The organism is Mesorhizobium sp. M0960 (assembly GCF_040319055.1).
Classification (GTDB): domain Bacteria; phylum Pseudomonadota; class Alphaproteobacteria; order Rhizobiales; family Rhizobiaceae; genus Mesorhizobium.
Window position 1 is genome coordinate 1 of the sequence record NZ_JAMYNN010000028.1, and the last position, 48,736, is coordinate 48,736.

52 protein-coding genes and 1 pseudogene are annotated in these 48,736 nt (G+C 61.4%); 21 read left to right on the plus strand and 32 right to left on the minus strand.

The annotated features are described in order from the left end of the window. Positions 1 to 146 precede the first annotated feature (146 nt). The 7 genes and pseudogenes from NKH63_RS29250 to NKH63_RS29280 form a co-directional block, all read right to left on the minus strand. Positions 147 to 1,478 carry an ABC transporter substrate-binding protein gene (locus NKH63_RS29250; RefSeq protein ID WP_352516270.1) on the minus strand — a complete coding sequence of 444 codons (1,332 nt, stop codon included), beginning with the start codon at positions 1,476 to 1,478 and terminating at the stop codon, positions 147 to 149. A 49-nt stretch (positions 1,479 to 1,527) separates the two neighbouring features. Beyond that, positions 1,528 to 2,565 carry a branched-chain amino acid ABC transporter permease gene (locus NKH63_RS29255; protein WP_023722896.1) on the minus strand — a complete coding sequence of 346 codons (1,038 nt, stop codon included), beginning with the start codon at positions 2,563 to 2,565 and terminating at the stop codon, positions 1,528 to 1,530. A 3-nt stretch (positions 2,566 to 2,568) separates the two neighbouring features. Beyond that, positions 2,569 to 3,465, minus strand: a complete 897-nt coding sequence (locus NKH63_RS29260; protein ID WP_352919949.1) for a branched-chain amino acid ABC transporter permease — start codon at positions 3,463 to 3,465, stop codon at positions 2,569 to 2,571. Next, positions 3,462 to 4,367, minus strand: a complete 906-nt coding sequence (locus tag NKH63_RS29265) for an ABC transporter ATP-binding protein (RefSeq protein ID WP_352919952.1) — start codon at positions 4,365 to 4,367, stop codon at positions 3,462 to 3,464. Before NKH63_RS29265 ends, NKH63_RS29260 begins: the two co-directional genes overlap by 4 nt. Positions 4,368 to 4,422: 55 nt before the next feature. After that, complete coding sequence (gene sfnG, locus NKH63_RS29270) at positions 4,423 to 5,523, minus strand: dimethylsulfone monooxygenase SfnG (protein ID WP_352516268.1); 1,101 nt, start codon at positions 5,521 to 5,523, stop codon at positions 4,423 to 4,425. Positions 5,524 to 5,550: 27 nt separating this feature from the next. Further along, positions 5,551 to 6,120, minus strand: a complete 570-nt coding sequence (msuE, locus tag NKH63_RS29275; RefSeq protein ID WP_352919955.1) for an FMN reductase — start codon at positions 6,118 to 6,120, stop codon at positions 5,551 to 5,553. 254 nt (positions 6,121 to 6,374) lie between these two features. Then, positions 6,375 to 7,061 (minus strand): annotated as a pseudogene (locus tag NKH63_RS29280) (TonB-dependent receptor plug domain-containing protein); the annotation flags it as partial. A gap of 62 nt (positions 7,062 to 7,123) precedes the next feature. On the opposite strand from NKH63_RS29280, the gene NKH63_RS29285 reads away from it, so the two are divergent. Beyond that, positions 7,124 to 7,249, plus strand: coding sequence for a hypothetical protein (locus NKH63_RS29285; RefSeq protein WP_023722890.1), 126 nt, complete (start codon positions 7,124 to 7,126; stop codon positions 7,247 to 7,249). 66 nt (positions 7,250 to 7,315) lie between these two features. Here NKH63_RS29285 and NKH63_RS29290 read toward each other — a convergent pair whose 3' ends face one another. Beyond that, complete coding sequence (locus NKH63_RS29290; RefSeq protein WP_031195338.1) at positions 7,316 to 7,774, minus strand: hypothetical protein; 459 nt, start codon at positions 7,772 to 7,774, stop codon at positions 7,316 to 7,318. Between the two features lie 125 nt (positions 7,775 to 7,899). Then, entirely contained in the window at positions 7,900 to 8,502 is a 603-nt protein-coding gene (locus NKH63_RS29295; protein WP_352808324.1) for a hypothetical protein, read from the minus strand. A gap of 198 nt (positions 8,503 to 8,700) precedes the next feature. Between NKH63_RS29295 and NKH63_RS29300 the strand changes: the two genes are divergently transcribed. Then, complete coding sequence (locus NKH63_RS29300) at positions 8,701 to 9,171, plus strand: helix-turn-helix domain-containing protein (protein ID WP_352919958.1); 471 nt, start codon at positions 8,701 to 8,703, stop codon at positions 9,169 to 9,171. A gap of 111 nt (positions 9,172 to 9,282) precedes the next feature. Here NKH63_RS29300 and NKH63_RS29305 read toward each other — a convergent pair whose 3' ends face one another. From NKH63_RS29305 to NKH63_RS29320, 4 genes are read right to left on the minus strand one after another with little or no spacing between them, the layout of a single operon-like run. Next, a complete protein-coding gene (locus NKH63_RS29305) occupies positions 9,283 to 10,599 on the minus strand; it encodes a sensor histidine kinase (RefSeq protein WP_023722885.1) in 1,317 nt (438 codons plus the stop codon). Next, positions 10,596 to 11,141, minus strand: coding sequence for a putative pterin-binding protein (locus NKH63_RS29310; RefSeq protein WP_352919961.1), 546 nt, complete (start codon positions 11,139 to 11,141; stop codon positions 10,596 to 10,598). The genes NKH63_RS29305 and NKH63_RS29310 overlap by 4 nt, the downstream gene beginning before the upstream one ends. Beyond that, positions 11,131 to 11,823, minus strand: a complete 693-nt coding sequence (locus NKH63_RS29315) for an FkbM family methyltransferase (protein ID WP_023722883.1) — start codon at positions 11,821 to 11,823, stop codon at positions 11,131 to 11,133. The genes NKH63_RS29310 and NKH63_RS29315 overlap by 11 nt, the downstream gene beginning before the upstream one ends. A 13-nt stretch (positions 11,824 to 11,836) precedes the next feature. Next, positions 11,837 to 12,466: a response regulator gene (locus NKH63_RS29320; protein WP_352648702.1), complete on the minus strand. Its 630-nt coding sequence runs from the start codon at positions 12,464 to 12,466 to the stop codon at positions 11,837 to 11,839. A gap of 141 nt (positions 12,467 to 12,607) precedes the next feature. Between NKH63_RS29320 and NKH63_RS29325 the strand changes: the two genes are divergently transcribed. Beyond that, complete coding sequence (locus tag NKH63_RS29325) at positions 12,608 to 12,952, plus strand: SPFH domain-containing protein (protein ID WP_352700052.1); 345 nt, start codon at positions 12,608 to 12,610, stop codon at positions 12,950 to 12,952. Here the strand turns inward: NKH63_RS29325 and NKH63_RS29330 are convergent. The 3 genes from NKH63_RS29330 to NKH63_RS29340 are packed head-to-tail and all read right to left on the minus strand — an operon-like array spanning position 12,949 to position 14,257. Then, positions 12,949 to 13,113 carry a hypothetical protein gene (locus tag NKH63_RS29330; protein WP_352808321.1) on the minus strand — a complete coding sequence of 55 codons (165 nt, stop codon included), beginning with the start codon at positions 13,111 to 13,113 and terminating at the stop codon, positions 12,949 to 12,951. The two genes, NKH63_RS29325 and NKH63_RS29330, sit on opposite strands and share 4 nt — an antisense overlap. Further along, complete coding sequence (locus NKH63_RS29335; protein ID WP_352919964.1) at positions 13,110 to 13,658, minus strand: thermonuclease family protein; 549 nt, start codon at positions 13,656 to 13,658, stop codon at positions 13,110 to 13,112. The genes NKH63_RS29330 and NKH63_RS29335 overlap by 4 nt, the downstream gene beginning before the upstream one ends. Then, positions 13,655 to 14,257: a hypothetical protein gene (locus tag NKH63_RS29340; RefSeq protein ID WP_352919967.1), complete on the minus strand. Its 603-nt coding sequence runs from the start codon at positions 14,255 to 14,257 to the stop codon at positions 13,655 to 13,657. Before NKH63_RS29340 ends, NKH63_RS29335 begins: the two co-directional genes overlap by 4 nt. Positions 14,258 to 14,345: 88 nt before the next feature. Between NKH63_RS29340 and NKH63_RS29345 the strand changes: the two genes are divergently transcribed. From NKH63_RS29345 to NKH63_RS29405, 13 genes are all read left to right on the plus strand, one after another. Beyond that, positions 14,346 to 14,999, plus strand: coding sequence for a lytic transglycosylase domain-containing protein (locus NKH63_RS29345; protein WP_352919970.1), 654 nt, complete (start codon positions 14,346 to 14,348; stop codon positions 14,997 to 14,999). After that, the gene (locus NKH63_RS29350) at positions 14,977 to 15,327 is read left to right on the plus strand and encodes a TrbC/VirB2 family type IV secretion system protein (RefSeq protein WP_352919974.1); all 351 of its coding nucleotides are present in this window, start codon (positions 14,977 to 14,979) and stop codon (positions 15,325 to 15,327) included. The genes NKH63_RS29345 and NKH63_RS29350 overlap by 23 nt, the downstream gene beginning before the upstream one ends. A gap of 3 nt (positions 15,328 to 15,330) precedes the next feature. Then, entirely contained in the window at positions 15,331 to 15,624 is a 294-nt protein-coding gene (locus tag NKH63_RS29355; protein ID WP_023720449.1) for a VirB3 family type IV secretion system protein, read from the plus strand. Beyond that, positions 15,621 to 18,023, plus strand: a complete 2,403-nt coding sequence (locus NKH63_RS29360) for a VirB4 family type IV secretion/conjugal transfer ATPase (RefSeq protein ID WP_352919977.1) — start codon at positions 15,621 to 15,623, stop codon at positions 18,021 to 18,023. The genes NKH63_RS29355 and NKH63_RS29360 overlap by 4 nt, the downstream gene beginning before the upstream one ends. Further along, positions 18,007 to 19,164: a transglycosylase SLT domain-containing protein gene (locus NKH63_RS29365; RefSeq protein ID WP_352919980.1), complete on the plus strand. Its 1,158-nt coding sequence runs from the start codon at positions 18,007 to 18,009 to the stop codon at positions 19,162 to 19,164. Before NKH63_RS29360 ends, NKH63_RS29365 begins: the two co-directional genes overlap by 17 nt. A 9-nt stretch (positions 19,165 to 19,173) precedes the next feature. Continuing rightward, positions 19,174 to 19,908, plus strand: a complete 735-nt coding sequence (locus NKH63_RS29370) for a type IV secretion system protein (protein ID WP_352919983.1) — start codon at positions 19,174 to 19,176, stop codon at positions 19,906 to 19,908. Between the two features lie 183 nt (positions 19,909 to 20,091). Further along, entirely contained in the window at positions 20,092 to 21,135 is a 1,044-nt protein-coding gene (locus tag NKH63_RS29375) for a TrbL/VirB6 family protein (protein ID WP_352919987.1), read from the plus strand. 72 nt (positions 21,136 to 21,207) lie between these two features. Next, complete coding sequence (locus NKH63_RS29380) at positions 21,208 to 21,921, plus strand: VirB8 family type IV secretion system protein (RefSeq protein WP_352920047.1); 714 nt, start codon at positions 21,208 to 21,210, stop codon at positions 21,919 to 21,921. Next, entirely contained in the window at positions 21,918 to 22,715 is a 798-nt protein-coding gene (locus tag NKH63_RS29385; protein WP_352919989.1) for a TrbG/VirB9 family P-type conjugative transfer protein, read from the plus strand. Before NKH63_RS29380 ends, NKH63_RS29385 begins: the two co-directional genes overlap by 4 nt. After that, entirely contained in the window at positions 22,715 to 23,356 is a 642-nt protein-coding gene (locus tag NKH63_RS29390; RefSeq protein ID WP_352919992.1) for a hypothetical protein, read from the plus strand. Before NKH63_RS29385 ends, NKH63_RS29390 begins: the two co-directional genes overlap by 1 nt. After that, entirely contained in the window at positions 23,325 to 24,170 is an 846-nt protein-coding gene (gene virB10 / locus NKH63_RS29395; RefSeq protein WP_352919995.1) for a type IV secretion system protein VirB10, read from the plus strand. The genes NKH63_RS29390 and virB10 overlap by 32 nt, the downstream gene beginning before the upstream one ends. Before the next feature lies 1 nt (position 24,171). Further along, on the plus strand, positions 24,172 to 25,197 hold the full coding sequence (virB11, locus tag NKH63_RS29400) for a P-type DNA transfer ATPase VirB11 (RefSeq protein ID WP_352919998.1): 1,026 nt from the start codon (positions 24,172 to 24,174) through the stop codon (positions 25,195 to 25,197). Between the two features lie 11 nt (positions 25,198 to 25,208). Continuing rightward, positions 25,209 to 27,356, plus strand: a complete 2,148-nt coding sequence (locus NKH63_RS29405) for a type IV secretory system conjugative DNA transfer family protein (protein WP_352920001.1) — start codon at positions 25,209 to 25,211, stop codon at positions 27,354 to 27,356. A gap of 166 nt (positions 27,357 to 27,522) precedes the next feature. Here the strand turns inward: NKH63_RS29405 and NKH63_RS29410 are convergent, their stop codons facing one another. Both NKH63_RS29410 and NKH63_RS29415 read right to left on the minus strand, forming a co-directional pair. After that, positions 27,523 to 28,158: a LysE family translocator gene (locus NKH63_RS29410; RefSeq protein WP_352642282.1), complete on the minus strand. Its 636-nt coding sequence runs from the start codon at positions 28,156 to 28,158 to the stop codon at positions 27,523 to 27,525. 44 nt (positions 28,159 to 28,202) lie between these two features. Continuing rightward, the gene (locus NKH63_RS29415; protein ID WP_352920004.1) at positions 28,203 to 29,339 is read right to left on the minus strand and encodes a trans-sulfuration enzyme family protein; all 1,137 of its coding nucleotides are present in this window, start codon (positions 29,337 to 29,339) and stop codon (positions 28,203 to 28,205) included. An 86-nt stretch (positions 29,340 to 29,425) separates the two neighbouring features. Between NKH63_RS29415 and NKH63_RS29420 the strand changes: the two genes are divergently transcribed. Then, positions 29,426 to 30,091 (plus strand): helix-turn-helix domain-containing protein, encoded by a 666-nt coding sequence (locus tag NKH63_RS29420; protein WP_352920007.1) that lies wholly within the window; start codon positions 29,426 to 29,428, stop codon positions 30,089 to 30,091. A 28-nt stretch (positions 30,092 to 30,119) separates the two neighbouring features. Continuing rightward, positions 30,120 to 30,758: an FMN-binding negative transcriptional regulator gene (locus NKH63_RS29425; RefSeq protein ID WP_352920010.1), complete on the plus strand. Its 639-nt coding sequence runs from the start codon at positions 30,120 to 30,122 to the stop codon at positions 30,756 to 30,758. A 194-nt stretch (positions 30,759 to 30,952) separates the two neighbouring features. On the opposite strand, the gene NKH63_RS29430 is transcribed toward NKH63_RS29425, so the two are convergent. Both NKH63_RS29430 and NKH63_RS29435 read right to left on the minus strand, forming a co-directional pair. Next, positions 30,953 to 33,193, minus strand: coding sequence for a relaxase/mobilization nuclease domain-containing protein (locus NKH63_RS29430; protein ID WP_352920013.1), 2,241 nt, complete (start codon positions 33,191 to 33,193; stop codon positions 30,953 to 30,955). Further along, entirely contained in the window at positions 33,190 to 33,597 is a 408-nt protein-coding gene (locus NKH63_RS29435; protein ID WP_352642274.1) for a plasmid mobilization protein, read from the minus strand. Before NKH63_RS29435 ends, NKH63_RS29430 begins: the two co-directional genes overlap by 4 nt. A gap of 490 nt (positions 33,598 to 34,087) precedes the next feature. On the opposite strand from NKH63_RS29435, the gene NKH63_RS29440 reads away from it, so the two are divergent. Then, the gene (locus tag NKH63_RS29440; protein WP_352920016.1) at positions 34,088 to 34,768 is read left to right on the plus strand and encodes a nucleotide-binding protein; all 681 of its coding nucleotides are present in this window, start codon (positions 34,088 to 34,090) and stop codon (positions 34,766 to 34,768) included. Next, complete coding sequence (locus NKH63_RS29445; protein ID WP_352920018.1) at positions 34,765 to 35,172, plus strand: hypothetical protein; 408 nt, start codon at positions 34,765 to 34,767, stop codon at positions 35,170 to 35,172. The genes NKH63_RS29440 and NKH63_RS29445 overlap by 4 nt, the downstream gene beginning before the upstream one ends. A 141-nt stretch (positions 35,173 to 35,313) precedes the next feature. On the opposite strand, the gene NKH63_RS29450 is transcribed toward NKH63_RS29445, so the two are convergent. The 8 genes from NKH63_RS29450 to NKH63_RS29485 form a co-directional block, all read right to left on the minus strand. Continuing rightward, the gene (locus tag NKH63_RS29450) at positions 35,314 to 35,631 is read right to left on the minus strand and encodes a hypothetical protein (protein ID WP_352920021.1); all 318 of its coding nucleotides are present in this window, start codon (positions 35,629 to 35,631) and stop codon (positions 35,314 to 35,316) included. Between the two features lie 57 nt (positions 35,632 to 35,688). After that, positions 35,689 to 36,012 (minus strand): DUF736 domain-containing protein, encoded by a 324-nt coding sequence (locus tag NKH63_RS29455; protein ID WP_006339490.1) that lies wholly within the window; start codon positions 36,010 to 36,012, stop codon positions 35,689 to 35,691. 707 nt (positions 36,013 to 36,719) lie between these two features. After that, the gene (locus tag NKH63_RS29460) at positions 36,720 to 37,253 is read right to left on the minus strand and encodes a hypothetical protein (protein ID WP_352920024.1); all 534 of its coding nucleotides are present in this window, start codon (positions 37,251 to 37,253) and stop codon (positions 36,720 to 36,722) included. Positions 37,254 to 37,544: 291 nt separating this feature from the next. After that, the gene (locus NKH63_RS29465) at positions 37,545 to 37,964 is read right to left on the minus strand and encodes a hypothetical protein (protein WP_352920050.1); all 420 of its coding nucleotides are present in this window, start codon (positions 37,962 to 37,964) and stop codon (positions 37,545 to 37,547) included. Next, positions 37,954 to 38,214 carry a type II toxin-antitoxin system prevent-host-death family antitoxin gene (locus tag NKH63_RS29470; RefSeq protein WP_057143280.1) on the minus strand — a complete coding sequence of 87 codons (261 nt, stop codon included), beginning with the start codon at positions 38,212 to 38,214 and terminating at the stop codon, positions 37,954 to 37,956. The genes NKH63_RS29465 and NKH63_RS29470 overlap by 11 nt, the downstream gene beginning before the upstream one ends. A gap of 62 nt (positions 38,215 to 38,276) precedes the next feature. Then, positions 38,277 to 39,218, minus strand: a complete 942-nt coding sequence (locus NKH63_RS29475; RefSeq protein WP_352453906.1) for a DUF2493 domain-containing protein — start codon at positions 39,216 to 39,218, stop codon at positions 38,277 to 38,279. A gap of 243 nt (positions 39,219 to 39,461) precedes the next feature. After that, positions 39,462 to 40,514 (minus strand): DUF7146 domain-containing protein, encoded by a 1,053-nt coding sequence (locus NKH63_RS29480; protein WP_352920027.1) that lies wholly within the window; start codon positions 40,512 to 40,514, stop codon positions 39,462 to 39,464. Positions 40,515 to 40,527: 13 nt separating this feature from the next. Then, complete coding sequence (locus NKH63_RS29485; RefSeq protein ID WP_352920030.1) at positions 40,528 to 45,150, minus strand: strawberry notch-like NTP hydrolase domain-containing protein; 4,623 nt, start codon at positions 45,148 to 45,150, stop codon at positions 40,528 to 40,530. 182 nt (positions 45,151 to 45,332) lie between these two features. Here NKH63_RS29485 and NKH63_RS29490 point away from each other — a divergent pair, with 182 nt between their 5' ends. Then, positions 45,333 to 46,523, plus strand: a complete 1,191-nt coding sequence (locus NKH63_RS29490; RefSeq protein WP_352920033.1) for a DUF1173 domain-containing protein — start codon at positions 45,333 to 45,335, stop codon at positions 46,521 to 46,523. 570 nt (positions 46,524 to 47,093) lie between these two features. Here NKH63_RS29490 and NKH63_RS29495 read toward each other — a convergent pair. The 4 genes from NKH63_RS29495 to NKH63_RS29510 form a co-directional block, all read right to left on the minus strand. Further along, positions 47,094 to 47,582, minus strand: a complete 489-nt coding sequence (locus NKH63_RS29495) for a hypothetical protein (protein ID WP_352920036.1) — start codon at positions 47,580 to 47,582, stop codon at positions 47,094 to 47,096. A 133-nt stretch (positions 47,583 to 47,715) separates the two neighbouring features. Beyond that, positions 47,716 to 47,868, minus strand: a complete 153-nt coding sequence (locus NKH63_RS29500) for a hypothetical protein (RefSeq protein WP_352920039.1) — start codon at positions 47,866 to 47,868, stop codon at positions 47,716 to 47,718. Further along, positions 47,865 to 48,245: a DUF1419 domain-containing protein gene (locus NKH63_RS29505; protein WP_352920041.1), complete on the minus strand. Its 381-nt coding sequence runs from the start codon at positions 48,243 to 48,245 to the stop codon at positions 47,865 to 47,867. The genes NKH63_RS29500 and NKH63_RS29505 overlap by 4 nt, the downstream gene beginning before the upstream one ends. Further along, positions 48,242 to 48,604: a hypothetical protein gene (locus NKH63_RS29510; protein ID WP_352920044.1), complete on the minus strand. Its 363-nt coding sequence runs from the start codon at positions 48,602 to 48,604 to the stop codon at positions 48,242 to 48,244. The genes NKH63_RS29505 and NKH63_RS29510 overlap by 4 nt, the downstream gene beginning before the upstream one ends. Positions 48,605 to 48,736 lie beyond the last annotated feature (132 nt).

Genomic DNA, 48,736 nt, shown 5'->3' on the forward strand with positions numbered 1-48,736 from the left:
ACGGGTCCTGGGGGGGGAGGCGGCGTTTTTCCTCGCCCACCCCGGTTCTCACTTTCTGGTGGTTTTTTTGGGGGGTCTACTTCTTTTACTCCCCATTTGCCATTAAATCGGGGCGGCCCGGGGGGCCGGCCGCGAGTTGTTGGACTTCAGTTGCTGACCACTGCTTCGGCGTCTTCGGCCGTGCGGATCTTGATGCCCTTTTCCTTGGCATAGGCCTCGGACGACTTCTCGATGATCGGACGCAGCAGCTTCCAGTCGGGCGCAATCCAGTCGGAGACGACGTTCCACTTCTTGCCGTCCCACTGCTGGAAGGTCACGTAGCCGTCACCTTCGTGATTGTCCCAGGAGACGTTGATGGAGTGGAACAGGTCCTTGGCGCCCAGCGCCTCGACGCGTGCCGGATCGAGCTTGAGATGCTCGAAGCCCCAGCGGACTTCGTCGCCGGTGAGCGTGCGGTTGCCGAACTTGGCCTGCGCGATGCGGACCGCCTCGACATTGAGGATGCCGTTGACGATGCCGAGATTGTGGTAGACCGAGCCGATACGGCTCTTTTCCTCGAGATTGCCTTTGCCGGCGCCGTAGACCGTTTTGACGATCTCCTGGACTACCGGATACTGCTCGCCTGACGCCTGGGTGGTGATGGCCGTATAGCCCTTGGCGGCATCGCCGGCGGGGATCACATCCTCTTCCGAATTCGACCAGACATTGCCGACGATGTGATCGGCCGGGAAGCCGGTCTTCTGCGCGGTCTTGAGCGCAACCGGGTTCATCACGCCCCAGCCGCGCAGCACCACATAGTCCGGATGCTCGCGACGGATCGTCAGCCACTGCGCCTGCTGCTCGTTGCCTGGATGCGGAACCTCGATCTGCGACAGCTCGAAGCCGTATTTCTGCGACAGCAGCTCATAGATCGGAATCGTCTCCTTGCCATAGGGCGAGCCGTGATAGAGCACGACGATCTTCTTGCCCTTGAGCTTGTCGAGGCCACCTTCCTTGGAGGCGATATAGTTCACGATGCCCGAGGTCTCGCTGTAGGGATTGAGCAGCAGCGGGAAGACGTAAGGGAACACGCGTCCGTCCGTGGTGTCGGTGCGGCCGTGGTTGATGGTGATCAGCGGCACCTTGTCATCGGTGATGCGGTCGATCATGGCATAGGCGATGCCGACCGAAAGCGGGTTCCAGGCGGCGATGCCGGGATTGCTCTTCAATCGTTCATAGACCTCGACGCCCTTCTCGACCTCATACTGCGTCTCGCCCTCGCTCCAGGTCAGCTTGACGCCGTTGACGCCGCCGTCGCGGATGTTGATCAGGTTGAGATAGTCGATGAAGCCGCCGAAGAAGCCGGTGCCGCCGGCGGCATAGGGGCCGACGCGGTAGCTCTGCAGGGGAAAATACTGCTCGTCGGCGTGGACCGCCGTCGCGCCGAGGACGAAGGCCGTGGCGATCGCCGCTTTCTTGAGGTGACTGAAGAAGGTCATGGATTGCGTCTCCTGAGGTTGTGGTCCGTGAGAGGATGTCGAGCGGCGCTCAGCTGGACCTTGAGCCGATCCGTCGTTTCAGGCGGTCGAAGAGGGCCGACAGCCCGTTCGGTTCCGCGATGAGGAAGATGATGATGAGCGCGCCGAGCACGATGCGCTGGCTCATGTCGAGAACACCCGAATCGAACAGTCCGCCAAACAGGAAGGCGCCAAGCCGCGACAGGATGAGCGGAAAGATGACGATGAACGCCGCTCCCAGAAAGGCGCCGCGTATCGAGGCCAGCCCGCCGATGATGATGATGAACAGGATCTGGAACGAGCGGTCGAGATTGAAGCCGGCCGGCTCGACCGTGCGCAGATAGGTGAAGGCCCACAGCACCCCGGCGACGCCGATGATGAAGGACGAGATGGCGAACGCGAGCAGCTTGGTCTTCAGCACAGGGACGCCGATCACCCGCGCGGCGGTTTCGTTGTCGCGCACGGCGATGAAATTGCGGCCGGTCGCGCTGTTGACCAGGCGCCAGACGAGCGCCGTGAGCACGATGACCGTGGTCACCGAGAGCAGGTAGCGGCCCGTCGCCCTGTCGAGCGAGAAGCCCGCAACGGCAAGGTGCGGCGCCGAGATCACTCCGGATGGGTTGTCGTTGGAGAACCAGCCGAACTTGGTCAGCGCCCACTGCACGAAGAACTGGGCGGCGAGCGTCGAGACGGCGAGATAGAAGCCGCGCAGGCGCAGGCTCGGCAATCCGAACACGACGCCGATGCCGGCGGCCGAAATCCCGGCCAGGATCATGGTCGCGGCCAGCGGCAGTCCTTCGACCCGAAGGTTGAAATTGTAGGCGGCGAAAGCGCCAACCGCCATGAAGGCGGAGGAGCCCAGCGAAAGCTGGCCGCAATAGCCGGTCAAAAGGTTGAGGCCGACCGCCGCCAGGCTGAGCGCAAGGAACGGCAGCAGGATCGCCTCGACGAGATAGCTCGACGCATAGGCGGGGATCAGGCCGTAGGCCACGGCAATCAGGGCGACGGGCAGAGCTAACCTCTGCCAGTCGATGGGAAGCCTTGCGGCATCGAGCGCTTGCACGGCCATCGGTCAGACCCTTTCGACAGTCTTCTGGCCAAACAGGCCGGAGGGGCGCACCAGCAGGACGACCAGCGCCAGCGCATAGGCGAACCAGCCTTCGATGCCGCCACCGACAAAGGGTCCGAGGTAGACCTCGGCGAGCTTCTCGCTGGCGCCGATGATGAGGCCGCCGACGATGGCGCCGAGGATAGAATCGAAGCCGCCAAGCACCAGCACCGGCAGCGCCTTCAGCACGATCAGCGACAGCGAGAACTGGACGCCGAGGCGCGCGCCCCACAAAAGTCCCGCGACCAGTGCCACGAACCCCGCGGCCGTCCACACCGTTCCCCAGATCCGGGGCAGCCGCAGCCCGACGGCAAGCGCGGCGAACTGGTCGTCTGCGACGGCGCGAAACGCCAGGCCGATCCGGGTCCAATAGAAGAATGCGCTCAAGCCGGCGACCATCGCCGCGGCAATGCCTGCAGCAAGAAGATCGAACGACGAGATCAGGATGCCGCCGACCTCGAACGGCGTGTCGTCGATGCCGAGATCGAGCCCGTGCACCTGCGTGCCCCACACCAACTGGGCAGCGCCTTCAATGATGTAAGACAGGCCAAGCGTGGCCATGAACAGCGTCATCGGCGAGCGATTGACCAGCGGCCTCAGCACAGTTCGCTCGATGGTGAAGCCCAGCGCAACCATGACTGCGAGGGTAATGAGCAGCGAAAGCCCAAACGGGATGCCGCGTTCGACAAGGCTGACAAAGGTGAGTGCGGCGAACAGCACCATCGACCCTTGCGCGAAGTTCAGCACGCCCGATGTCTTGTAGATCAGCACGAAACCGATGGCGACGAGCGAATACATGACGCCTGAGAGCAAGCCACCGACCAGCACCTCGATGACGAAGAGGAAATCATAGTAGCTCATCGGATGCCCTCGCCATCTTCGCCTTCGGCGGTGCCGATATAGGCCCGGATCACCGCCGGATTGGCCCTGACCTCGGCCGGTGTCCCGTCGGCGATCTTGCGGCCGTAGTCGAGCACGGCGACGCGGTCGGAGAGTCCCATGACCACGCCGATGTCGTGTTCGATGAGGATGATGGTGACGTCGTGCCGGTCGCGCGCTGCGCGCACGAAACCGGCCATCTCGGCCTTCTCGGTCGCCGTCATGCCGGCCATCGGCTCGTCGAGCAGCAGGATCTTCGGCTCGGCGACGAGGGCGCGCGCCAGTTCGACCCGCTTCTGCAGGCCGTAGGGCAGCGTTGCGACCAGGCGATCGGCCACGGCCTCGAGATGCAGGAAGGCGATTGTCTGGTCGACCTTTTCAGCGATCGCGGCATCTTCGCGCCGGGCGCGCGGTAGACCAGCGATATGTTCGACGAAGCTGGCGCGCCGGGTGTGGACGCGGCCCGACGCGATGTTGTCGCGCACTGAAAGCCCACCGAACAGTGCCAGGTTCTGGAAGGTGCGCGCGACGCCGAGCCGTGCCAGACGGCTTGCCGACAGCCGGGAGAAGGACTGGCCATCGATCGCGATCTTGCCCTGATCGGCGTGATAGAGGCCGCTGATGATGTTGATCAGCGAGGATTTGCCGGCGCCATTGGGACCGATCACAGCGCGAATCTCGCGGCTTTTGACCTCGAGGTCGACATCCCGCAGTGCCGTGACGCCACCAAAGGAAATGCTGATCCCGCCCAGCGCCAGGATCGCATCAGCCTTTGGCGACAGGCGCGCCGGGCGCGTGTCCTCGACGGGATCAGCACCAGCAAGAATGCCGGAAATTTCGGGCGAGCGCTCGTATGCGGCGGCTCCCAGCGAAGCACCAATCATGAAACATTCCTAATTTTGAAGGCGTGCGGGCGGCGGCCTGAAGGCCGTGCCTGTCCTATTCCGCGGCGACGAGCTCCCTGTCGCGCGCCGCTTCCAGTTCGCGCACCAGAGGGATGACGCGCTTGCCGAAGAACTCCACCTCTTCCTGGAAATGCAGGAAACCGAGCAGGATCAGATCCGCGCCGGCATCCTTCAGCTTGAGGATGCGTTCGGCAATCTGTTCCGGCGTGCCGATGAGATTGCTGCGGAAGCCGTCATTGTATTGGACAAGATCCTCGAAGGAGGATTTCGCCCAGTTGCCTTCGCCTTCCGGCGAGGCCTTGCCGGCATTCTTGACCTCATCGGCGAAACCCTGCACCGCCTCCGGATTGGCCTTGGCGATGATCTCGTCGAGCACGGTGCGCGCTTCTGCCTCGGTTTCGCGAGCGATGGCAAAGGCGTTTACGCCGATCTTCACCTTGTGGCCATTGGCCTTCGCCTTGGTCTTGATGTCGTCAACCTGCTTCTTGATCTCTTCCGGCGTGTTGCCGTTGGTGAAATACCAGTCGGAAACCCGCGCAGCCATGTCGCGCGCCGCGCGTGATGAGCCGCCCTGGAATATCTCCGGCTGCGGATCGATCGGCTTCGGCTTCATCGAGTAGTTGGTAAAGCGATAGAAGTCGCCCTTCAGCGTGAAATTGTCCTCGGTCCAGATGCCGCGCAGCGCACGGATGAATTCCTCCGAGCGGCGATAGCGCTCGTCATGGTCGAGCCACAGCTCGCCGATGGCGGCGAACTCACCGCGGAACCAGCCGCTCACGACATTGACGGCGACACGGCCATTGGTCAGGTGGTTGATGGTGGCTATCTGCTTGGCCGCCAGCGCTGGATTCCAGGGGCCGGGCAGGATCGCCGCGATGACTTTCAGCGTTGTGGTCGCCGCAAGCAGGGCGTGGCTGAACGATACGGATTCGTGCTGGTTGTCGGCGCCATAGCCGGCGGTGAAGCGTATCTGGCTCAGTGCGTAGTCGAAGCCGTTGGCCTCGGCGATCTGGGCGAGCTTGCGGTTATAGTCGATGTCCCAACCCGTCCGCTGCTCGATGTTGGAGATGACAAGGCCGCCCGAGACGTTCGGGACCCAGTAGGCGAATTTCACGTCGTCGGAATTCGAGGTCATTTCGTTCGTTTCCCCTTTTGATTGGCTTCAACCGACGCGCGTGGCGACGGCAGTGTTTGCATCACTGGAATTAACCAAGGAGACCGCTTCGGTAGCGGCCCGTGAGATGCGCTCGAAAATCGCTGCGCCGACGATCTTGGCATCGACGAAATCGTCGGGCGCGCCGTAGACGCCGGTCGGGACGGTGACGGCCCCGAAAAACCCGAACAATGGCCGGAGCTGATGTTCGAGAACCAGGCCATGGTATGGACTTCCGCCGGTCGCCGCGAGAAGCACGGTCTTGCCCGTCAGTGCACGATAATCGACGAGGTCGAACAGGTGCTTGAGGGCGCCGGTGTAGGACGCCCTGTAGACCGGCGTTCCGACCACGAGCAGATCGGCCTTCTCGACACGCTGGATGATCGCTTCGCCAGACGCGCCAAGCGCGCCACGAGACAACCCGGCGAAAATCGAAGGCGCCGCCTCGGTGATTTCGATCAAGCCGGTGTCTGCCGGGACACGCGACGCGACCGCCTTGACCAGCGCGCTCACCACCGCGGTGGTGCGGGATGGCGTACTAACGCCGCCGGATATGCCGAGAACCGAAATTCTTGCCACGTGTCGTCGATCTCCTGTTCCACCAAGGGGATGCCGGTTGCCAAGACGGGATGGGACGATATTACACAAAATCTATAGAGATAAGGAATTATCTTTTGATTTTTCCAAACCATTGAGAAAATCGGAGTGCTGACGCCTCATTAGCATGAGCTCTAACATCCGATTGGCGGCAAACCGCGGGCGCAGACCGGCCAGGCTTGATCGTGGCGATCGGCGCTCCGTTGCCCGGTGCGGCCCGCGCAGCAGATTGTCACCACCGGCACGTCGCGCTTTTGGTCGTCGATCGGCGTCGCCGCCGTGATAGCTGCCGTTGAATCGGACCCCGAACTGCCGCTCGGCGCCGAAACGCCCGCTCACATCGAGATGCCCGCCGCGCTGGGGGCTCGACCGTGTCAGATCGACCTCGGCCCGCGCGCTTGGGATGATATTGGTCGTACCCCCCGAGACTGCTGTTCGGCGCGATGCCATAAAGGAGCGCCACCGGTCCTTTGAGAACCTCGATCGCTCGATATAATCGGTGAACAAGCGATAGGTCGGCGCGACCCCGAACACACCATCGAACGCGACCTCGCCAAAATTTCCTTCATTGATCGGAAAGCCGCGAATGTAGAAGGAATCCAATATCCCGCCGGTTGAATGGGTGCTCCGTACCAAGGATCATTGATCATCACGTCGTCCACCGTGCGTGCGCCCTGATCCTCGATCGTTTGCGCCGTGTAGCTGCCTATGTTGAACGGCGTATCCATGATGTCGCGATTGCCGAGCAGGCCCAGGCGCCCGCCTCGCGCGACTTGTCCGCCCGGATACGCTTCCGGCAGATTGTCGATCGTTGCGGTCAGGGGCAGGCCGCCCAGCCCCACCACCACGATGCGCTCGAGCACCGTGCCATGGAATGTTCGTTTCATTGTTGACAGGTTAGTCATGCAAGACCTCCTGACCATCCTCACCCAGCTCTCGCCAGGCAAGGCAAAACGTTCTTGGTCCTTGGCGTGAGGGGACTTGGATGAGGAAATCTGTTGGGCTGTTCGCTGCGCTGGCCGTGATGGGTCAGGACGCCGCTGCGCAGGAGTCGACGGCTGATCGTCTGATGAAACTAGATCGGGAAGACGGTTATGCCGGACTTTTCTGAAACGCCGGTGGCTGGCGCCCGAGGTCAGAACATATCGGTTTTCGCTCGCCTTCCCTCTCGGCTCACTCACTTGTGCGGCATACAATAGACGCCCTCGGATTCCATGAGTACCGCGCCGCCCTTCAACTCGCTCATTGCGCCGACCCAGGCTTCCGAATAAGTGCGGCTGGCATCCACGGCCGTCAGCCAAAGAACGCGATTGTCAGCCAGTTCGACTTTAACTTCCTGCTGCAAAGGGCTTGCCTGCACGGTCTGTTGATAGTGCCGTTTGATCCTGACATTGCTGGCCGGGAACTCAGCTTCGTTGCTGCCATAGTTCAGCACAAACCTAGTATGGTCCTCGGCCACTGTGCAACTGCCGTCACGCTCACACACGATTTTGGCGGCGGTCTTGCAGTCCCATTTCAGTGAAGCGGGCCACATCGGATTGTCCGCGCTCGATCGCGGCTTCTCGCTCTGGCTAGCCACCGCCAAGCCTGCCCATGGGCCCATTATCGCAGTCGACAGGAGCAGCGCCTTCAACACTTATTACCCTTCCCTGATCCAGTACCGTATTGCTGTCTCGAAGCTATCGCTGGCGTCGGGGTGAATGAACCGGACAGACACGCCTTGTGATCCTCATGGCGACTCATCCTGCGTGATCGCCTGGCTTATGGCATGTTGAGATTGAACCAGCTTTTCTGGCGCATGCCGTTCGCGTCGTCATACTCGATGAACCAGGGCTTTCCGCGCACCGGCCGAGAGATGGTGTAGTAGGTGGGGCCATTACCAAGGGAATGCCCTCTATCGTTGCCCGTGATCTGGATTTTTGCCGTCACCAACCTACCGTTGATTTCGATCTGGGCCTGTCGAGATCCGTTGTCATGGTCTTGGCCGAGACGACTATTCGTGAAAGTGGCGGGCAGGGTGAGCCTGTCGGAGCTGATACGGCAGATGTTCCGTTCTTGCCTCATTCCTCGCCGATCGGAGTCGTAGCTGCCAGCTGCTTGCCAGCCAGCTGGACAATCCTCATACTTCTCGAATCTCGCGGCGCTGGAGTTGGCTTGTGGACAGATCGGCCAGTTAAAACCCGGCGCTTTCATCGCCGCCATCAACTTGTAGATTGACGGGTGGCAAGAAGGAGTGGCCTGCCAGTCACCGGACAGGCAGAGGAGGACCTGACAGCCCCATTCCGATGCCTGTGATTGGGATGGAAGAGCCGCGGCGCCCACGACGACGGCGGCACCCACCAAGAGATATTTCAGCATGTTCATAGCCTTTTCCTCGCTGCGGATTCTGATACTTTACTATGGATCATCCGCGCGAAAAAGGACAGATCGAGAAGGCAGGTTGTGCGACTACATCGATTTATGAAACGAGACGACGCGGGCCTGGTCAACAACCCGTTGCGCGCCAACATTGCGAGAACGCTGGAGCGGGAGAGAGCTAGGCGTGGCCTATCCCATATGCACATGGCCGAGCTGTTCCGGACCGTCGAGGGCGAAAGGCTCGCCTACCGGACATACATCCAGACCGTGCGACAGAAAAACAATGTCACCCTGACGACGTTGCAAATCATGGCAAGCGGCTTGCATGTTTCAGTTGCGGACCTGCTCGCGGGCGGAAAACAACTTCCCGAATGGGCGCATCAGTTGGACGAAAATGCAATCCGCATGCGTCTGGCGCACATCATCGACATTGAGCGAAAACGACGCACTTTGCTCCGCTATAAGATGGCCGAGCTCATCGGCGTGGCGGAGGCGACATTCATGAAATTGGAACGCGCAAGCGGCAATATCAGCGTCGACACAATTGCGGCGATCGCCAAGGCGTTGAAACTTGATCCAGCGACCTTCCTCTTTTCCGATAAGGTCCCGCCATCAACTGATCTACCTGATTCTGACGCACCCGGAGGCGTAGGTTCTCATTTCAGAGTGCCGTGAACTTCCAGCGTCATCATCCGTCTAAGCTGCGCTACACAGAATGCCTGGCAGGTTTTCGCCGTGATAGCGCATACCGGTGCAATTCAGGTGAAAATGGAGCAGAGCTGACAATTAGGCGCGCCACGTGTGTACCTTTTTTCGCCCGCGCCTGAGGAACGACTGCCATGACGTGGCGGCAGTCGAATGCACCGGAATCCTGATCTCTACGGTTGTGCCGGCACCGGGAGCGCTGTTGATGATGAGCCTTCCTTTCAGCGTCGAGACCATCTGGGAACATGCGGTCAGTCCAAGGCCAGTATGATTCCCAGCTCGCGTTGAAAAGAAAGGTGTAGTTGCCTTCACAAGGATTGCAGGCGACATGCCTGCGCCGTTGTCCGCCACATCTAGTACGAGGTAACTGCGCAGGAGGAAGGGACGTCGCTTGACTGTCGCGGAGATGAGAATTGGGGCGTTTCTGGTGCCGGATAGAGCGGCAAGAGCGTTTTCTATCAGCTCATTAACGACCAACCGTAACGGCGTCGCCGGAACAGGTTGCAGACGTGCTTTAGGATCGACCAAAACTTGCACCAAACTGCTGCGATCGTGCGCGAGATCCTCTAGGAGTGGGCCGAGCGCCACGGTGCTGGAATCTTGTGGCGCATAGGCGATCTGAAGGACACTGTTGGTGATCGATTCCAGTTCAGTAGCAGCACTGCGCGCAGCCTCAAGCATTTCGCCGCTCGGTTGCTTGTCTGGTTGTGCGTGCTCAAGGAACAGCCTCAAGGCTGTAACCCGCGATCGGGTCATATGCGCAAAGAGCGAAGCGAACGAGCGCATATGCTGGTCACGGCGATTGGCCAAAGCATAGCGCTGATGGATAACGAGATAAAAGGTGGCACCCAGGCCAAGTGCGATGGCAAAGATGAACCAGTTGCGCGAGGCCGCAATGTCGATGCTGGCGGTCTGCTGCAAGGTGGCACTGTGATCAACGGTAGAGCTGGAAATCTCGTAAATTGACTGTTCCAGCTTGGCCATGTCGGCAATGGCTTGGGTGTAGTTTGTACGCGCTGACACAAGAGGGGCAATTTTCTGTTCGAGGGTTAGGCCAATCCGGCCCAGGAGTTCGGCATCGTGGTCGGGAAAAAAGCGGTTCAGATAGGGCAGGTTTTCCAACTGCGCGACGTTGACGTTCACCAACGCCATTTGTCGATCGATGTCCGCATCAAGCTTGCCCGTCTCGTCGGCAATGCGAAGATAGCCATAGACTCGTATAAGGCGCTCGCGAATCTGTGCCGCGCGCCACTGAATCTCGAAAGTCTGATTGAGGATGGCATCCGTCTCCTGACGGTAGCGGTTCGATTGCATGAATGTCCACGCACTCAGCCCAAGCGCTGCAGCCATACCGAGATACGGCAGAACAGTGAGCAAACGGCCGTTTAAGAACTTCATTGCGTGGCGCGCAGGATGACTGGGAAAAACACCCAGATCGAGTTTCTTGCGGGAACATATGAAGCAGGCAATTGGTCGAAGGGCCAAACAATGAAGATGGGGCCTTTCTCTACCATGCTGATCGGGCGGAAATCCTGGCCCGGCGGGCAATGCGAGCCGGCCTTGTCACTCTCGTTGCAACGACGTTCGATCGCCAGGATCGGATTATAAGACCGGATTTCGTCCATATGAATGTCGGAAACGAAGTTGTCATAGGCGACAACTTTGACCTCCTGCACGGCGGTGACTCCGGCCTTGGCAAGCACATTTGCAAGCAGCGGCCCACGATATTCGATTTTCTCGTTGTCGCTCGTCCAAGGCGTACGCGTTTCATAGGTCTGTTGTGGAAAGTCTGCCCGCAGCTGCTTTACTGAAAAAACGGCGACAGTCTTGCCGCTGGCGTCTTGAACCGACACTTCGTTGGGATCGAGCGGCATTTCCTCGGCGGCGCTGGCGAGCGGAAGGGCTACGGCAAACATGACGGCGAGAGCATTACGCAACATCTTCCACATCCTCGTATTCGCGGGGGCCATCGTTCTTAGCGAAGAGGACGCAAGGTCCTCGGGAGCCCCGCGGATCGTAGGCAAATCCCTTTTCTGCTAGGGCAAGGGTGATGTTGCGGATGCCGTCAAGGCCATAGAGGTGGTCGTGCAGCTCAAGAAAGATGCGTTCGACGCCGGGCAGCTCGGCATCCTGCAGAAGTTCTTTCTCAGCTCCTTCAATGTCCATGACGAGGGCGTTTATTCGATGATCGGCGATGAAACGATCGACGTCGGCCGAGACGATCGAAAGTTCGCGCTCATATGGTCCTTGGTCTTTGTCCGTGGAAGACATCCAAAGGTCGCGGCGAACGTAGAAGGTGAAGGACCGCGGCGGGCCTGCTGTGAGGATACCCTGCGAATATGTGACATTGTCGAGATCGTTGGCCGCTATCACGCGCTTCGCTAGTTCCGCTGTTGCGGGATTCGCTTCAAAAGCCCACACCTGAACGCCGGGGATTTTCGCGATCAGTGCGGTGATGATGCCGATACCGGACCCTAGCTCCAGTACGCGATCGCGCGCCTTGACTGCCCTGAAGATCCACTTCGCTTCCTTCGCCTCATAGCTCTGGCTTTGAAGCGCTCTCCAGATAACCGGCGAAACATCCTGTGGTGCGACAGGAACCTTGATTCCATGGACGATCATGGGAGCAATTGTCTCACAGACCTCGTGGGAGCGGATGGCCTTGCCGCATGAGCTTGGCGCGAGCCTGCTTGTAGTATTTCTCGGCCGAGCCGGCATCAATGGCCAGCCGGTCGGCCATCAGCGAAAAGATTTCCTTGCGCTTCACGCCGGGTTCGCGATGCGCCATCATGTCGATGGCCTCTTGTTCGCGCGGTGTAAGAACAGAAAAGCGATAATCGGGTTTCGTCATGACAACCCGCGACAGGCGCAACGAGAATCCCTTGGTGGAAATATCGTCCAGCACGTCCCTGAACACGCCGGGCGCAAGCCCGGTCTTGCCGAGATAGGCGGCAGCGCCGATTTGCCGGAAGCCATCCGCCTCGCAACGGTTGTCAGAACCGGTGACGACAACATGGATTGCACTGGGTGAAGCCTCGATGATCTTGTCGACGACAGCGACGCGGTCGCCCTGTGAGGTGGGATCAAAACCGGGCAAGCCAGGATCGATCACGACAAGATCGAAATGATTGTTTTGAAGCTCGGCAGTCGCGATGTTCAGCGTCTCCGCTCCCAGGACAATGCATTCTTCGAAGCTTGCTTGCACTTCGTTCATCAGTGCCAGACGCATAAGTGTCTGGTCTTCGACCACCAGGGCACGAAACATTGGAAGCCAATCCCTCTACGCATGCGCCCACCGCCCCTGTCTCTCAGAATTGGTCGCTTCAAAAAAGGGATGATGTCATCCCTATTTTTCCTCACCTCCCGAGCTACCAGTATGTGACCGACGTACGCCAGGGCGAGGACGATGCCTATTCAACAGGTCTGCAGCAATGGACAGATGGAAGCGGCTGAAGACGTCGCAAAACTGATTGCGGAACATCGTCAGAGGCTCGCTGACCTTGAACGTCTCGGAAAGCGAGCGATGCAGGCCGAGGGTACGGACGCGATCTTGCTGGGTCAAAGGCTGGACGCGGTCATGGCGGAAGAGGCCACGGTGCGAAGGCGTGCTGCCATTGCTCCAGTAGCCACTATCGCGGAAATGAAAATGAAGGCTGCTTACTTCCAACGGCTGACGGCTCATGGCTGGTGCGAGATTGATGTGGACGATTGGCGCGCGTTGCTCGGTTCCTTCACGAAACTGCAGCCCTAAGAAAAGAGCGCCGAAATCCATGAGGCCACGGTGTTCCAGGCTGCGTACATTCCCGCCGGCAGCAAGATGATTGCGATGAATGCGACAGCATCGCCAATGGCACCGTCAGTCCGTCCTTCCACGGGATAGTAATATTTTTGCCCTTCATCATCGTGTTTCACTGTTTTCTCTCCAACCCTTGGCTCAGCAGCAGTTGCACAGGATGCTGAAACGTCGTGCCCCACAAACCCGCACGTTTCATCTTAGCGTTGATTTCCGCGACGAGGTAGTTCTGATTGACGGCTTTGCCCTTTGCTGTCGTCGCGGCAAACGCGTATCCGGTTGCTATGAGCGCTGTGCCGACGTCGATTGTTTCGCCATTGAGCTGCGCACCGCACACGACAAAAACCGCCTTGTCGAGGGCATAGCCGATTGGCTGGCATGTAACCGCGGCGCTATCGAACAGGGCAGCCAGGTGCGCCAGCGAGGTGTTCCCGCAATCGATTTTGTTACCATTTGGCTCTTCAGCTGACGTGCCTCGAAGACATGACTGGACGCCATAGAGGCGGAAAAGGTGATCTCCGTCACGCCAGGTATCTCCGGTCAGCAGTTGAGCCGATTTCGATACCGCGAAGGGCGTTGGCACGGCAGACTCGGATGCCTCCTGGGCCTGGGCCGAAGCGCACAAACCAAATGCGGCCAGCACTGCGAAGCTCGCCTGCTTCATTCCTGGAACTGTCCACCGAGGTCGGCGGAATGCTCGAGATCGGGGCGCAGCGACTTGTCGTCCTTGTTACGTCCGATTGCCGCCATGTCGAAAAAAACCATTTCGTCATCGTCGTAGGCGACGTTGTACGGGTCGTTTGCATTGCCCGCACCCACGAGCGAGAAACATGACACCGCATCGGGTTCACCCTTCCTGCTTTGCAGCACAAGTGTTTTGCAAAGCACGACAGATGCACGATCGTTGTAGATTGCCCCTTCATAGTCCCGCGCGGCCTCCGTGCAGTCCCATTGCTGCGTCTTGTACGTAATCTTCGGTTTTGGGCAGGCCGCGAGGCCGCGCAGTCGATACGTCACGCCGTTGATGACGCGCTCGGTCGCCGACGGCACCTTAACCGGCGAGATAAGGGCGGCCGCATCGCGCTGAAAGAGCGCGCCTTTTGCATCATAGCGTTCATAGACGAACACCTTCTCGCCCGGCTTGGCAAACTGGAGCAGGTAGTGCTCCGACGGCTGGGCAAAGGCACTCGGGGCGTCGGCGCCGGCAGCATAAGCCGCGGTGCCCTGAAGCAGCAAAACCATGCAAAGGGCCGTCTGTCTCATCGAAATCCGTCCTTGCGATTACATACAGTGTTGACACTTTACTAGGGCTGCGTGTAGCCATAGTAAAGTGTTAAATTTTGGCGACACTATGAACGCTCGATTCGCTCTCCTGCTCACCCTGTGTGGCGCCACGATGCCGTTCAATGCGCACGGCCAGGACCTGGCATCAGACCGCGTAGCAGTTGCCTTTGCAACACCGGCGCAAGCCCTTGCCGCGGTCGGGGCGCAAAGGCCGGGGGCGTGTACGACCGGAAATCGTGCTGAGGTCTCCCGACTTGTGCGTTCAATCGCGCAAGAGGAAGGGTTCGACGCCGATCTGGCCGAGGCAATTGCATGGGCCGAAAGCGATCTCGGCGCAAGTCAGGGTCCGTCGAAGGCCGGAGCCCTAGGGATCATGCAGCTGATGCCAGGCACGGCGGCCGATCTCGGCGTGAGCGACCGTTGCGACACAGAGGCAAATGTACGGGCTGGCCTCCGCCATCTGAAGTCACTCTATGACGAGTTCCAGGATCCGCTGCTGATGCTGGCGGCTTACAACGCCGGGCCCAACAGCGTCTACAAGGCGCAGGGCATTCCGGTGAATCCGGAAACTGCAGAATACATCGTGAAAATACTGAACCGCTGGAAGTTCGGCGGTGTCGTGAAGAAGTCTGCCCTGGCCAAATCCGAAACGCTCGCGGCCGCTCCGCCAGCAAGCGAGGACGCTTGGCAGGACGGTCATGTCATGGATTTCGGCAACTGAAAGGAGCCAAAGGGTGGAATACAGGAAAGCGGGCAAATTTGCCCTGAAACTGGCCTTGGCCTCGGCGGTCGGAATAGCTCTCGCGCCAGCCACTGCGTACGCCCAGTCGGCGGCACCAGTCGAAAATGTGCTGGAATGGTTCGTCGGAGTTCTGCAGGGCAACATAGCGCGCTCATTCGCCATCATCGCGGTCTGTTTTCTTGGCTTCCTCGCCATGACGGGCCGGCTGGCGTGGATGATGGCTTTCTCCATCATCATTGGCATCGCTCTGATCTTCGGCGCTGCCCAGCTGGTGGATGCGGTTCGTGCGACCGCGGGAGGCAGCTGAGGCATGGATGACGAGGAAGTCTATGTCGAGCCGGTCAGCCTGCCACTGACACGTCCCCCGATGAAATGGGGGGTGCGGTATGAGGTTTTTGCACTGAACGGCATCCTGGCGGTGATCGGTTTTATCGCCACGAGCAGCTTCATGCTCGGCCTTGGCGTGTTCGGCGTGGTGCATCTGGTCAGCGCATATCTGTGCCAGCGCGACCCCTACATGTTCCATATTTTCGAGCGGCGCGTCTCCAAACGCGGAGCGGTGGCGAACCTTACTTTCTGGGGGGCGAGGAGCTATTCGCCATGAGCCTCGATACTGACCTGAAATTTGGCCGTGAGCGGCGGCGTGAAAAGCCCGCGGCGATGCACATTCCTTACCTTCGCCATGTCGATGACAACCTGATCGTGACGAAGAGCGGCTTTCTGGTGGGCGTCATCCAGCTCAGTGGCCTGCCCTTCCAGACGATGGACCAGGCCGAGTTGAACAGCCGCATGTTCAACCGCAACACGACATTCCGAAATCTCTCAACCTCTCGCTTTGCGGTCTACACAACGATCATCCGCCGCCACGTGACGCCGGAGATCGAAGGCGACTTTGACAACCCTTTCGTGGCCGAGCTCGACGCCCGCTACATGGATGAGCTTGGGGCGAAAAACCTTTTCGTCAACGAAGCGTATCTGACGGTCATACGCCGGCCGATGGTCGGCCGCGTGGGCTGGGTGGACAAGGCGCTCAATGCGTTCCGCATCAGCACCGCAGGCGAAGAAACCCGCGAAGAGGCGATGGCCGAACTGCATGACGTTCTCGACGGCGTCGTCAAGGATTTTACGGCTTATGGTGCACGTCTTCTCGGGGTCGTGAAGCGCCGCAACGGCTTCTTTTCCGAGCCTGCGGAATTTTTGGCGAAGATCCTCGCCGGCGGTGGCGACGTAGAAATGCCTTTGCCGCGCATGTCCCTTGGCGATGTGCTGGCGACGCGACAGCTGTTTTTCGGCAAGTCCGCGTTGGAACTTCGCGGACCGGACGCTGGCAAGCTCGGCGCCATGGTGTCGATCAAGGAATACCCTCCGTTCACCGCGCCGGGCTCATTGGACGGTCTCTTGCGCCTGCCGCATGAGTTTGTCCTGACGCAAAGTTTTGCGATCGAAGACCGGGTAACCGCGATGCGCAGGATTAACACCATCGCCAACCAGGTGGAGGGTTCCGACGAGGCGGGCACGACAGTCGAGCAGTCCGTCCACGACGGCGCCGACAAGCTGGCCGGCGGCGAAGTCGTCTTCGGACAACATCACATGAGCGTCATGGCCTTGGCACCGGACATGACTGGGCTCAACCGTGCGCTATCCGACATCACGGCCGAGCTTTCGCGCATGTCGATCGTGCCGGTTCGCGAGACGCTGAACACGGAACTGGCCTTCTGGGCGCAGTTGCCGGGAAATTTCAGCTACATCGCGCGACGTGCGTTGATCTCGTCGCTTAACTTCGCCGGCCTTTTTTCAGGACACAATTTCCCGTCGGGCCAACGCGAGAGGCTGCACTGGAAACGCCCTATTGCCTTGCTCGAAACGACCAGCCAGACGGCCTACTACTTCAATTTCCACGTTCACGATGTCGGGCACTTCACGGTGTTCGGCCCGACCGGCTCGGGCAAGACCGTGGTGCTGTCCTTCCTGATGGCGCAGGCCATGCGCATCATGCCGCGTCCGCGATGTGTATATTTCGACTACATGCGCGGCGCTGAAATTTTCGTGCGGGCGCTCGGCGGGCGCTACGAGGTGATGGAGCCTTCCCAGCCGACCGGGTTTGCGCCATTGCAGCTCGAGGACACGGCAGAAAACCGTTCTTTCCTGGAAGATCTGCTCATCTACATTTTGACCCCGGAAGGCGGCGCGCTGGACGTGGCGGAAATGCGCGTCATCAACGCCGCCGTCGACATGATCTACAAGATCCCGCGCGAACAGCGGACCTTCGACCTGCTGCCGGAAGTGCTGCGGGGGTCGCTCATGCCCGGCATGAACGATCTGGCCGCGCGGATACAGCCGTGGCTCGACCCGAAGGACAAGGGCTGGCTTTTCAACAATCCCGTCGATCTCATCGATTTCTCGAAGCCGGTTGTCGGCTTCGACATGACAAAGATTCTGGGCGACCGAAAGCTGCGCTCGGCGGCGTTGCTCTATATCTTTCATCGTCTTGAGGACGTCATCGACGGCTCGCCGATCATGCTCTTCCTCGATGAAGGCTGGAAGCTGTTGGATGACGAGGTTTTCGCGGCCTTCATCAACGAAACTCTGAAGACCATTCGTCGCCGCAACGGCGTGGTTGGCTTTGGCACGCAGACGGCGGAGGACGTCGTCAATTCCGCCATCTCGTCGTCGCTGATCGAGCAAACGAAGACCAACATTTTCTTCCCCAACCCGAAGGCGAGCAAGGACTCCTACGTCGAGCGCTTCTCACTGACAGCGAAGGAATTCGAGTTCGTGCGCCGCACCGCGAAGGAAACACGCACCTTCCTCGTCAAGCACGACAGCGACTCGATCGTAGCCAAGCTCGATTTGTCGGCGATGCCCGATCTCATCAAGGTCCTGTCCTCGAACGAAGCCAACAGCAAGGAATGCGCGCGGCTCCGGGAGACCTTCGGCGACGAGCCGGAGATGTGGCTGCCATACTTCTGCGGATGGGAGAACGAGCATGACGAAGCGGCTTAGCAGCGCTTGTCTGGCCCTGGCTCTCGCGACGGCGGAAAGCATGAGCGTGGCTGTCGCTCAGATCGCGGTCATCGACGGGCAGAACCTCGACAAGCGGCAAGAGGACGAGCAGCACAGCACGAAGTCGGATGAGGCCAAGAAGGACGAAACCGACAAGAAGAAAAGCGTCGTCTGCACCTATTCGAACAAATACCGCTCACAGATGTTTCGCCGGTCGCCTGCTGAAGCGCTGCAGCGCGACGCGGGCAACGTGAAGATGATCCGCTACTATGCGCAAAAGTACGGCGTTCCCGAAGGCCTGGCGCTCTCCGTCGCCTATCAGGAATCGCGCTTCGACACATGCGCCGGGAGCCACACCGGCGTCAAAGGCGTCATGCAGCTGACCAAGGGCACCGGCAAGTCCATGGGGCTGGACCGTGACGTGAACGAGCAGAATGTCGAAGGCGGCGTCAAATATCTCGGAATGGGCGTGAAGCAATGCGGGGCGACGAATTACAGCTGTCTCGCCTCCTTCTACAACGGATCGAACGCAGGGGAGCAGAGCCAATGGGCCGGCGGTGTCGGCCGTTGGAACAGCTACTTCAACGACTATGTGTCGAGCGGCAAGGCTCCGGCCGCCGCGCCGCCACCATTCTCGATCGTAACGGCCGGTGGCGCACGCGGCACGGCCCAGGACGCGGCCATGGGTGCAGTGAGGAAGGCGGCTGGCGGCCTTGATGCAAGCTCATCGCAGATGGGCGCCAACGACGCGGCAATCGACGCGCTGGCGGGCAATGTTGGCCAGGTGACCGAATACAAGGACGCCTGGGAGCTGAACTCGTCCGCTCGTGGGATCAACGCCGGTGTCACCAACCAGTACCTCGCCCAGGCGGGCGACTTTACGGCGTTGCTGGGCCAACTTCTGTCGGTGCAGAACGTTCAAGCATCGCAGGCGTCGAAGCTGGTGCAACAGCCGAAGGGCGGTTCTCCAAACCCTTTCTCTTGTGATCCCGTGGAACTGGAACGGTTGAAGATCGATCGCGGCCGGTGGCTACCATGCGCGGTTGAGAACGCGGGGACAAGCTCAGCCGACAGCCGCTCGATGATCATCACCAGTGATCCTGCCGGCGCTGCCAGCGTCATTAATTCTCTACAGCAATAGGAGGCTGACATGAACAAATTCGCGATTGCCGCCAGTCTGGCGCTTTGGGCAAGCACGGCCCACGCACAGATTGCCGTCATTGATGGCGCCAATCTCGATGTCGCCCGCAAGAATGCGGACAACACCAACTCCATCATGGACTCCAACAAGGATATCCTGAAAAAGAGCGAGGAGATCCTGCAGGCTCTCAGCGGCAGTCGTGACGGTTCGCTCGGCATCGGACAAATGGGCCTCGGCGGCAACATGTCGATTGCCCAGGCGCCGTCGTTCGGATCGATCCTGAACGGCGGGGCTCTTTCATTTGGTGGCCTGTCACCGGAAATCCAGAAAATCGCCGGCGCCGTCATCAATGGGCTCCAGCTGGTGAAGCAGCTCCAGCAGATTGCCGGCAAGGAGACCAGCGCCGTCAACACCGCCTATGGCGGCAGCGTCAACGTGGCCTCGCTGCTAAGCGCGCTGACTTCGCAGGCCTCGCAGGGCGTGACCCAGCGCCAACAGTCCCTGCAGTCTGCAAGTGGGCAGATCGGGCAGTCGCAGGACGTCAAGGGATCGGTGGACCAGAACACACGAATGCAGCTGGAAAACGCGCGCGCGGTCAACGAATTAATCGGCGTCCAGAACGGCGCGGTCGCGGCCCTGAATGAGAAGCTGAAGGGAGATCTTCTTCGCCAGAGCCAGGTGCAGAAGATGATGACACCGCGCACCGTCAATCCGTTCGCGGACTTTGGCAAGAGCGGGGGTTAGCCCTTTGTTGAGGCGGGTGTTGCGCACATGCCTTGTGATTGGGCTCAGCGCGGGGCTTTTCGGTTGTGCAAAACGTGAACTGAAAGCGCCATGCGGGCCTTTGGCGTATGCCCACGCTGACAACTGCGGCGCGCTGAAGCCGGTCAATTCAACGCCGTTCGCCCGCATCATTGACGAGGATCCATGAACGGTCTCGCCGCAAGCATCCTCGGTGGCATTGACAACATCGGAGAGGACTTCGTTCGCACCGTCTATATGCAGTTGGGCAATGCGATGGGCAACGTCTTCACCCTCATGCTGACCCTCTATATCGTGTGGTGGGGCTACTCGATCCTGAGCGGGCGAAAGGCGATTTCGCCAATCGAAGCGGCTTATCGCCTCGGCCGCGCCGTCATCATCTATCTGCTGCTGACCGGATGGGGCACATTTTCCGCGACGATCTACCAGCTTGTGCAAAGCATTCCAGATGAGGTCGGAAAGGTGATCGTCGGCGCCGTGTCGCGAGCCACAGGCAATCAGCTCAGCGATCAGGCGGCGATTCCAGCGCTTGTCGACAACCTCTACCAAGGGGCGCAGGACGTGGCCAATCAGGTCTACAGCGGATCCTTCTATGACATTTTTGGCGCGCTGCTGTCGCTGCTCGTTCTGCTGTCGGCCATCATTTTCGCAGCGCTCGCCATTGCGGCGATCATCGCCGCCAAAGTGATGTTGTTCATCACGCTCGCCTTGGCGCCGATATGGATCATTCTTTGGCTTTACCGCTGGTCCTCGCGTATGAGCGAAGGCTTCCTTTCGCTCACCACCTTTCTGATGATCCAGCAAGTCCTGATCTACGGCTTTCTCGGTTTCTACTTCTCGCTCGTCAACGCGGCGCTGAACACCGCGACGTCCGGCGGAGCGACCATGGACAGCAAAATGTCCCTGGTGCTGCCGCTGGTGCTGGTGACGATCATCGGCATCTACGTTCTCATGCAGATACCCTCGATTGCTTCGATCCTGAATGGCGGCGGGTATCTCAGCACCGTGGGAGCTCGCTACTCATATGGGACGTTCGGCAGGAATGCCGTGCGCTATTCCGGCGCGCGATGGGCCGCCGGCCGCGCCGCTCGGGGCGCCGGGCAGCTCGCGGCAAACAGTTTTCGATCTTCGCGAGCAGCGAGGTCGGATGCCGCAACCCGATCCGCCATCCAGCAAGGTGCGCGCGATAACTCCAGGCCTCTAGCCTAGGACACAAGAACGATCACCGATCGCGGCGTGGATCAGAATGCGTCGCACAAACGAGGCAATAGTAACGTGGCAATGCCAGTGGAAACGGCTGCTGACCGCAGCGGCGAACTCGTCGACAAGCGCTATTACAGGGCGGGCGCGACCTGGGAAGACGACACGCACAGGTCAATGCGTCGATCGCGTACATTGGCCTGGATCGTCAGCGGCGTTTCCGGACTGGTGGCGGTGCTGTCTCTGTTGGCGCTCGTGCTGATCCTGCCGCTCCGGCAGTTCGAACCGTATGTTGTCGAGGTCGACAAATCGACGGGCTACCTCGAGATCATGCGCGCGCTGAAGCCTGGAGATTTGTCCCAGAACGAGGCTGTCACGGCCGCCAATCTGGTCCGCTACATCAGGGCCCGCGAAACCTACGATTCGCGTGAACTGAAACAGAATTTCGACCTGGCACAGCTCTATTCGACCGATGCCGCGTCCAAGGATTTGACATGGCTTTTCACGCCTGCAAATCCGCACTCTCTGGACAAGACTTATGGCCGCAATGTCACCATCTCTGTCGAGATAAAGTCGGTTTCCCTGCTCAATCGCAACACCGCCTCGGTACGCTTTGCCACGACGACGCGGCGGGACAATTCGTCCACCGCCGACAATTGGGTAGCGGTGATAAAATTCCGCTACACCTCAACGCCGCTCAAGAACGAATGGCGTTTCGACAACCCGTTGGGATTTCAGGTTACGGATTACCGCCGCGACCAGGAATCGGCGCCCGCTGCGGGAAGCCTGCAATGAGATGGCGCGTAAGCCTCGCGCTGTCGGCCGCCCTTCTGCTCGGCACGATGCATGGCGCGGCCGCACGCGACGGCCGCATCCGATATGTCACCTTCAACAATGACGACGTGACGTCAGTGCGCGCAGCTCTTGGTATTTCGACGATGGTCGAGCTCAGCCCGACCGAAGTCATCGAAACCGTGTCCGCCGGCGACACGAAAGGCTGGTCGATCATCCCCAAACGCGGATCGCGATTTCTGTTCGTCAAGCCGCTGGAGCGCGATGCGTGGACCAACGTCAATGTGGTCACCAATCGGCGCGTCTATTCCCTGCTGCTGCAGGCCACTGACAATAGCCGTGACCGGGCATCCTTCCAAGTCCGGTTCAAATACCCGGACGAGGATATCAACGCGCGCCTGCTCTCACAGGCCAAGGAGAGCGCCGCCGATCCGGATTTGAAGGATCTGAACTATGCCGATCTCAACTACGACTATGCCTATAAGGGCGACGACAGCTTGAAGCCGCGCACCGTATTCGACGACGGCACGAAGGTGTTTCTGGAGTTCAAGGGTGACATTCCGGCGATTTTCGTTGTCGACGACAAGCGCCAAGAGTCGCTGGTCAACGTTCGCACGCAAGGCAAGTACACCGTCATCGACAAGGTCGCACGGCAATTCACCTTGCGAGCCGATGGCAAGACGCTCTGCCTCTACAACCGGGCGCGACCCAACGCCATCGATCCGGTCGAGCAGGTCTACGGTCCAACGAAACTGACGGGCGGTTCCACCCTGTTCGGATCCAGCGGAGGACGGTAATGACCCAGATCGACTATAGCCAGCTGGACGGCAGCCCGACGATCGCGCGCCGCGGTGCGGGCGTGGGTACCAGGATCGCCCTGGTGGGCCTCGGCGTGATGCTGGTTGGCGCGCTGATATGGCTGAACTGGCCTCGAGAGCCGGTATCGCGGGATGTTCGCAGCAATGGCGAGGAAAACTTCAACCCGCCCGAGTTCCGCCCGCCGGCGTTGAACGAACCGCCGCAACCTGCCGATGGCACGATCGACCAGATCGTGGTGCCGCCACCGGCCGCCGACCAGAGCGGCACGCAACAAGCCGATAATGTCGATCAGACCGTGCAGGAGGGCGCCGACCTTGATGCGCAGCGGCGGGCGCTGGAGGCGCAAATGGCGGCTGAGGAGGCTCGCCGCAAGGCCGAGAAGGAAGAAGCCCTCCGCAAGGCCGCAGCAGACGAAGAGGCTCGCCGCAAGGCTGAGGCCGCCGAGCATGAAAAAGCGGTGTGGGAACGCCTGCGGTCGAACCAGATGGTGACGAATGATCAAACCGGCTCGACGGATGCCGGCGCCCAGGCGGCACAGGTCCAAATCGCGCCCGACGGGCAGATCATCCCGGTCCCCGGCGCCGACAGTGATCCCAAAGGCATTCCTGGCGCAGTCTGAGGCAAGTTCTTCCGGCATCGCCAAAGCCAGGGCCTTCCGACGCACCGATGCGTTGATCCCTGAAGGAACGATCATTCGCGGCTATTTGGAAACCGCGATCAACACCGACCTTCCGGGTGCCGTGCGCGCTGTCGTGCGTGAGGATGTCTTCTCGCTCGACGGCAGGCGGATCCTCATTCCGAAGGGCTCGCGCCTGACCGGAGAATACCGTTCAGGGCTTGCGCGCGGGCAGAAGCGTGTTTTCATCGTCTGGAGCAGGGTCATTCGCTCGGACGGCATTTCCGTCGATATCAAGTCGCCTGGGGCAGACGCGCTCGGCCGTGGCGGCATGGGCGGGCGTGTTGATACGCACTGGGTTGAACGCTACGGCAACGCCATCATGCTTTCCGTCGTTGGCGGTGTCTCTGAATATCTGTCCTCGCTTGGCGATATTGGCCAGGATGGACAACAGCGCCAGGTGTCGACGGTCGATCCCGTGACCGGCGAGACCACGACCGTAACTTATGGCGGCAATGGCTCGCAGCACGACGCGCGTAGCATCGCCTTCGACAAATCATCGACCGCCCTGCAGCAACTCGCGCAAGAGGCGTTTCGCGACACGCAGAACATTGGCCCGACGGTCTACGTCGACCAGGGCACATCGGTTGTCGTGCTGGTGCGCCGAGATCTCGATTTCTCGGATTTGTACGCTGATCCCATTCAGGAAGAAGTGGCACGCCTGAAGGCAGGTGGGCGACCGAAGACGGCGATCGATCCGACGCCTCTCTACGAGACGCCGAAGGATCATTTTATCCGGGCTATGGGAACCCGGTGAAATGAATGCCGTGCATCCCCTCCCCGATCCTTGGGCGAGAGCCCCGGTCCTGCGCGCTCATCTGGAACCGTTATGGTCCTATTTGAACGAAGATGCGGTGTCCGAGATTGCGATCAACAGGCCCGGTGAATTGTTCATCGAACGCCTTGGCGCGAAGGACATGGAGCACGTCGTCAAGCGCGAGGTCACGCCCGGCTGGATTCGCAATATCTCGACTGGCGTCGCCTCGGCGACAAATCAGGTCATCAACGAAGAAAAGCCGGTCCTGTCGGCCGCTCTCCCCTCGGGCGAGCGCATCCAATGCATCTTGCCGCCGGCGGCTCCGGAAGGCGGAGCGATTTCGATCCGCAAGCAGGTCATCATGGATATGAGCCTTGCTGCCTACAACGATCTAGGCGCATTCGAGAACACGGCGATGGGCAGCGGACTTGCGCTGTCAGCCGAAGAAAAGCGACTTGTCGAGATGTTGCACGACACGTCGCCGATGGACTTCCTGCAATATGCGGTGCGCAACCGTGTCTCCATCGTCGTTTCAGGCGGTACGTCGACCGGCAAGACGACGTTTTTGAATGCGCTCTTGAAGGAGATCCCGGCCCATGAACGGATCATCACGATCGAAGACACCCGCGAACTGAGGCTGCCGGCTCCCAACAATGTCACGCTGATAGCCTCGAAGGGCGACCAGGGCCTTGCCAAAGTCTCCGCCCAACAGCTGCTCGAGGCCTCGCTTCGCATGCGGCCCGACCGTCTGCTATTGGGCGAGCTGCGCGGCGCTGAAACCTTCGCGTTCCTCCAGGCGATCAACACCGGCCATCCGGGTTCGCTCACGACCGTTCATGCCAATTCGGCCCGGTCCGCCTACGAGCGGCTGGCGCTGATGGTCATGCAGAGCAGCTCGGGCCTCTCACGAGGCGAAATTCTCGACTACCTGCGCGAGGTCATTCCGGTGGTCGTCCAGATGGTCCGCACCGAAGGCGGACGGCGCGGCATCAGCGAGATCAAGTTTACCAAGGCGGAGACAATCTAGCGGGGCCATTCATGCAGAAAATCGCAACAGCAATTTTCATGGTGCTCATGGCGATGGCAATGGGCGCCCTGGTCTTCACGGTCGCCTATGCCGCGACAGATTGGTTCAGAACTGGCTCCCACGTGCTGTTCGACCAACTAAACGCCAATCCCTTGCCGGTCGTTCGTCAGGCCTGGGCGGACACGATGGCGGGGGATTTGAGCCGGGTGCAATACGCCGTTGCGGCGGGAGCATTGGGGTTTCTTGCGCCCCTGGTCAGCCTGTTTCTCATGCGCCCGAGAAAGCGCAATGACTCTCGCTTCATGGCCATGAGCGACGTATCGAAAACCGGCCTGACGAAAGTTGGCGGCGTCTTCGTAGGTCGAGCCGGCGGCAGGCTTGCCGAAATTCTGTCGCCCGGCCGCGATCAGCGCTCCGGCAAGATCCGCTTAAAGCAGCGCAAGCTGATCGGCGGCAAGAAATTGTGGATTGATGGCGATGATATCGGCGGCTTCGTCATAGGCCCGCCGCGCTCTGGCAAAGGCACGTCTCTCATCATCCCGAACGCCTTGACCTGGCCGCATTCGCTCGTGGTTCTCGACCTGCGCGGCGAGACCTATGCGGCGACTGCCGGTTACCGTTCAACCATGAGCCGCGTGGTGCGTTTCGCGCCGGCTGACCCCGACTGCAATACCGCCTGCTACAATCCGATGGACTTCATCTCGATGGACTCAGCCCAGCGCGACATCGACCTTCGCAACATCGCTGCGGCGCTGTTTCCGCGTCCCCCGTCCAACGCAGATCCCTATTGGGTGAACGACGCCCGCCTCCTTTTTACCGGCATAGCGTCCTTCGTCATGGAATCGCCTGCGATCCCGAACGAGAGGAAGACCTTCGCCACAATCCTCGAGATCATGAACGGCGCCGAGCAGCCGCTCCTGGAATTCATCGGCTCGCTGCGCGAGGAACGCCGCCGCGAATGCTCGCATTTTACGCTGCAAACCCTGTTGCCCTATTTTGAGATGTCAGAGCGGCAGTTCTCCGGCATCTACGCTGGCGTACGCACCGGCATGGCCCCGTTTCTCAACGAGCGCTTGATGCGAGCTACGTCCCGCAGCACGTTCGATATTCGCAGGCTTAAGCGTGATCGAATTTCTCTTTATCTCGACGTGCGGCGTGAGCAGATCACGTCGCTTGGACCGCTGTTCAATGTCCTGATTACGCAGATGATGAACTTCATGTCGGAAAGCCTGCCGCAGCCAGGCGAGCATCCAGTGCTTGTGCTGCTCGACGAGTTCCAGAACCTCGGCAAGCTCGAGAATGTCACCGAAATGGCGAGCGTGCTCGGCGGCAACGGTGTTTCGATGTGGTTTTTCGTGCAGTCGCTGAAGGCTGTAGACGAGATCTATCGCCAGGAAGGGCGCAAAACGCTCATCAACGCCGCTCGCGTGCAGATCTTTTTCGGTGCGCAGGACGCGGACGATCTGCGCTACGTTTCCGAGCAGCTCGGCGAAACGTCGGACGTGCAAAAGGACGTGACGCGCACCAAGGCAACGTTGTTCGACACTTATTACACGCGCTCGGAGCACCGCAAGGAAGTGCGGCGGCCTCTGATGCGGCCAGATGAAATCCGCACCCTCGACAAGAACAAGGTCATCATATTGCCGCGCGGCGAACTGCCGATCCTCGGCACCCGCAATTTCTATTTCGCCGACGGCCATCTCGCCAAACGCACGTTCATGCCCCTGCCCGCCTCTGTCCACGCTTCGCGCACGAAAAGACCTGCGTTGGACGCTTCCGCGGCGGTTCCATCTCCTGCGCTCCCGACGATTGTGCCGACAGCACCCGCGTACCGCTCAGGCCTCTTGCAGACGCGCCTGCGGCGCGGCGCGACATTTGCCGCAAAAGCAGGCCATATAGCTCCGCCGCCGGGCCGGCGCGCAATCCCGAAAGAACGGCTGAAAGCAACCGACGCTGCAGCGGTACCAGTCTATGCTGCCATAGATTTTTCTGCTTTGGCCGCCAAAGCGGTGACAACACGCATAGCGCCCGACAAGGAAGCAGCGGTTACGGCGATCCTGAACAAGGTGCGGTCTCTGCGCGCCAACGCATCCGACACCGAGACTTTCGATCGAAATCTGAGCATCGTCGAAGATGCTTTGCCTGATCTAGTCGATTAGCCAAGCAATCTACGGCGATCGCCGACAACGAGCCTCCCGCCAGCCGTAACAGGCCGCAGTTTTGTGCCAGCCGCCACGTAAAGCGGTGCCAGAGATACCCTCCGCACCCGGGACTTGACCCCTCGCTCCCCCTCCTCGTCGCGAGGCAGTTGTTCGGGAGATTCTTTCAGGTTCGCCAAAGCAGGAGCCGCAGCCCTGCAAAACCAAAGGCGGCGGCTAAAACAACTTCAATGCCTCGCCGCGCCCGACGGTACATCCTCACCATGGGCTGCGTGGAAAACACGACGGCGTACCCGCAGAATATTGTAACGCTCAGCACCGCACATCCCGCAAGGATGACGATGACATCTGTATGCGAGGCGTCCGGTCCAAGCCCTAGCGTTACCAGTGCAATCCAGGCGAGGATCGATTTCGGATTGCTGAGGTGCATCAGCAAACCGCGCCTGTAGAGACCGAGCCCTGAGATCTGCCGGCGTGCTGTACCAGGCGTGGCATCATGCCGGTCCGGTGTCAGAGCACCCCTTCCTGCCTTGAAAGCTAAATAGAGCAGATAACAGCCTCCAAGAACCTTTAGAATCACGAGCGCCTGGGCGTAGCTTGCCAAAAGCGCGGAGATGCCTGTCGCCGCCATGATGCCCCAAAAAATCGATCCGGTGACGACGCCGGCTGACAAAGCAAGGGCTGCCTGGCGCCCTTGCTGCATTGCCGTTCCCATGATCCGCATTGTGCTGGGACCCGGGCTCCCCGCTGCAACGACGTAGGCCGTATAGACAATTAGCAGGTGGTTCAGATGGTTGAGCATCTTGGATCTTTCGCCGGTCTCTCACGCCTGATTCATTTCGGGGACTACGCCCCAGACGTCGCTCTGAGAGCCTGCATCAGGTCGTCAATAATGTCCTGAGGGTGCTCGAGCCCCACGGACATTCGCAGCAATCCGCTTGGCGCTTTGGACTTCGCACCCTCCACGGATGCGCGATGCTCGATCAGGGAGTGCGTCCCGCCAAGGCTTGTCGCCCGGACAACAAGCTTGAGGCGGCCGGCCACGGCCATCGCAGCATCGGCTCCGCCTTTGACGATAAAGGATAGCATCGCTCCGTAATGGCTCATTTGCCGCTTAGCGAGATCGTGTCCCGGATCATTTTGCAGGCCCGGAAAAAGTACTTTTTCGACACGCGGATGAGACGCCAAAGCCTCAGCAACCTTCTGGGCGCCTTCGCAATGCGCGCGCATGCGTACCGACAATGTCTGCAGGCCCCGCAATGCCAGCCAACAGTCGAATGGCGCTGCGACGCTGCCCTTGTGTCTCTGGACCATCCGCAGTGGGCGACCGAGGGGTGACGCGTGCGGGACAATGACGACGCCCGCCATCAAATCCGAATGGCCACCAATGTACTTTGTTGCCGAGTGCATGACCGCATCCGCGCCAAGCTCAAGCGGCCGCTGAAGCATGGGTGTGGCCCACGTGTTGTCCACCACCGCCAAGACACCTGCCTCGTGCGCGATTTTGCAGATGGCCGGAATGTCGACAACGCGGATCATCGGGTTTGACGGCGTCTCGACCCATACGAGGCCAGTCCGCTGTGACGTGACCGCGGCGCGCACCGCATCCAGATCGCGCATATCGACCGCGCCGAAGTCGAAGCGAGAGCCGATATCGGTTTCGTCCATCAGCGAGCGGATGCCAAAATACATATCGTCAGGAAGGACGATCCGTCCCGTCGAGGGATGGCTCTCAAAGACCGCAGTGATTGCGGCCATGCCCGACGCAAAGGCTATCCCTTCGTGTCCTCCCTCGAGCGCGGCCATCGCCGACTCGAATGCATTGCGCGTCGGATTTGCATCGCGAGTGTACTCGAACCCAAATGGAAATGAGCCGTCGGCGCCGCGCTCGAACGTCGTGCTGGTATGAAGCGGTAATGAGACCGCCCCGGTTGAAGGGTCAACACCTCGACCGCTATGGATTGCCTTCGTTTCAAAGCGCACTGGCCAATTCCTGTTTAAGGCGCGGTTGCAATTTTGCGCCGGTCATTATATTGACCGTAAGCGATGAAAGAGCCCAAGTCAACATAATGACCGACACCCCGACACCTCTGGAGACCGAGCAGGCGCTCGGCCAGGCGATTGCGATCCGGATTGGCGATCTTAGGCGCGAGCAAAACCTGACTCTTGATAGATTGGCCAAACTGACCGGCCTGTCGAAAGGGACGGTTGTCGCGCTTGAGCAGGGCAAGGCAAATCCGAGTATCGGTATCCTTTGCCGTCTGGCAGCAGCGTTTTCGCTATCGGTTGCCGATTTGCTGAACGAGGCGCCTTCCATGGCCCCCGACCTGCCGATCGAACGGAGCGTGTCCAGGACGCTTTGGACGAGCGCCAAAGGCAGCCGGGCACAGCTTCACACATCGACCTCGGGACGCACGATGTTCGAACTTTGGAGCTGGGTCCTCATGCCGGGTGATGTGTTTGCCGCCGATGCGCACAGTCCCGATACGCGCGAACTGGTCTCGGTTGCCCAGGGCTCGCTCAAGGTCACGGTGGGCAGCCACGAGATCATTCTAAATGCAGGCGAGAGCGCGCGCCTCGTTACAGATCAACCTCACTCCTATGCCGCGGCATCTGACGTGCCCGCCCACTTCTCGATGGCGGTTCTTGAACGCGGCGGACAGCGGGCCCCCGCACCCTCTTCGCCGGCAGCGAAGTCGCCCCTGGCTGTCTCGCAAGACCTCGCTGACCATTGACAACAGCCCTAAAGCAGGAGATCCCCCTTTGTACGTTCCTCCGCATTTCGCCGTGCCCGATCAGAACGCCCTCTTTGATCTTATCGAAAAACACCCGTTTGGTATCCTGATCACCCACAGCAACGGCTCCCTCGACGCCAATCATATCCCCTTCGAGCTCGACCGCTCAAAGGGCGACAAGGGCGTCCTCAATTGCCATGTCGCCCGTAAAAACCCGGTCTGGACGGAGGTTGCCAATGGTGATGAAGTCCTCGTCGTCTTCCGAGCGGCCGACGCTTACATCTCGCCGAACTGGTATCCCAGCAAACACGAATTCCATAAGCAGGTGCCGACCTGGAACTATCTCGTTGCCCACGCCCATGGTCGCATTACTGTTCGGGACGACGAGCGCTATGTGCGCCGCAACGTCGCGAAGCTCACTCACATGCACGAGGCCAACCAGCCGGCCCCGTGGAAGATGGGCGACGCGCCGAAGGATTTCATTGACACAATGGCAAAAGCGATCGTGGCCTTGGAGATCGAGATCACCAGCCTGGTTGGAAAATTCAAGCTCAGCCAGAACAAGGAGCTGCGCGACATCCAGAACGCCGGGGAGACGCTGACTGCTCAAGGCGCTGTTGAGGTGGGCCAGGCGATGCTCGCAGCGGCAGCGGCCAAATCCCAATAGCAACTATCTTGTCCCGACAAAGCACAGGTGCTGGATTCCCAACGGGTGACCTTGAGCCGGAAACGGGACCAGGATCTGACAACTGCGATGCGGTAGCAATTCGATATCATGCCCGCAAACCGAGGCACGAACGAGCCTCGGCGACATTGTCCCTGCACCGTCCCGCGCCTTAAGGGCCGGCAATCGATCTTTGCTCAGCGCTCGTAATCGTTATCATTTGAGCGCTGGGTCTTGCGGTCCTGTTCTTCAGCCTGCTGAGCCTTCTGCTTGTTGGCGTCCTTCTGCTTGGCTCTCACCTTCTCCTGCCCGGTGCCTGTGCGCGGCTCCTCAGGCTGGTGGGGATCGGCCCGAGTTGGAATGTCGCGCCCTCGCGCCTCGCGCTCGGGTATCGGCTCGCCACCGCCACCACGACGCTGCTGCTGCCGCTCGAATTGCAGCCGCGCGAGACGGTCGTGCATCTTGTCGTTCACCTCTTCGCGATACTGTTCGAACTGCCCTTGATGCGCCGGCGGCAGCGTCTCGCGCATGTTGTCCAGAGCCTGATTGACGCGGGCCATCTGACGCCGCATTTCCAAGGGGGTTTGCGCCATGTTCAAATCTCCTATCAGTGCATTCAATTCTCTCATACCCGGATGAGACAGGAAAGACTTCTGCCCCGATTGATCAGCTCCGCGACCCGCGGCAGGACCTGGTTGCCCCTCACCTGTCCGATCGCGACGGAACCGCAGAAAATTGTTGCCGATCGATTCCGCTGCCGTGAGAGCCTGACCGACTATGCCCGCGGTCCGCATCGTCGTCACAGTCTTTTGCCATGCGGCAGCGATTGCATCGCCGTTAACGACAAGGGATTGCCCATCGATACGGCGTTGCCGCTTGGCCTCCACTCGCTCGATCGTCCTGGTGCTGACCTGGTAGCGCGGATCGCTCTGCGCGCGGCTATAGGCTCCGGCATGCTCCTTCGTGAATGGCCGCGTCATCGCATGATCCATGCGCCGCGTTGCCACCATCGCAATGCCGTTCTCGCGTGCTTTTTCCGCAAAGGTCTCGCGCCAGGCTGCGAGATCAGGCTTGTAGAATTTCAGGCGTTCGCCGTCGGCTGACCGTGCCTGCACCATCGCATGGATATGGACGTGCTTGGTGTCCTTGTGATGCGCGAGGACGAACTTGTATCCTGACGCGCGCTCCTCGAGCACGCCGCGCGCCGCGGCCATGACGGCGTTGACATCGGTGCCGGCCCTTGCCGAAAAAAGCAGGTGATAGGCATTGCGGCGTTCACGCCCCGAAAACTGCGGGCGCCATTGTTCATAGACCGAAGCGGCCGCCTTGGTGGAATTCTTCACCCCGGGTACAGGCTCGCCATTTGCGTGGCGAACCTGGCTGTGGGTGCGGATGAACTTCTGCAGGAAATATTTCGCTTTGGGTTCACGGCTGACGGCCGCCGTTACCTCCGCCTTGGCGACCACCCCCGCCGCGCCCATGGCTTCAGACAACCGCGCCTCGATCCTGTCGAGCGCCTTGCTGCGCGAATTCTCCCGACCGCCGGCAAGCACCTTGGCGAGCGGTCCTGCCCGCTGATCGGTGTGCGCGTAGACCTGCACCGTCTGTCCGTCCTGAGCATAGATGAACGGTTTTGCGCCGAAGGCCTTGGTCAGCGCCTCGCTCAAGGCGGCATCGGTGACCTGGCCGGCGAGCTCGAAACGAACCTCGATAAAATTGGTGTTTTCCAAGGGCGGTTCGAACGTCTCGCAAAACGTTTCCAGGAACGCCTTTCGCGCGCCGCCTGTCGCAAGAACCTGTCCATCTTCGTCGAAGATCTCGATGTCGTGTTTCTCGCCTTTTTCATCCTCGCGCTTGCCGATGTAATTGAGCAGCCGCGCGGCGGCTTCCCTGGTCGACGGAGGATTGGGCATGACCTTGAACACGGCAGGCTGCGCACCCGCCGCATAGCCTGCCCTCGCCGCCACGGCCCGCGCCTGATAGCCCGCCCGCGCCGCTCGTCCTGTGCCGCCAGAGCGGCCAGCACCACGGCCGCCGCCCCCGCCGCGCCGCTTCCAATCTTCCTCCTCCTCTTCCGGCCGGAAACCGGCGAGCGTGGCGCCATAGACCATGATCGGCGCGCTAGCGGCCTTGGGCGAACTCGCAGCAGCAGTGGACTTCGGTGCCCTGCTGGACATGGAGCTCCCCGCCGCCCCCAATCCTCCCGGCGACGAACGAGGGGCGTTCCTGCCGCCACCTGCCGTCGAGCCGGCTTGTCCTTGCCCGAGGCTTCCGCCGCCACCGGACCGCTCATAACTCTTGATCGCCTGGAATTCACCGGCCGCGCGTCCGGCGCCCGTCACGGACTTGTCGTCGTCGAGCTCCTCACGATTCACGCCGGACTCGCCCCGCAGATAGCGTTCGATTTCGGCCGCGTAGCCAGCAAGACGACCGCTCATGGCCTGGCTTCCCTCGCCTTGCGAGACTCGACGGTCATCGTTTTCAGTTCATCGCGAAACTGCCGCACGAGGGCGCCCACGGCGATCAGCGCCTGCTCAAGATCCTCATCATGTGCAACACGGCCGTCGTTCATGGCGCGCATGGCCTGATTGAAATTGACACCGACGCGCCGCAGTTGATCGGTCATGTCCACGATCGCCGGCCGCAACGCCTCTGACGCGATAGGCAGATGCCCGGCCTCGGCGCGCACAAGACGGCGCACGACCTCGCTGACGGTCACGCCGTCCCGCTTCGCAATGGCTTTGAGGCTGGCCAGCTCGTCAGCCGAAAACCGGATGTGCGTCACCTCGCCGTAGCGCCGTGACGCGTTCTTTACCGCTGCTTTCTGGACGTCTGCATCCATCTCTCAAGCCCGCTTGCGGGCGCTAAGGCCCGCCAGGGCCCCGCCGCCTATTTTGTGTATCACAAAATAGGCTATCCTGCCAACAAGGATGAAAGGAAAAAGCCGACGTTCCTTTCCCTCCAACCCAGTTGTCATTGGCAGGTCCGGTCACAATGTTCTCACCGTCATTTGATGCGATGTGTCTATGATGCGTTGACAACTTGTTTCCATGTTAACATGGAAACATCAGCCCTCTGATGCGCAAGCCGGAATGCGCAGTCGATGGAAAATGCGCAGTCGATGGGCCACCGGACCCCTTCTTCTGAAGACAGCAGCTGCGCAAAAACTGCACCTTGAGCGAACCCTTATCGATGCGCGCCTGGGTTGCCAAACCAGTCTTCCCCGTCGACAATGTCCCCATGTTTGGACCGTGATTTTGTTTCATGTGTCCATGATGACTTGTTTCCATGTTAACATGGAAACAAGGAGACAACGCCGGAAGGAGGCCCCCATGATCATCTCCGCTGCGATCCCAAAGGGCGGCACTGGCAAATCGACGATGCTGCGCACCCTCGCATCCGTCGCACTGCATCGGGGCTATTCGGTCACTCTTATCGACGGCGACCGGCGGCAGAACATGAACCGCTGGTTCCAGATGCTGGGCGAAGCTGGCAATCGTCCTGACAGACTCACGATGGTGAGCGCGATGACCCCGCAGGAAATCCTTCGCGCTGCAGCCATCCACAACGGGGAACGCTCCGTCGTCTTGATCGATACGGAAGGCACCACAAATGACAACCTCATGGCCGGGCTCTTCGCCGCCGACATTGTCGTCGTGCCGGTCTATTTTGCCCTCGACGATGTGACCGCCGCCATCCAGATCACCGACCACTACATTCCGCTGGCGGTCGAGAGCCGGGGTAGACCGCTGCCTGCGATATTCGTGCTGACCAAGCAGACCATCATCGATGGCAGGGCGCGAGCCCTGACCGAACTGCGCGCCATCATCCAGGCCAACGGCACGCCCATTGCAGAACACGTCCTGCACAATCGTGTTGCCTACCGCGATCTTCAGACCGGGCAGACCCTTTACAGCCCCGAGGTGCCTGATGCGAAGGCGATTGCCGAGAGCGAAGGGGTCTTCGACGACCTCTTGCAAACCTTGATCGAAGCCACAAGGAACGCGGCATGAGTGAAGAGACCGCACCGAAACCCGGTGACGACAAGAAGGCCCGCATGATGAAGGCGATCTCCACGCAGCCACCCGTACTGCCCAGCATGTTCATCCCACCGAAGGCCGAGCCGTCAGGGATCAAGGAGCAAGCTGCGCCACAGACGCAGGAACCGACAAAGCCGTCCCCGGCAGTCGGGCCCGATTTCCGCAAGCTGCTGCGGCAGGGCCAGAAAAAGGACCCCATCGCCGGAAAGAAGATTCGCGAGGAGGAGATGATCCGCTGCGGCTACTATCTGACGGCTGCGGAGCAGCGGCAGTTCAAGTTGCTGGCGATCAGCAATGGGCACAGCATGACCGAATTGCTGCGTAAGGCTGTGCAGGATTATATCCGCATACATAAGCACAAACTGCCGAAGGAATAATCGGCGGTGTGAAGTCGCTACCGCAGGCTGTAGGCGGGTGATGTTCGTGGCTCTTTGCGACGCGCAAAAAAAGGGCCCGCGACGGAACACTCCGTCGCGGGCCCCGAGACGTGATTGCCTACTTGGGTTGGTTGAGGTGTTTCAGCACTTGGCCGAGGATGTGTCTCGCACCGGACACCTGCTGGCTGCCGCTTTGTCGTCGACCAGCTTTGCAGCCAGTTTGGGCGGCAGCGGCATGAAGTCGTAGCCGTGTGAGATGGCTGCGCGGCAAAGATCCTCAAGCGTTTTGAACGCGCGATCATGGGTGCCGAGCCAAAGACCGGGCTCGTCGGTTTCTTCGTGGGGGAACGCTTGCAGGAAGTAGGTCCGAAGCGGTGGGTCGTAGCCGATGACAGCGTCTGGATCCGAGCGGACCTGTCCGGTGACGGTGCCAGTGACAGTGATAGTGTAGCGGCTCATCGCAACCTCCTTTTGCCGGTGGGGAGCCGGCCCCTTGCGGGGCCGGCCACCGATGCCTCACTGGGGGTTGTTCCAGAGGATGACCTTCTTGTTTTCCTCGCCACCCGGGGCGGGAGCGAGATTGCCGAAAATGACGCCGATCTCGGGGGCTTCCAGCTTGACCGAGAGGTACTCCTCTCCCGAACGCTGGGAGATGCGGTGCCAGCCGGCTCCGATCTCGAAGCCCGTGCGCTTGTTGACGATCCGGTAGTCGGGGGCGTCCTCGCGCGACTTGTTGGTGTTCGGGATCAGCGTGATCGGGGCGTTGACCCGGAGCGTGGCAAAGACGCCTTCCATCGAGCCGTCGGACTTGGTGGTGAGGTTTGCGATCGTGGTGGCCATGGTAGTTCTCCTTCGGTTGCATCGGGGCCATTCCCGATGGCGCCAAAGGAGAGGGCCGTCCTGCTGCGGTCATCTCGGCGAAAATTCTGGAAAATTCTATTTGCCGAAAAATTGCGGGCAGGCCTTCGCCTCCCGCAGACAAAAACAGAAATCGAATTTTCCTGAATATTCGCCGAGTGTACCCCCAACGGGGGTTGACCGCACAAAGCAGGCGGTCGTCTACAAAGGCGACTTGAAACGGGAATGGCCCCGATGCAACCGGAGGAGAAGAACTCAGGCCACCATCGCTAGATCGCCGACGCAACGCTGCCGGATCGCAGGAACATGCTGCAGCCTCTCGGGTCATGTCGTCGGCATCGCCAACACATCGACCAGCAGCCCGGCGCGTGACCGCCTTGCATGTTCGGTATGGCGGCATAGCGGTTTCGAGATCGGAGCCGGCTGGCAGCGAACTTCACGCCCCTCGGGGACGATACCGCGCAGTCAGGTTGGATGACCCGGCAAGCCAGGATATTGTTCGGCACGCTTGCACCCGCTTCAGAGGCGAGAAGCGTCAAGATGATCATCCGTACAACGCCCCGCGGCTCTGCGCGTGGAGCGGTTTCGAAAGGGGCCGGCTCCGTCCGCTCATACAAGTGGTTAGGCGGCGAGGAGCCGGATCACATATCGGATTGAACCCGCAGGGCCTGTCGGCAGGACCGCATCCATCATCCTGGCAACGTTAGACGCTCATCCGGCGTCATGCGGGCTTCGGCTTGGCGGCGAATGTCCGGATCAGCATGGCGGAGCATCGCGCACCAGTCTTCCACATTGTACGTGGTCGCCATCCGGCCCCTGGCCAGATCGTAAATGACGCACGGCTTGTTCGCGATGGCGAGCCGAAGCACGTTGACGGCCGTGCCCGGTGATGCGCCGTCCCAGACCATCATCCCAAAGTCGGCGCGCCGCACCATCTCCCGGTCCTTGGCGGCGTGGAACCAGTATCCTGTGGCGCCCTCAGGAGAAGGAACATGGTAGGCGGCCCAGTCGCCCAGATTGTTGCGGGGTTCCTTGCCGGCATGGAAGACCCCGACGTGCTCGTACTTGTAGCCGGCGAGCAGGCCCTGCGCCTCGGCATCGGCTCCAGGCGCGTCGCCAACCAGCACGCCGTGCTCGGCAGCAACGATTGCGCCGATGCGAGCGATGGCAGGTTCCGGCAGCTCGAATACCTCGCGTGATCCACCTATGAATATCATCGACATGGTGACTTTCCCTTCTCTCCCGCGTCCCCCGCCCCGCGCCGGCCGCCCTCTCCCCTGGCCCTGCGCGAGGGATCGTCACCCGAAGGCCGAGACGGCAAAGCTGGCTCGGGAAGCGGCGGGACGCCGCGACGAGAGCCCGGCCGGCCGCAGGCCGGCGCGCCCGGATCCTGCAGCTGCCGGAGGCGCTACGCGCATCTGGCTAGTGGCGCTTCGCGCCTGGAGCTAGTGGTCTTTGTCGGGCCAGCCAGAGGCTCACGTCCTGGATCGAGCGCATGGCCGCGAAAGAGGACGTCAATCCAGACGGCTGACGCGGCGGCCCTCGCTGCGCGCTTCGATAAAGGCGCCTGCGATCTTCATCATGAATGCCTTGCTGAAACGACCGAGGGGCTTACCGCCGGATTCGATGTACCAGGAGCGTTCGGCAATATCGTAGTTGTACTCGTCAACCACGATCCAGCAGCGTTTGAGATCGGTCAGACCGGCACGGCGGCACTCGATAGCGGAGACTTCCAAACCGACCCGATGGCCGGGCGGTGGCTGGGTGGTTATCGCCAGGAGCGCGAGATGGGTCAGGCCATCTCTTGCGCCGCTGACAGCGATGACCACGCAGGTTGGCCGGCTCTTGCGGCCTTCCGTTTCGCCGCGCTCGTGTTGCCATGCCCAAAGATACGGGTAGGAGATCACCTGACCAGGCAGATATCTACCGCTCATCATCGTATCCTTCCCCGCGCGCCAATCGGTCGATCTCGGCGGCGAAGAGTTCCGTGTGTTCCTCCGGCATCTCGGAGACATGGTATGCGCGGCGGGGATCGCCGCCGATGCGCATCCGTTCGTAGTGCTCGTAACTCATCAGCACGAACCGGGGTTTGCGGTGCTTGGTGAGAATAACGGGTTCGCGGCTGGCAACGTCGGTGACGTCGCCAACCTGCTTGTTGAGATCCCCCGTCGTGAACTGGCGCATGGCTGGCCTCCTTGTTGATCTCCATATTATCCAGATTTTCTTGATTTGCAAGAAAACGGCGCTCACGCGCCGTCCTCCGCGAACCGCCACACGGGGATGCCGAGCCGACGCGCCTTGTCGGCCAGGTTCTCGGTGATGCCGGAACCGGGAAAGACGATCAGGCCGTAGGGCACCACCGAGAGAAGCTGATCGTTGCGGCGGAACGGAGCCGCCTTGGCGTGTCGGGTCCAGTCCGGCTTGAAGGCGATCTGGGTGACCTTGCGGTTCTCGGCCCAGCAGGCGGCGATGCGTTCGGCGCCACGCGGGCTGCCGCCGTGGAGCAGGACCATGTCGGGATGCTTCTCGCGGGCCTTGTCGAGCGCGTTCCAGATCCGGTCGTGATCGTTGCAGTCGAGACCACCGGCGAAGGCAATCTTGGTGCCGGCAGGAACGAGCACCTCGGTTTCGGCGTGGCGGCGGGCGGCGAGGAAGTCGCGGCTGTCGATCACCGAAGCGGTCATCGCCTGGTGGGAGACCTTGGAGCCGGTGCGCGGCCGCCATGCCGATCCGGTTTGTGCCTCGTAGAGGTCGGCAGCCTCATCGCGCATGATTTCGAGCACGTTGCGGCGCTCGATATAGGTGATGCCTTCCGCAGTCAGCCGCTCCAGCTCGACGGACTTCACCTCCGAGCCGTCCTGCTCCTGCTGGCTCGAACGCTGCGCCTCCTCGTTGCGGTCGAGGTTGCGGGCGACGCGCTCGGCTGCGCGGTGGAAGACGTTTGCGAAGGACCAGAGCAGGTCGTCAAGATCGGGTTCGAGCCTGGTATCGCCGAGCATGCCGGCGAAGCTCTCGACGATCCCGGCGAGGCCAGCCCGGATCACCTCGTCGTCGGGAAGTGGCCGAGGATCGGGTTCGTCCTGATGCGGGCGATGGCCGTACATCTGCAGTTCGAGGATGACACGATCGGTCGGCGAGGAGGCGTGGTAGGGCTCATAGGCCTCGTCGAAAGGAAGCTCGTAGGTCATGGCGTGTCTCCATCGGTTGTGGCCGCGCCTATCGCGGCCTGACAGCGCATCCCGGCCGCGCCGCGGACGCGGCCGCACCGAAGGCCGAAGCGCGAGCGGAGGACGGCGCAGCCGTTGCGGCCGCGTCCGGGGGGTGGCAGGGGTCGCCTCTCGGGCAGGCCGCCGGCGTGGCTCTCCGGCGGACCGCGATGCCTGCAAGGCTTCCGGTGATGCCGCCCCTGCCCGCCTACCCGCCCCGCCCGTTCATCCGGCCGGCAGGAAGAGACGGGCATCCTCCGGGAGGAGCTGATCGCTGAGCCATGTGGCGAGATGGGCCGGGCCGAGATGACGCAGATCGTCGTTGAAGTCGCCGAGCCGCGGCCGCAGTGACAGAGCGAGGATCCCGGCCTCGCCTGCGCGCTGGCTGAGACGCTCGATGCCGTGCCGGCCGGCGGCGTCGGCATCGGCCGCGATGTAGAGGCGGCGGCAGCCGGGCGGAAGCCTCAAGCCGGCAAGGTGATTGGCCGAGGTGGCGGCGGCCACCGGCAGCACCGGCATCACCGCCTTAAGCGACGCCATCGTCTCGAACCCCTCGCCCGCGGCCATGACCGGGACGGGCGCACCGGGCTGGTGGCCTAGCCAGATGCCGTTGCCAAGGAGATCCCCCAGCGAGCGGCGTGGATCCGCGAGTTGCGCCTTGCCGACCTTGCCGCTCGGGTCGAGCCCAGGGGAGAGGTAAGTGCGTTGCAGGCCGGTGATCTGCCCGTCGAGGCTGGTCACAGCGGCAATCAGCGCAGGAAGAGTCTGCGTCTCGCCCGTCACGAGATCCCGGTAGTAGCAGCCGGGATGGAAGCGCAGCGCGCGCTCATGCGTGGAGAGCAGAATGCCGCGACTGGCGAGGTATCGTTCGGCCAGCGTGCCGGCGATCGGCTGGGACATGGCGCACAGACGCCGCGCGGCGTCGGGAGAGCCGCGTTTCGCGGCTGGCTGGCGGCCAGGGAGCTGGGGCGGTGGCAGCGGCATGGAGAGGAAGCGACGCGCTTCATCCGCGATGTCACGGAAGTCGACGAGGCCGCAACTTTCGCGGATGACATCGAGCAGATCGCCAAATTCGGAGGTCGCCTCATCGACCCACTTACCCGCAGGGCCCTTGGTACTGGTCTTGAGCCGAACATGCATGGAGCGGCCGGTCGTGTTGCGGGCATCACCGACCATCCAGTAATTGCCGGAGCGATGGCCGTTGGAGAGATATTCGCGGCACACGGCCTCGGCGTGTTCGCCAAGGCGGCGTGCCAGCTCGGATGCCGAGCCGGACATGACCGCCTCCCCCTCAAGCCGCTGCTGTACGGTCGGTGACGCCAACCAGCGTATGGCGGTCAAGGAGCGCGGCGAGGATGGCAGACCCTTGCGCGGTCGTCGGGATGAACAGCCGCAGCTTCCAGGAGATGATCTCGGAGATCAGTCCCAGCGCCTTCAGCCGAGGGACCATCGCGTCGGTGAAGCCGATCAATTCGACACGATAGTCGTTCATGACCCGACTGCGGTGCAGAATCAGGCCGTCGGCAAGCTGCAACCCGATCCGCCCCTCGATCAAGCCGGTCCATGCCTCGTCCGGAGCGAGGGTCGGAACATCGTCGACCCCGAGATTGCGCAACATGGTCGCGACCAGCGTCGGCGCGATGTGGCGGCCGATGATGCGTTCGCCGGCATCGGTCTGCATACGATAGACTCGACAGTCGTCGTCCGGCAGCCGACGCCAGATCGGCAGCAGCAGACCCGTCATGATGTGGAAAGTGCTGGTGGTGAACTCCGGGACGGCGTCGATTTCTGCCTGCCAAAGCTCGCAGAACAGTTTCCGGTCGGCCGGCTGCCAGTGTGTTTCGGCAAGGGCGTCGAGACCGAAGCGCAGCTCGTCCGTCGGCCGCAGCAAGCGCACGCGGTGCTCTATCGCGCCGTCATCGAGCATCAGGCTCGCGGTCGGCAGCTGTATTGCCGCGCGGCTCGAACGTGTGTTGACCAGCAGAACCGATTGGGGCTCCGCACTGGCAATGGCCAGCGCGTCGACCAGCCCGAGCGGCCGGATGCGGTCCTTGCGCGCGACGGTGAGCACGTGCGACTGCGCGCCGGAGACCGGATGGGTATAGAGGGTCCTACGATCAGTGACGACGATGCTCTCCGCCGTGATCGTCTCCAGACCCTTGTCATAATTGCCGGCGGCGATGGCGCCTTCGATCTTTGCTGCCATCAGTTGCTCGAACACCTCGAACAGCAGGTTCTGGGTTTCGATGCGCAACGCCAGCAGGCGATTGAGCCAGGTCGTGATTGGCGGCAGCTCGTCCCGCAATCCGCCGTCGTCACTCGTCAGCGACAGCCCGGTCACCGTCTCGAAGGTCGTGAGCGAGCAGCCCTCGATCTTGCCCTGGTGCAGCAGATGATAGAACTGCCGCAGCGCCGCTCGGGCGTAGGCGCTTTCGAGATTGTCTTCGGCACGGAACAGCCCTGCCCCGCCGGTCTGGCGCTGACCGCGCGTGATCGCGCCCAGCGTGTCGAGCCGCCGTGCGATCGTCGACAGGAAGCGCTTGCCGGCCTTTACATTGGCGGCCATGGGCCGGAACAGCGGCGGTTGCTTCTGATTTGTGCGATGGGTCCGACCGAGACCCTGGATGGCGTTGTCGGCGCGCCAGCCGGCCTCGAGCAGATAGTGCTTGCGCAGCCTCTGGTTCCTGACACCGAGATCAGCGTGGTAGGAGCGGCCAGTGCCGCCGGCGTCGGAGAAGACCAGAACGCGCTTGTCGTCATCCATGAAACTCTGGGTCTCGGCCAGATTGGCCGAGCCGGGGCGGTTTTCCACGGCCAGCCGGTCGATACGGTCGCGGCCGGATTTCTTGACGATGCGGCGCGAGCGGCCGGTCACCTCGGCAACCGTGTCGGTGCCAAAGTGATGGATGATCTGGTCAAGGGCACTGCCGACCGGCGGCAACGACGCAAGCCGCTCGACCATCTCGTCGCGCCGCCGAACTGCCTCGCGGCACTGGACCGGGTTGCCATCTTCGTCGTGCACAGGCCGCGAATACACATTGCCTTCGGCGTCCGAGTATTCCTCGAACAGCTGGATGGGGAAGGAATGCATCAAGTACCCGCCGACATACTCCCGCGGCGTGACGTCGACATGCAGGTCCGACCATTCCTCGGTCGGGATCTCGGCAAGGCGTCGTTCCATCAGCGCCTCGCCGGTCGAAACGATCTGCACGACTGCCGAATGACCTTCGAGCCGATCCTGCTCAATCGCGCCGATCAGAGTCGGCGTCATCATCGAGGTGATCAAATGCGAGAAAAAACGTTGCTTGGTACTTTCAAAGGCCGAGCGCGCCGCCGATTTTGCGTTGCGGTTCAGCGTGCCGGACTCGCTGGTGATGTTGGTCGCCTCGAGTGCGGCGGTCAGGTTGTTGTGAATGACCTGGAGGGCGTCGGCATAGGCGTTGTAGATGCGGATCTGCTCCTCGGTCAGCGCGTGCTCGAGCAGGGCGTATTCGACACCGTCATAGGAAAGCGAACGCGCTGTATAGAGGCCGAGCGACTTGAGATCGCGGGCGAGCACTTCCATCGCCGCGACACCGCCGTCCTCGATCGCGGCGACGAATTCGGCACGGTTGGCGAATGGAAAATCCTCGCTGCCCCAGATGCCGAGACGTTGCGCATAGGCGAGGTTCTCGACGGCGGTCGCACCGGTCGCGGAGACGTAGACAATGCGGGCATCGGGCAGCGCGTGCTGCAGCCGCAGTCCCGCCCTGCCCTGCTGCGAGGGCGCGACGTCGCCACGCTCGCTTTTGCCGCCAGCGGCATTGGCCATGGCGTGCGCCTCGTCAAAGACGATGACGCCATCGAAAGATTTTTTGGCCCCCGACTGGTTTTCTCCAAGCCCTGTCTGGCTTTCTTTAATCCCCGTCGGGCCTTCGGTCCTTCCCGCCCAGTTTTCTCTGTTCCCCGTCGGGCCTTCGTCCCTCCTCGCCGGCTTCTCTCCAGTCCCTGTCGGGCCTTCGGCCCTCCCCGCCTCTTGGCCAACCCAGTCGAGGATCTGAGCGATCCGCGATTTCTTGCCCTCCCGTTCCTGTGAGCGCAGGGTTGCGTAGGTCGTGAACAGGATGCCTTCGGCAAGGCGGATCGGTGTGCCCTGCCGATAGCGCGAGAGCGGCTGGACGAGGAGTTTTTCCTGGCCGAGTGCTGCCCAATCGCGCTGGGCGTCTTCAAGCAATTTATCCGACTTGGAAATCCAGATCGCACGGCGGCGGCCCTGCAGCCAATTGTCGAGGATGATGCCGGCGACTTGCCGGCCCTTGCCGCAGCCGGTTCCGTCACCCAAAAACCATCCACGGCGGAAGCGGACAGCGTTCGCAGCGCCTTCTGGTGCGGCCGAGACGACGTCGCAGGTCTCGTCGACCGTCCAGGTCCCGGCGAGATGGCCGCAATGGGCTTCGCCGGCATAAATGACGCTTTCAAGCTGGGCGTCCGACAGCAGGCACTTGTCGATGATCGCGTCAGGAAGAAGCGGCCGATAGGAAGGTTTTGGTGGCGCGACGGCGGCCATTGCGGCCGACTGCACGAGCGGCGTCGGATGCGGTTTGGCGCGGGGGACGTGGATCGACTGGAGCGCATAGGGCTCGTAGATCGTGTCGGTGAGTCGGCCGCCCTCCTCTGGCATCCAGTCGCGCAGCTCATAAGCAAGGGGAACGGCAGGCATACTATTTGCCATGACCTGGCCAGCGGGCTTCGCCGGCGCAATCGGACGGACCGATTGAATTGCCTTTGGAGCAGCCTTTGACCCAGCAACGGGTGCCGCTCTCGCCGCGCATCGGGCGGCCATGTGCGCTGCTGCCTTCCTCAGGATCCCGTGCGACAGAGCGCCGATCGAATCCGGAAAGCCGCCCGGTGTGCGGGGCGGCAGATCCGTGATCCAGGAGAGCAGCGTCTCGACGTCAGCGGCCTTGCCGGGTGACCGGACGCAGCCGGTCGGGTCAGTGGCCGGCACCTTGTCGATTACCGTCAGCCGGGTTTCGGCGGTGGTGCCATGGCGGGCGTAGACACGGCCGTCGATCGCAGCGGTGAAGATGACGGTGCCCTGCTGCCGCAGCCGCTCAAAGGCGCGCCGCCATTTGGGGTTCTCGGGAGACAGCCCGGTGCCGGTGATGGCGACCAGGCGCCCGCCCGAACGCAGGCGTGCGAATGCGGAGGAGAGGTGCCGCCATGCCGCAGCGGTGACATGGCCGTCGACATAGGCGCCGACGGTGAAGGGCGGATTCATCAAGACGACGGACGGCTTGATCGCAGGTTCGAGATGATCGTCGATATGGGCAGCGTCGTGCCGAGAGACGGGCATGCGCGCAAACAGCAGGCCGAGGAGATCGGCCCGCGTCGCGGCAAGCTCGTTGAGGGCGATCGAGGCGCGCGCCATCTCGGCATGGACGGCGAGCAGACCGGTGCCGGCCGAGGGTTCGAGAACGAGGTCGCAAGATGCGATCGCCGCAGCGTGCGCTGTGACGAAGGCCAGCGGCAAGGGCGTGGAGAGCTGCTGCATGGCCTGGCTCTCGTCGCACCGTCGCGTATGGGTGGGAAGAAGTTCGGCGAGGCGCTTGATCATCGCCAGCGTTGCCTGCGGCGTGGTGGACCGGGACAGGATCGCAGGGCCGAACCGGCGCAGAAACAGCACCTGGGCGACTTCGAGCGCCTCATAGGCGTCCTTCCAGACCCAGAACCCTTGCGCGTCGCTGCCGCCAAAACTTGTCGTCATGGCCGTGCGCAGCGCGGCGGTGGTGACAGGCTTGCCCTGCTTTAGGAAAGGCAGAAGCCGCATTGCCGCCTGATAGATCGCCTGGGCGTTGTTGATGGGGGCGTGCGTCGGCGCGCCGAGGGGAGCGGCCGTCCGGGCAACGGCAGATGTGGTCGAAACAATGTTCATGGAGATGTCCTTTGCGAGAGGGAGTGGCGCCCGCGCCGGCACTCTCTCCGCGCCAGCCGGGCCGCACTCCTTCCGGCTCCCCTTTGCCTCTGGCGCGATGCACCAAACGGGTTGCGCTCTGCGCAAAGCCATGACTTGATGCGCGGACAGGGATGCGGCGGCGACCTGGAGCTGCGGAGGTGATGCGACGGTTCAGAATTGGCAGTGAGGTCTACGAGGAGGGAGCGCCTGACCTGCAGGCGGCGCTGGCGAACGCCTATGCCCGCACCGAGCGTCCGCTATGCCTATGCCGCGAGCCGGGCTGCCCGATGTACATCGCCCGCATCGGCGACCTTCACCTGATCAAGCGCATGCCGCTGAGCGGCGGCGGGCATGATCCATCCTGTGATTCATATGAATCGCCTTACGAACTGTCCGGCCTGGGCGCCTTGATGGGCAGCGCGATACAGCTCGATCCGCAAAGCGGCTTGGCGGCTTTGAAACTCGATTTCAGCCTGTCGAAGACGGGGAGCCGGGCAGCGTCCGCGCCTGCTGGCCAGAGCTCCGCCAGTGTAGCCGCCGACCCCAGGAGGATGTCGCTGCGTGGCCTCCTCCATTATCTGTGGCACGAGGCCGAATTGACGGTCTGGACATCCCGATGGGCTGGCAAGCGACATTGGTGGAATGTCCGCTGGCATCTGCTCGAGGCTGCCGGGCAAATGACGGTGAGGGGCGGGCCGCTCGCGGATATCCTGTTCGTGCCCGAGCCATTTCGCGCCGAGAACAAGGAAGCGATCGAGCAGCGTCGCAACGCGGTTCTTGCACCTGCGCTCCCGCCGAAATCCGGCCCACGAAAGCTGCTGGTCCTGGTCGGCGAGGTGAAAGAGATTGTTCCTGCCCGCTCCGGTCAGAAACTCGTCATCAGGCACCTGCCCGGTTTTCCCTTCATCATCGACGATGCATTACATCGGCGTTTGCCGGTACGTTTCGAGAAAGAATTGTCGCTGTGGGGAGCAGATTCCAGCTCACATCTGATAGTGATCGCGACCTTCGGATTGAACCCGGCCGGTCTCGCCATTGTCGAGGAGGTCGCGTTGATGGTGGTGTCCGAGAACTGGATTCCTTACGAGACGGTTCCGGAGAAGCGGCTGGTCGACGCGCTCGCCCGCCTTCGCGAGAAGAGCGTGAAGGGATTGCGCTACGACCTGCAAACCGACCAGCCGATCGCCAACGCTTTGCTCCAGAACAGGCAGCAGCCGATCGCGCTCTTTGTCGTCCCCGCCGGTGCGGACGAAACATTCGAGGCTTCGTTGCAGGATATGGTCGCGAACCGGCCGGAGATGGGTGCGTGGACCTGGCGGGTCGGTGACGGGGAGATGCCGGCCCTTCCATAGGCTGGGAACGACATCTCAGATTTCCATCAATGCCGTGAATCGATTGGCGGCCATCAATTCAGACATGCGTTGGACAAGGATCCCCGTTGTCTTGGACCATGACGGTATGGTGAGGGGTGACCAGCGATCGTCTTTTTCGGTGACCATGCTGTGGGTTTGCGAAGATCCGCGGCGTAAGCACAGTGGGCGCCTGATCGTTGTCAGCGTTGAACTCGGCATGCCATTCGAGCTGTCCGAACCCCGCGTTGCATCGGCGAGCGAGACGCTGGAGAGTTGGCTTTCGCATCGGCCTCCGTCCAGGGCGGCACCGCGGTCGATGGTTGCGTTGGCTGGACGATAGGCCTTGGCCAGCGTAGATGTGACCCGATCCCGCAACGGACCGATTCCCATCCGAAGGTGGTGCAATAAATGAAGCGGCAGAGCCGACCCTTCATCGTCGAGGTGAAGAAGAAGCGTGGCGAATCCGCGCGGCAGCGTTCGATCTAGGGAAATCTCGATCTCGCTGCGATCGACGCGGAAACGGCGCGGGAGCTGACGAAGATCAAGTCGGATGTTAGATGTTATGGCGAGTCATCCGGCGGGTCGCGGCGTTCTTCGATAATCGCCCTGGCCTTCTCGACTGCCGCGATCGCCTTCGGCAGCCAGCGCTCGAACTCTACTTTGGAAAGGCCCATCGGCTGGGATGGTTCTGGATCGCGGAGGTTGGGACGGTCGGGCACGGCTGAGGACGAAGACCTCGTCCGTGTTGGCCTCGAACAGCATTCGGATGCGGTCGCCGATGGCGACACATTCGTTGATCCAGCGACGATCGGAATCGCGGTACCTTGTAGTTCGATCGGGCGGCACATAGACAATCGTGAAGTGTGACAGCGTCTCGCCCGTCGGCGCCGCATAGAAGTGCTCTTCCACCTCGATGACGACCCCGCCGGTGCTGTAGGAGGTGGCGACCGTGTCGCCGGGACGTACGAGATCGGCGACCGTTAGCGCTCCTGGGGGCGTGCGCCGGTATTGGCGGCGATCTGGGGCACCGAGGCTTGCGGTGTAGGTCGAGTACGCCATAGGTGTCCTTGCCGGCCCCTGGCGGGTGTTTACGGGGGGGCCGCATCGTTGTCTCCTCCCCTCCTGGCGCCTCGTGCGCGAGTTGCCGGCAAGCGGCTGTCGATCTCGTCGTCCGACAGGTCTTCGAGCAGTTTCAGGATCGTTCGTGGCCACCGTTGTTGACGAGAACGACGCGTTTGCCACGGTGGTCCGCGGGCCAGGTGTGGGGATTGATCTCGCCGCCGATCCCCCTGAAGTCGGGATGCGTCGCGTTCCAGATCGCCTCGAGCTTTTCCGCGCGGTTCATGCTGTCGCTCGCGCCGGTCTCGTGGGCGATGATTGCGGCGCGCATCTTGTGTCCGGGGATTGCCGATCCGTGAGGTCGCAAAAGCCATGAAAACAGCGTTCGCGGCCCCGGATCCGGATCGCGAAGAATACGCTGGTCACGTTGCCGGCCTTGAACTCCGACATGCCGAACATGCCGGTGCGCTTGAACACCGGCGGCAGCAAATCGAGCATGAAGTGGTATTCTGACGCGGTGATCTGGAACCACTCGCCTGAATAGGGAGTGCCGGAAAGCGGATCGATGCCGGGAGTGTCCTTGTGTCGGCTGAACAGTTGGAACATCTGCTCGCGGGTGGCGACGCCGTCGAGCACCTTCCTGAAGGGTGGATGTGCGGTCATGGGGTTCTCCTAAACGCGGGTCGGCCACGCGCGGCATGAACCACGTCGTCGCAACTGTTTGGTGGTGTTGTGGCTGTCGACTGGCCGACCCCGGTATAGTCCATGCGCCCCTTGCAGGTCCGGATCAGGATACCGTGGCCTGAGGACAGCCCGAACTGGCCGACCTGGATGTAGGCACGGTCATGGTGCAGGATAATTTCATCGGAAACGGCTATGCCCGCCTTGTTCGAGCGCAGGTCAAAGCTTCCCTGCGGCAGGGCAAGTTCGGCGGCAAGTTTCTTCAGCCGTGAACGGGCTGTCGCGTGGAAACGTCTCTTGTGCTGCTCGTCATAGGAGCAGCTTCTGTTCCAGTCGAACATGTCGATCTCCATGAAATGGAACAGGCCCCGGGGGGGGGGGAGCCCACACCCCCACGAGCGTGGCGCTCGAACGAAAATAAATAAAGAAGAACCACACGACGCATAATAATTATGTTTGAGGGGACGCGATAG

What these genes read in the sequence shown, in the direction of transcription:
- NKH63_RS29250 (WP_352516270.1), bottom strand. Translation starts at nt 1,478, where the DNA reads ATGACCTTCTTCAGTCACCTCAAGAAAGCGGCGATCGCCACGGCCTTC.
- NKH63_RS29255 (WP_023722896.1), bottom strand. Translation starts at nt 2,565, where the DNA reads ATGGCCGTGCAAGCGCTCGATGCCGCAAGGCTTCCCATCGACTGGCAG.
- NKH63_RS29260 (WP_352919949.1), bottom strand. Translation starts at nt 3,465, where the DNA reads ATGAGCTACTATGATTTCCTCTTCGTCATCGAGGTGCTGGTCGGTGGC.
- NKH63_RS29265 (WP_352919952.1), bottom strand. Translation starts at nt 4,367, where the DNA reads ATGATTGGTGCTTCGCTGGGAGCCGCCGCATACGAGCGCTCGCCCGAA.
- sfnG (WP_352516268.1), bottom strand. Translation starts at nt 5,523, where the DNA reads ATGACCTCGAATTCCGACGACGTGAAATTCGCCTACTGGGTCCCGAAC.
- NKH63_RS29285 (WP_023722890.1), top strand. Translation starts at nt 7,124, where the DNA reads ATGAGGAAATCTGTTGGGCTGTTCGCTGCGCTGGCCGTGATGGGTCAG.
- NKH63_RS29295 (WP_352808324.1), bottom strand. Translation starts at nt 8,502, where the DNA reads ATGAACATGCTGAAATATCTCTTGGTGGGTGCCGCCGTCGTCGTGGGC.
- NKH63_RS29300 (WP_352919958.1), top strand. Translation starts at nt 8,701, where the DNA reads ATGGCCGAGCTGTTCCGGACCGTCGAGGGCGAAAGGCTCGCCTACCGG.
- NKH63_RS29305 (WP_023722885.1), bottom strand. Translation starts at nt 10,599, where the DNA reads ATGAAGTTCTTAAACGGCCGTTTGCTCACTGTTCTGCCGTATCTCGGT.
- NKH63_RS29310 (WP_352919961.1), bottom strand. Translation starts at nt 11,141, where the DNA reads ATGTTGCGTAATGCTCTCGCCGTCATGTTTGCCGTAGCCCTTCCGCTC.
- NKH63_RS29315 (WP_023722883.1), bottom strand. Translation starts at nt 11,823, where the DNA reads ATGATCGTCCATGGAATCAAGGTTCCTGTCGCACCACAGGATGTTTCG.
- NKH63_RS29320 (WP_352648702.1), bottom strand. Translation starts at nt 12,466, where the DNA reads ATGTTTCGTGCCCTGGTGGTCGAAGACCAGACACTTATGCGTCTGGCA.
- NKH63_RS29325 (WP_352700052.1), top strand. Translation starts at nt 12,608, where the DNA reads ATGCCTATTCAACAGGTCTGCAGCAATGGACAGATGGAAGCGGCTGAA.
- NKH63_RS29335 (WP_352919964.1), bottom strand. Translation starts at nt 13,658, where the DNA reads ATGAAGCAGGCGAGCTTCGCAGTGCTGGCCGCATTTGGTTTGTGCGCT.
- NKH63_RS29340 (WP_352919967.1), bottom strand. Translation starts at nt 14,257, where the DNA reads ATGAGACAGACGGCCCTTTGCATGGTTTTGCTGCTTCAGGGCACCGCG.
- NKH63_RS29345 (WP_352919970.1), top strand. Translation starts at nt 14,346, where the DNA reads ATGAACGCTCGATTCGCTCTCCTGCTCACCCTGTGTGGCGCCACGATG.
- NKH63_RS29350 (WP_352919974.1), top strand. Translation starts at nt 14,977, where the DNA reads ATGTCATGGATTTCGGCAACTGAAAGGAGCCAAAGGGTGGAATACAGG.
- NKH63_RS29355 (WP_023720449.1), top strand. Translation starts at nt 15,331, where the DNA reads ATGGATGACGAGGAAGTCTATGTCGAGCCGGTCAGCCTGCCACTGACA.
- NKH63_RS29360 (WP_352919977.1), top strand. Translation starts at nt 15,621, where the DNA reads ATGAGCCTCGATACTGACCTGAAATTTGGCCGTGAGCGGCGGCGTGAA.
- NKH63_RS29365 (WP_352919980.1), top strand. Translation starts at nt 18,007, where the DNA reads ATGACGAAGCGGCTTAGCAGCGCTTGTCTGGCCCTGGCTCTCGCGACG.
- NKH63_RS29370 (WP_352919983.1), top strand. Translation starts at nt 19,174, where the DNA reads ATGAACAAATTCGCGATTGCCGCCAGTCTGGCGCTTTGGGCAAGCACG.
- NKH63_RS29375 (WP_352919987.1), top strand. Translation starts at nt 20,092, where the DNA reads ATGAACGGTCTCGCCGCAAGCATCCTCGGTGGCATTGACAACATCGGA.
- NKH63_RS29380 (WP_352920047.1), top strand. Translation starts at nt 21,208, where the DNA reads ATGCCAGTGGAAACGGCTGCTGACCGCAGCGGCGAACTCGTCGACAAG.
- NKH63_RS29385 (WP_352919989.1), top strand. Translation starts at nt 21,918, where the DNA reads ATGAGATGGCGCGTAAGCCTCGCGCTGTCGGCCGCCCTTCTGCTCGGC.
- NKH63_RS29390 (WP_352919992.1), top strand. Translation starts at nt 22,715, where the DNA reads ATGACCCAGATCGACTATAGCCAGCTGGACGGCAGCCCGACGATCGCG.
- virB11 (WP_352919998.1), top strand. Translation starts at nt 24,172, where the DNA reads ATGAATGCCGTGCATCCCCTCCCCGATCCTTGGGCGAGAGCCCCGGTC.
- NKH63_RS29405 (WP_352920001.1), top strand. Translation starts at nt 25,209, where the DNA reads ATGCAGAAAATCGCAACAGCAATTTTCATGGTGCTCATGGCGATGGCA.
- NKH63_RS29410 (WP_352642282.1), bottom strand. Translation starts at nt 28,158, where the DNA reads ATGCTCAACCATCTGAACCACCTGCTAATTGTCTATACGGCCTACGTC.
- NKH63_RS29420 (WP_352920007.1), top strand. Translation starts at nt 29,426, where the DNA reads ATGACCGACACCCCGACACCTCTGGAGACCGAGCAGGCGCTCGGCCAG.
- NKH63_RS29430 (WP_352920013.1), bottom strand. Translation starts at nt 33,193, where the DNA reads ATGAGCGGTCGTCTTGCTGGCTACGCGGCCGAAATCGAACGCTATCTG.
- NKH63_RS29435 (WP_352642274.1), bottom strand. Translation starts at nt 33,597, where the DNA reads ATGGATGCAGACGTCCAGAAAGCAGCGGTAAAGAACGCGTCACGGCGC.
- NKH63_RS29440 (WP_352920016.1), top strand. Translation starts at nt 34,088, where the DNA reads ATGATCATCTCCGCTGCGATCCCAAAGGGCGGCACTGGCAAATCGACG.
- NKH63_RS29445 (WP_352920018.1), top strand. Translation starts at nt 34,765, where the DNA reads ATGAGTGAAGAGACCGCACCGAAACCCGGTGACGACAAGAAGGCCCGC.
- NKH63_RS29450 (WP_352920021.1), bottom strand. Translation starts at nt 35,631, where the DNA reads ATGAGCCGCTACACTATCACTGTCACTGGCACCGTCACCGGACAGGTC.
- NKH63_RS29455 (WP_006339490.1), bottom strand. Translation starts at nt 36,012, where the DNA reads ATGGCCACCACGATCGCAAACCTCACCACCAAGTCCGACGGCTCGATG.
- NKH63_RS29460 (WP_352920024.1), bottom strand. Translation starts at nt 37,253, where the DNA reads ATGTCGATGATATTCATAGGTGGATCACGCGAGGTATTCGAGCTGCCG.
- NKH63_RS29465 (WP_352920050.1), bottom strand. Translation starts at nt 37,964, where the DNA reads ATGAGCGGTAGATATCTGCCTGGTCAGGTGATCTCCTACCCGTATCTT.
- NKH63_RS29470 (WP_057143280.1), bottom strand. Translation starts at nt 38,214, where the DNA reads ATGCGCCAGTTCACGACGGGGGATCTCAACAAGCAGGTTGGCGACGTC.
- NKH63_RS29475 (WP_352453906.1), bottom strand. Translation starts at nt 39,218, where the DNA reads ATGACCTACGAGCTTCCTTTCGACGAGGCCTATGAGCCCTACCACGCC.
- NKH63_RS29480 (WP_352920027.1), bottom strand. Translation starts at nt 40,514, where the DNA reads ATGTCCGGCTCGGCATCCGAGCTGGCACGCCGCCTTGGCGAACACGCC.
- NKH63_RS29485 (WP_352920030.1), bottom strand. Translation starts at nt 45,150, where the DNA reads ATGAACATTGTTTCGACCACATCTGCCGTTGCCCGGACGGCCGCTCCC.
- NKH63_RS29490 (WP_352920033.1), top strand. Translation starts at nt 45,333, where the DNA reads ATGCGACGGTTCAGAATTGGCAGTGAGGTCTACGAGGAGGGAGCGCCT.
- NKH63_RS29495 (WP_352920036.1), bottom strand. Translation starts at nt 47,582, where the DNA reads ATGGCGTACTCGACCTACACCGCAAGCCTCGGTGCCCCAGATCGCCGC.
- NKH63_RS29500 (WP_352920039.1), bottom strand. Translation starts at nt 47,868, where the DNA reads ATGAACCGCGCGGAAAAGCTCGAGGCGATCTGGAACGCGACGCATCCC.
- NKH63_RS29505 (WP_352920041.1), bottom strand. Translation starts at nt 48,245, where the DNA reads ATGACCGCACATCCACCCTTCAGGAAGGTGCTCGACGGCGTCGCCACC.
- NKH63_RS29510 (WP_352920044.1), bottom strand. Translation starts at nt 48,604, where the DNA reads ATGTTCGACTGGAACAGAAGCTGCTCCTATGACGAGCAGCACAAGAGA.